This is a genomic window from Acidimicrobiales bacterium (genome assembly GCA_036491125.1).
Taxonomy (GTDB): Bacteria; Actinomycetota; Acidimicrobiia; order Acidimicrobiales; family AC-9; genus AC-9.
Map to the genome: position 1 here is coordinate 1 of DASXCO010000039.1, position 54,152 is coordinate 54,152.

Below are 54,152 nucleotides of genomic sequence, written 5' to 3' on the forward strand. Positions count from 1 at the left end.
GGCGAACTCGGAGGAGCCGAGCACCGTGCGCAACGGGCGCACCTCGATGCCGGGGAGATCCATCGGCAGCATCAGCCAGGTGATCCCGGCCTGCTTCTTCACGTCCGGGTCGGTGCGCACGAGCAGCTCGCCGAAATCGCCGATCTGACCGAACGAGCACCAGATCTTCTGCCCGGTGACGACGTAGCAATCGCCGTCGCGCACGGCCCGGGTGCGCAACGACGCGAGATCCGAGCCCGCGCCCGGCTCCGAGAAGCCCTGGCACCAGACCTCGTCGCCGCGCAGGATCGCCGGCAGATAGCGGGATCGCTGCTCGGGTGTGGCCTCGGCGATGAGCGTGGGACCGGCGTGCAGCAGCCCCACGAAGTTGACCCCCACGTAGGGCGCGTGGGCCCGCTCGGTCTCCTCCAGGAACACCAGGTGCTCGGCCGGGGAAGCACCACGCCCGCCCAGCTCCCTTTGCCAGTTGATGCCGGCGTAGCCGGCATCAAACAGCATCCGCTGCCATGCCGTGTCGTAGGCGCGCCGCCCCGGCCAGTCATCCTGAGCCGGCGGAGGGCCGATCGTGGGCAGCACCCGATCGAGCCATTCCTTGAGCTCGCCCCGGAACTGCTCCTCGCTCTCTGAGTAGCGCAGGTTCACTCGAAGCCCGGAAAGGCCAGCCCCGCGGTCATGCCGCCATCGATGAGGAACTCGGCTCCCGTCGAGTACGAGCTCTCGTCCGAGGCGAGGAAGGTCACCAGCCGGGCCACCTCCTCGGGCTTGCCGATGCGCCCGATCGGCTGGTGCCGGTACCCGGCGTCCTTGTTGGACTGGTCGACCTGGTCGAGGGCGAGCATCGGGGTGTCGATGCCTCCGGGGTGGACCGAGTTCACCCGGATGCTGTATCGACCGAGCTCCAGGGCGGCGGCCTTGGTCATGCCCCGGACGGCGAACTTGCTCGCTGTGTAGGCACACGCCCCGGCCATGCCCTCGAGGCCCTGGGTCGAGGAGATGTTCACGATGGCGCCACCGCCAGCGGCCTTGAGGGCCGGAATGGCGGCCTTCATGCCGAGGAAGCAGCCGAACTGGTTGACCTCGATGACCTGCCGGTACTCCTCGAACGAGGTCCGCTCGATCGAGCCGAACCGGAGGATTCCGGCGTTGTTGACGAGCACGTCGAGCTTCCCGAACCGGTTCGTCGCCGCCTCGACCGCCGTCGCCCAGTCGTCCGGTCTGCTGACGTCGAGATGCACGTAGGCGGAGGCGTCTCCGATCTCGACGGCCAGCTTCTCGCCCACCTCGTCCAGCACGTCGCCGAGCACGACCTTGGCTCCCTCGGCGGCGAAGATCCGGGCCTCGGCCTCGCCCTGGCCCCGGGCCCCCCCGGAGATGAGCGCAACCTTCCCGTCCAGTCTGCCCACGACAGCCCTTCCTCTCTCGGACCAGCCTCGCCGGCCGCGGCCTTCGGCCTTCACGGTCGCTCATTTCCTGACGCAGCGTCAATCCGGGCCCGTGCTCTCCTCAGGTCACGCTGATCGTCCTGTTCAACTCAGGTGCTGGAGCGCCACCGATAGTGTCGGCGGCATGAGCGACGGGCCTCTCGCCGACATCCGGGTCATCGACTGCTCGGGCCTCATCGCCGCGCCCGGCTGCGCCCGGTACCTGGCCGACTTCGGCGCCGATGTGATCAAGGTGGAACGACCCGACGGGGGTGACGCCGCACGCGACCTGGGCTGGCGCGACACCAGGGATGGCGTGTCGCTGTGGTGGAAGCTGGAGGGTCGCAACAAGCGGTGCGTGACCCTCGATCTCAAGTCGGCCGAGGGGCTCGAGGCGCTGCTCGGTCTGTGCGACGACGCCCACGTGCTGGTCGAGAACTTCCGACCCGGCACCCTCGAGCGGCTGGGCATGGGACCAGACGTGCTCCTGGCGCGCAACCCCCGGCTCGTCATCACCCGCATCACCGGCTTCGGACAGGACGGCCCGTACGCCGGCCGTCCGGGCTTCGCCACCCTCGCCGAGGCCATGTCCGGCTTCGCCGCCATCAACGGCGACCCCGACGGCGCGCCGCTGCTGCCTCCGGTCGCCCTCACCGACGAGGTCACGGCGCTGGTCGGCGCCTTCGCGACCATGGTCGCCCTGCACTCAGGCGTCGGTCAGGTGGTCGACGCCAGCCTGCTCGAATCCATGCTCCAGGTCATGGGTCCCCTGCCGGCCGCCTACGCGGTGCTGGGCTACGAGCAGCCCCGCCTGGGGTCGGGCATCCCCTACAGCGTCCCGCGCGGCACCTACCGGTGCGCGGACGGCTCGTGGGTGGCCATCAGCACCTCGTCGGAGCCGGTCGCCCGACGCCTCCTGCACCTGGTCGGACTGGGGGACGATGACGGGCTGCGCACCAACGCCGGCCGGTCGGCGCGCCGCGAGGAGGTCGACCGCGCCGTCGGGGCCTGGATCGGTGCCCGGACCATGGCGGAGGCGCTCGAGTCGCTGAACGACGCCGACGTCGCCGTGGCGCCGGTCATGGGCATGGCCGACATCCTCGGCGATCCCCACGTGGCGGCGCGCCACGCCGTGTGCGACGTCGAGGGCACACCGATGCAAGGCGTCGTCGCCCGCCTCTCGGCCACGCCCGGCCGTATCCGCTGGTCCGGCCGTCCATTGGGGGCCGACAACGAGGAGGTGCTCGGCGAGTCGCCCGGCGGCTAGGCGGTGAGGAACCGGCGCACGCCGAGAGCCGAGCCCCCGGCTCCCACGACCGCCCCCATGAACACCACGAAGATCTCGGTGAGGAAGAGGTCGCGGCCGGACACGACGATCGACTGGAACAGCGTCACGTCGTAGTGCTGCACCGAGTACCGCAGCAGGAAGCTGACGACGGCCACGACGCCCGCCGCCACCACTCCACCCGCCAGCCCTTGGATCACGCCCTCCAGCATGTAGGGCACCCGGATGAACCAGTTGGTGGCGCCCACCAGCTTCATGACCGCCACCTCTCTCCGTCGGGCGAAGATCGCCATCCGGATCGCGTTCAGGATGAGCACGGCGGCGGCGGCCAGCAGGACCACGGCGACGCTGTACAGGACCGCCTGAGCGATCCCCGTGACCCGTAGCAGGGTGTCGACCGACTGCTTGGCGTACACCACGTTCCTGACCCCGGGGTCGGACCTGATCGCGGTCCCGACCTGTTGGACGTGGTTGGCGTCGCGCGCCACCACGCGGAACGAAGGGGGCAGGTCAGCGGCCGTGGCGCTGTTGACGAGGTCGGGCTGGTTGGCGAACATCGTGCGGAACTCGTTCCAGGAACACGTCTGGTCGCAGTAGGTGACCCGCTTCACCTCTTGCAACGACCCCAGCTGCTGCGCCACCGTCTGGGTCTGGTCCACGGGTGTCTGGGGCTGCATGAACACGGCCAGCTGGACCCCGCCCTTCCACCTCGTCGTGGCGGTGGACACCCCCTGCTTGAGCAGCAGCGCGGAGCCGACCAGCGAGAGCGAGACGGCCACGGTGAGCACCGCGGCGATCGTCATCAGGCGGTTGCGCCACAGGTTGGTGCCCGTCTCGCGGGCGACGTAGTCGAGCGACAGGCCCATCAGCGCAACCCCTCGACCCCCGCCGACGTGGGCTCGGCGGACATGGCCACCGCATCGGGTCGCTCCTCGAGCTGCGCGTCGGGCGCCTCGTATGCGCCCTGGTCCTCGTCGCGGACGACGATGCCGCCGTCGAGCTCGATGACGCGGCGCCGCATCGTGTTGACGATGGCGTCGTTGTGGGTCGCCATGAGGACCGTCGTGCCAGTGCGGCTGATGCGGTCGAGCAGCTTCGTCACGACCGCGCCACCGCCCGGGTCGATGTTGCCTGTGGGCTCGTCGGCCAGGAGGATGAGCGGCCGGTTGACGAAGGCCCGGGCGATTGCCACCCGCTGCTGCTCGCCGCCCGACAGCTCGCCCGGCAAGCAGTCCCACTTGTCACCGAGGCCCACCAGGTCCAGGGCCTGGGGCACCTGGGACGCCACGACAGACTTCTGGCGGCCGATGACCTCGAGGGCGAAGGCCACGTTGGCGAACACCGACTTGCTGGGCAGCAGCCGGAAGTCCTGGAACACGCAGCCGATGTTGCGCCGGAGGTAGGGCACCTTCCAGTGACGCAGCCGGCCGATGTTCCACCCGGCCACCCAGATCTGACCGCGGTCCGGAGCCTCCTCGCGAAGGATCAGGCGGATGAACGTCGACTTCCCGGCGCCGGAGGGACCGACGAGGAAGACGAACTCACCCCTCCCGATGTCAACCGAGCAGTCGCGGAGCGCGCAGACGGAGCCCTTGTAAGTTTTGGTGACGTTGTCCAGTCGGATCATGAATGTCCACGGAGCAGCGCCCTCCCGCGCCGAACTGCGCCGGCGATCTGCGTTCCGGGGACGATAGCACCCCATACGGGGCGGTCCGCCAATCGGCAGACGGGCCTAGCCGTCTCCCTGGGCTCGCCGCCAGCGGAGGAAGGACTCCATGAACCCGTCGAGGTCGCCATCGAGCACGGCGTCGACGTTTCCGGTCTCCTCGTTGGTCCTTAGGTCCTTCACCAGCTGGTACGGCGCCAGCACGTATGACCGGATCTGGTTGCCCCAGGCCACGTCGGTCTGCGGTCCCGAGATGGCGTCGAGCTCCGCCTGGCGCTCCTCGCGCTGGCGATCGGCCAACTTGGCGCCGAGGATCTGGAGCGCCTTGGCCTTGTTCTGGTGCTGGCTGCGCTCGTTCTGGACAGAGACGACGATGCCGGTCGGGAGATGAGTGATGCGCACGGCCGAGTCGGTGACGTTGACATGCTGGCCGCCGGCGCCCGACGACCTGTAGGTGTCCACCCGCAGGTCCTTCTCGTCGATCTCGACCACGGCCGAGACGTCGTCGAGGAACGGTGTGGCGTCGAGGGACGCGAAACTGGTCTGACGCCGCTTCTGGGCGTCGAACGGTGACATGCGAACCAGACGGTGCACGCCCCGTTCGGCCGCCAGCAACCCGTAGGCGTACCGGCCCCGGACGATGAACGTGGCCGACAGAATGCCGGCCTCCTGGCCGGGTGACACCTCGTCGACCTCGACCGAGAAGCCGCGGCGCTCGGCCCAGCGCAGGTACATGCGCAGCATCATCTCGGCCCAGTCCTGGGCGTCGGTGCCGCCCGCCCCGGCGTGGATCTCCGCCACTGCGTCCCGGTCGTCGTGCTCGCCGGAGAACAGCGAGCGCAGCTCGAGGGAGTCCAGCTGCCGTCCCAGATCGGCCACCGCCTCGGCCAGCTCCACCTCGACCGACTCGTCGCCCTCCTCCACGGCCAGCTCGTAGAGGGTCTCGGTGTCAGCCAGCCGGGCGTCGAGCCCCGTCAGCAGCTCGACGTCCCCGCTCACCCGGCCGTAGGCCGTGGTGGCGACCCGCGCCGCGTCGGCATCGTCCCAAAGGTCGGGGCGACCCACTTCCGCCTCCAGCTCGGAGAGGCGAGTCCGGAGCCCAGGCAGGTCCAGGTAGGTCTTGGCCTCCTCGAGACGCTTGCGCAGGGCGGCCAGATCGTCAGCGAAGTCGCGCACCGGCTACTCCGAGCCGCCGGGCGCGTGACCCCGGCTTCAGCGGCCGTGGCACAGCTTGTATTTCTTGTTGCTCCCACACCAGCAGGGGTCGTTGCGCCCGATCTTGTCGCGATCGGACTTGACGGTGGGAGCCTGGGCGGCGAGAGCTTCGGACGCTGCCGCGCCAGCTGCGACCTGCTCGGGGGCTGCGGCCGCCGGGTCTGGCAGCTGGGCCAGCGCCGCCTGGGCCTGCTCCTGGGCCTGTTGGGCCTGCTGGGCAGCCATGGCGATGCTCGCCGGCCCCTGGACCGGGTCGTCGGCGGCGAGGTAGCTCGCCTGTCCCAGATCGGGCTCGGCCGCCTGCTCGGTGAGGACCTCCACGTGCAGCACGTAGCGCAGATAGTCGTCGTCGATGGCGTCCATGAGCTGACCGAACATGCTGAAGCCCTCGCGCTGCCAGGCCACCAGCGGGTCCTGCTGGCCCATGGCCCGCAGGTTGATGCCCTCGCGCAGGTAGTCCATCTCGGCCAGGTGCTCCCGCCAGCGCTGATCGATGATCTGGAGCATGATCTCTCGCTCGAGGGAACGGGCCACCTCCGGCCCTCCGGGGATGGTCGTCTCCCGCTCGGCGTAGTAATCGGCGGCCTCGGCCCGGATGCTCTCGTAGAGCTGGTCGGAGGTCTCGGCGTGTCGGAGGTCCTCCTCGGTGAACTTCGTGGGGTAGTACTGACCGACCTCGGCGATGAGAGCGGCGATGTCCCAGTCCTCGGCGTAGCCCTCGCAGGTCGCCATGACCACCGAGTCCAGCGCCTCGTCCAGCAGCTCCTCGGTCCGCTCCCGCAGGTCTTCGCCGTCGAGCACCTGCATCCGGCGCTGGTAGATGACCTTGCGCTGCTCGTTCATGACCTCGTCGTACTTGAGCACGTCCTTGCGGATCTCGGCGTTGCGGGCCTCGACCGTATTCTGCGCCCGCTCGATGGCGCGGGTGACCATCTTGGCCTCGATGGGAACGTCCTCAGGGAGGGCCTTGGCCATCACCCAGTTCATGGCCCCAGTGGCGAAGAGCCGCATGAGCTCGTCCTCGAGCGACAGGAAGAACCGGCTCTCCCCCGGATCCCCCTGACGGCCGGACCGCCCCCGGAGCTGATTGTCGATGCGGCGGCTCTCGTGGCGCTCGCTGCCAAGCACGTACAGCCCCCCGAGGGCACGGATCTGGTCGCCCTCGGCCTTGCACTGCAGTTCGAACTTGGCCCGCAGATCGGCCCGAGCGGCGCGACCCTCGTCGCTGTCCGGGTCGAGCCCCTGGGCCAGGACCTCCTGGGCCGCCAGGCCGTCGGGATTGCCCCCCAACAGGATGTCGACACCGCGGCCGGCCATGTTCGTGGCCACCGTGATGGCCTGGAGCCGCCCCGCCTGGACGACGATCTGCGCTTCCCGGGCGTGCTGCTTGGCGTTCAGCACGTTGTGCGGAATGCCCCGGATGTCGAGGAGCCGGGAGAGCACCTCGGACTTGGCGACCGACGCCGTGCCGACCAGCACGGGCTGGCCGCGGTCGTGGCGTTCGATCAGATCCTCCACGACCGCCTCGAACTTGGCCTGCTCGCTCTTGTAGACCAGGTCAGGGTGGTCGGCCCGGACCATAGGCAGGTTGGTCGGGATCGGCACCACGGGCAGGTCGTAGGTGTTGGCGAACTCCGACGCCTCGGTCTCCGCCGTGCCGGTCATACCGGCGAGCTTCTCGTAGAGTCGGAAGTAGTTCTGCAGCGTCACCGTCGCCCAGGTGTGGTTCTCCTCCTTGATGCGAACCCGCTCCTTGGCCTCGACGGCCTGGTGCAGCCCGTCGGACCACCGCCGCCCCTCCAGGATCCGGCCGGTGAACTCGTCGACGATCTTCGCTTCGCCACCGGCCACGATGTAGTCCTTGTCCCGGTGGTAGAGCTCCTTGGCCCGCAGCGCCTGCTGGAGCTGATGGACGTAGTTCACCGACACCAGGTCGTAGAGGTTGCCCACTCCAATCTGGGACTCGACCTTCTCGATGCCCTCCTCGGTGGGGAAGACCGTTCGCTTCTCCTCGTCGACCTCGTAGTCGACGTCGCGCTTGAGCGTCCGCACGACCCCCGCGAACTGGTAGTACAGCCGGGCCGACTCGGCCGCCGGACCGCTGATGATGAGGGGCGTCCGAGCCTCGTCGATGAGGATCGAGTCGACTTCGTCGACGATGGCGTAGGCATGGCCGCGCTGCGCCATCGCATCGCGCGACCTGGCCATGTTGTCGCGCAGGTAGTCGAAACCGAACTCGGTGTTGGTGCCATAGGTGACGTCGGCGGCATAGGCCTCACGCTTGGCCTCGGCGTCCTCCACTTCCGGGACGACGAGCCCGACCTTCAGCCCCAGGAAGCGGTGGATCTGGCCCATCCACTCGGCGTCGCGGGCAGCCAGGTAGTCGTTGACGGTGACTACGTGGACGCCCTTGCCAGTGAGGCCGTTGAGGTAGACGGGCAGGGTCGACACGAGCGTCTTGCCCTCGCCGGTCTTCATCTCGGCGATCCATCCGAAGTGGAGGGCCATCCCGCCCATCAGCTGGACGTCGAAGTGTCGCTGGCCGATGACCCGTCGCGCCGCTTCCCGTACGACGGCGAAGGCCTCCACCAACAGGTCGTCGAGACCCTCCCCCTGGTCCAGGCGCTCCCTGAACTCGACCGTCCGGTGGCGCAGGGCGGCGTCGTCCAGCGCCTCGACCTCGGGCTCGAGGTCGTTGATCATCGGCACGATCTCCTGGAGGCGGCGGAGCTTCTTCCCCTCGCCCGCGCGCAGCATCTTGGTGAGGACGCTCATCGTCACCCCAGTGTACTGAGGGTCCTGGCCCCTACCCCGCCGCCACGGGGCCCGATTTCGACCGGACGTGAACCGAAAGAAGTCCCTCGCCTGCGCCCGCCTGTGGGCAGGATGGACCGGCGCCCTCCGGCGCTCAGCGGTCCTCGGCCTCGATCAGGCGCTCGCGCACGGCGTAGATGACCGCCTGCATGCGGGAGTGGAGGTGGAGCTTGTCGAGGATGTTGTGGACGTGGTTCTTGACCGTGTTCTCGGAGATGTACAGCGAATCGGCGATGTCCCTGTTGCTCATCCCCCGGGCGACCAGCTTGAGCACCTCCAGCTCCCGCCCCGTCAGCTCCGGCGGGGGGACCTGGGGCCGCTCCTCGGCCCGCCTAACCAGGGAGTTGAACTCGGTCAGCAGCTTGGAGGCCATCGAGGGTGAGATGAGGCTCTGGCCCTGGACCACGGCCCGGATGGCATCGGCCACCTCCTCGACCGAGATCTCCTTGAGCAGGTACCCGTTCGCCCCCGCCTTGACCGCCTCGTAGAGATCCTCCTCCTCGTCGCTCACCGTGAGCATCAGGATCCTCGCCGACGGGGTCACGGTGCGGATGGTGCGCGCCGCCTCGATGCCGTTCACCTGAGGCATCCGTACGTCCATCAACACCACGTCGGGGGCCAGCTCCTCGGCCTTGGCGATCGCCTCGGCCCCGTCCTCGGCCTCACCCACGACCTCGATCCCACCCTCGGTGCCCAGCACCACGTACAAGCCTCGGCGGAACAGTGCCTGGTCATCCGCGATCAGCACGCGGATGACCTGCCCGTCTTGTCCCGAGATCTGGTTGTCGACCAAGAGTTCCCCCGTGTCAGGTGTCAGGTGTCAGGTGGTGTCGATTAGTCCGATTTGACTGTCCTTCCGCCGGTATACCACCGCGGCACGGCCCGTTTCAGCATTCGTGAACAGGAAGAACCCCCGGCCGAGGAGGTCGAGCTCGAGGACGGCCTCCTCAGGGGTCATGGGCTTGGCATCGGATTGGACCGTCCGGATGATGCGCGGTGTCTCGTCCTCGGCATCCTCGTCGTCGTCGGCGATCACGGCCGCCACGGCATCGGGACCGGGCGCTCCACCGGCGTGCCGGCGGGGGTGGGACCGTCCGATCAGGCGCCCCTTCAGCTTCTCCAGCCGGTGCTCGAGCTTGTCGACGACCCGGTCGACGGCCGCGAACGTGTCGCTCGCCGCAGCCCTCGCCCGCACGATGTGGCCGTGGCCCACCACGGTCACCTCGCACACCTCCTTGTCAGCGATGCGCGGATTGCGCTCCTCGAGGAAGCGAACCTCGGCCCGCTCCATCGAGTCGAGGTAGCGCCCCAGCCGGGTGACCTTCTCCTCCACGGTCGCACGCAGCAGCTCCGACACCTCGACGTTCCGGCCCTGGATCGAGATGTCCACAGTGCAATCCTCCTGTTTCAGCGAACGGGCCGCGAGCGGCTGACCTGGTCTTTGACCCCACACTCGCCTGCCGAGAGGGTGGCGGGCCCGGCGTTGGCGGCCGGTAGGCCCCACAACGCACCCTGGCGCCCGCGTCGCCTCTTCGCCGCCGGTGCCGACGGTCGGCACATCGGCGGGCAGGACTTACTCCTAAGCCGCACCATGCTCAGCAACCACGGGTTGCCTTACGTGGGTCGTTTCGCCTACGGCTGGCCTCGACTTGCAACCACAGACCCGCACGCAGCCCATACGAGAGTGTAGGACGTGCTGACGGAATTCGGCCTAGTCAGTAGGTGCCAGTCGTCCAGCAAGCTCCGTCCGGCCCCGGGGCGGGCCGGTGCTGGGCCTGCGTCCGGCCTCCCCGGCCGGTGCTGTGCCTGCCTCCGGCCTCCAGGGCCGGTGCTACTCCCGGCCCCGGCCTCCCGGGCTGCTCTCGAGACGGCTCTTTATCTCGGTAAGGACCGGGACCGGCCCCGGGTCGAGCCCCTCCTGGGCGGCCAGGTGCAGCGAGACGAAGTCACCGAAGATGACCAGGTCCAGAAGCTGGGCCAGGCGCCCCTCCCCCTCGGCCTCCACCTCCTCGATCCCCGCCACGACCTCCCGGACGATGTCGTCCACCAGCCCGAAGCGGGCGGCGATCCGGGGGTGCTCATCCCGGTGGCGGAGGTTCACGAGGGTCACAAGCTGGCGGGTGATGTCCCCGTGCTGTCCCCATCCGGCCACCTCGTTGTGGCACAGCTCCGGTTGGCTGGCGGCGAACGCCGGAGCCTTGGCGTTCTCGTTGACGTCCGCCTTCCAGCGCCAGGCGGCGACGGCGCCGATGCCGGCTGCGCCGTAGACGAGCGGGATCGTGCGCCCGATGCGACGGGCGAGTGCCGCCGCCGGGCTCGCCGCCCCAACCAGCTGGTCGCGGCGCCGCTGCAGCTGGCCCACCGCCTGGTCGACCCATCGCCGGCCGTCCGGAAGCAGGCCCAGGTCCTCGGCCACGGCGAGCAGCGGGACCGTCATGGCCCCCACGGCGGCACGCGGCTGGGGAATGGTGTCGGGCACCGGCAGCAGCGGTGCCCCCCAGTCGTCGGCCAGCTTGGCCAGCTCGCCGCCGCTGGTCACGACGATCACGCTCGCTCCCCGCGATCTCGCGGCCCGGGCGGCCTCGATCGTCTCCTCGGTGTCACCCGAGAACGAGACGGCGAAGACCAACGACGCCGGGCCGACGAAGCCCGGGGGGCAGTAGGACTTCACGACCGAGACGGGCACAGCCAGGTCGGGGCCGGCCGTCGCCTGGAAAACGTCGCCCGCGATGCCGCTGCCCCCCATGCCCAGCACGACCACGTTGGCGATCGACCCGCGGGGCGGGAGCCCGGCCAGGTGCTCGACGGCCTCGGCGGCAGCGGCGACCTGTTCGGGGAGCTGGGCGGCGGCATCCCACATCCCCAGCGTGTCGACCACCTGCCCGCTCACGCCGGTGCGCCGCCCGAAGGGCTCTTCCCCGGATCGAAGGTCGGCGTGATGCCCTCCGCCTCGGCCTTGGCCAGCAGGCGACCGTGCTCGGCATCGTCGACGGTCTCGGCCTCGTCGATCAACATGATGGGAATGTCGTCCCGGATCGCGTAGCGCCGATGGAGGCGCGGGTTGTAGAGGCTGTCCTCGTCGGCGAAGTACAGCAGTGGTCCCTTGTCCTCGGGACAGGCCAGGATCTCGAGCAGCAGGGGGTCGAGTGCCACCTCAGCTCTCCCTTCGTGGGGTAGGACCGGCACCGGCCGTGTCCCCGGCGGCGCGGTCGATGAGTGAGAGGACCTCCGCCAGATGGACATCGCGCTCGGCCGGCGAGGGGGCCTCGAGGTTCAGACGGAGGAGAGGCTCGGTGTTGGAGGGACGGACGTTGAACCACCAATCGCCCCAGTCGACGGTCAACCCGTCGGTGCGGTCGAGAGCCGCGCCGCTCACCGAGTCGAGCTCGGCGGCGATCGACTCGACGACCCGCGGCGGGTCGGGGACCTTGGTGTTGATCTCGCCCGAGTCGGCGTAGCGCTCGAACGGCCGGCGCAGCTCGGACAGCGGCTTGCCCGCCTTGGACAGCAGCTCGAGCACGATCACGGCGGCGATGAGCCCGGAGTCGGCGCGGTAGTTGTCGCGGAAGTAGTAGTGCCCGGAGTGCTCCCCCCCGAACACCGCTCCCGTCTCGGCCATCACGGCCTTGATGAAGGAGTGGCCCACCCGGGTGCGGACGGGCACTCCCCCGTTCTCCCTGATGATCTCCGGTACCGCCTTGGAGCAGATGAGGTTGTACAGGATCGTGGCGCCCGGATGCTTCTCGAGCATCGCCTTGGCCACCAGCGCCGTCGTGAGAGACCCCGACAGGGGCTGGGCCTTCTCGTCGACGAGGAATACCCGATCGGCGTCACCGTCGAAGGCCAGTCCCACGTCCGCGCCCGTCTCCAGCACGCGCCGGTTGAGGTCGGCGAGGTTCTCGAGCTGGATGGGATCAGCGGGGTGGTTCGGAAAGTTGCCGTCGAGCTCGGGGTAGAGGATCTCGAGCTGGACGGGCAGCGGGGCCATCACGTGGGGCACGACGAGCCCGCCCATGCCGTTGGCCGTGTCCGCCACCACCCGCAGCGGCGTCAGGGCGTCGACGTCCACGAACGAGCGGACGTGGATCGCGTACTCGTCGACCAGGTCCTCGTGGTCGACCTGACCCCGTGCGGTTTCCCCGTTCCCCGTCATGGCGCCGGCCAGCGCCTTGATCTCGCTCAACCCGGTGTCCTGGCCGATCGGGCTCGCTCCGGCCCGGCACATCTTGATGCCGTTGTATCGGGCCGGGTTGTGCGAGGCCGTGAACATGGCTCCCGGTACGTCGAGCCGGCCCGAGGCGAAGTACAGCAGGTCCGTGGATGCCAGACCGAGGTCGGTCACCGACGCTCCCTCGGACGCGGCCCCGGCGATGAAGGCCTCGCTGAGCGGCACGCCCGACTCCCGCATGTCGCGCGCCACCACGACTCGCGCCGCCCCCGTGAACCGGGCGAACCCCGACCCCACGGCGCGGCAGACCTCGGCATCGAGCTGGTCCGGCACGCTGCCGCGCACGTCGTAGGCCTTGAAGATGGGGTCGAGCGGGAGCATCAGCCCTGCGAGCCTACTTCGCTTCCTCTACGACCTCGGAGGCCGGCGGGGAGTCGTCGTGGCGGTCGTCGGGCTCGTCGTCGGGCCCCATGGCAGCGGCGAGAGGGCGCCGATCCGGTTGAGGGCCGTTTCCAGTTCCCGCGCCTCCCCGTCGTCTTGGTCTCCGTCACCCTGCGTGGCGCCCGGGCGCCCGATCCGACGACCGCGCCGCGGCCCCCGCGCGACGTACGGGCGCGCGCCCATCCACACGACGGCGATCAACCCGAGCGCGGTCACGGCCCACCCCAACCCGTCCACAGGCGTCCAGCCGTAATGCAGCGACACGTGGCGGCTGGTCGGGATGACCACCATGAGGTTGGGCGCGACGCGCCACGGACCCTTCGCCCCGGTCGCCTGCCAGTTCGGGAAGTACGACGTCTTCACCAGCACCGGCGATCCGGGCCGGTCGACGTCGAAGCTGATCCGGTCGTCACTGGTCTTGATCCCGCTGACCTGCGCCGGGGTCACCGTCTGCTGCGGCGGGTTGGGGTCGGCGCCGGGGACCCGCGTCCACTCGGCCGGCCCGCTGGCGGCCAGCATCACGTTCCATCGGCTGGGGTCGTCGTACCAAGAGACGGCCGCGTCCAGCCATGACTTGCCACCCTTGGCCACTCCGGTCATGACCACGGGTTGCTCCGTGAGAGGGCTCACCTCGGCCGCACCCTGCACCAGGTAGATGTTCCAGGTGCGCTGGATCACGGTGGCGCCCGAGGTGACCGGCCATGGCCCGCTGGTGGCGATGAGGCGGAGGTCGGGGTCGGCCGCTGCCTGGGCCTGAGCCTGGGGCGAGAAGGCCATGTAGTAGCGGACCCCGAGCAGCTGGAGGTGCCGCACGCCGGCGGCGACGTCGAGCGACTCGTAGGGAAGGTTGCGCATGGCCTCCGACGGCGTCAGCGACAGCTCCGCCTGGTTGATGAAGTGGTACGGCGTGCTGGCGGCCGACTCGAAGAACAGCCCCTCCATGGACTGGATGCAGTCGTTGGTCCAGTACGGCAGCAGCATCAGGGCCATGGGCGTGCCCAGCTGGTCGAGGTCGGGCCCGTACTCCCACATGGCGCGACCGCAGCCCTGTTGTCGACCGAGCCTCGCCATGGTGTCGATGAGCGCGTGGTACTGCGGGTAGGCGGGCTTTCCCTCGTAGCCGGTGTAGTTCCAGCGCACCCAGTCGGGCACGAAGCTGGCCGGCGGTTTGACGGGCGACCACGAGGGCAGGTTCACGAGGGGAGCAGCCACGAAGCCGGCTGCCGCGACCAGGGCAAGGACCGGCGTGAGGAACCCGACCAGGCCGTCGGTCGTGATGCCCGTCCCCGATGCAGGGGCCGCCACGTAGCCACCGTTCGCCGCCGTCGAGAGCCACCTCTGCTCACGCCTGGCGCGCCACAGCTCCCCCGCCAGAGTCCCCAGCTCGGCGACCGCCACCCCGGCCAGGAGATAGAGGCACAGGACCCAGAAGGGCAGGAGGCGGGCGTTGTAGAGCCGGCCCTGAGGAGCGAGCACGAATCCCGCCGCTGACAGCACCGCCATGACGGAGAGGAACATCCCGATCCGTCGGCGGCGCAAGAGGGAGAAGGCGACGCCGATGATCGCGAGCACGAGCACCCAGCGCTGGCCCGACGGGAACAGGTTGTGGGCGTAGTTGGTGACCTTCTCCCAACCCATGTCCGTCGTGTACGGGAGACGAAAGAGGAACGGGATGGACCAGAACCCGGTGATGGCCAGTCCCGCCGCCACGGCGCTGACGATCCATTTGATTCGTCGGCGGTCCGCGCCCATCAGCAACAGGACGGCCGCACCCACGAGCACGAAGAAGGTCGGGATCATGTGGCAGAGCGCAGTGAGGGCCAGCAAGCCGGCGGCGAGGGCCCGGTGCTTGCCGGTGCGCAGGCCGCGCGCGACCACGCCGAGGAACACCAGCCCCAGTGACAAGCTGATCGAGAAGGCGAACTCCCCGGCCAGTGTCGAGGCGATGTTGCCGCCGTAGATCGTGAAGCTGCGATCGAAGAGGAACGGCAGCGTGGCCACTCCCAGCAAAGCCGGCCCGGGACGGGCCATCCCGGACAATCGACCGAAGGCCCACGCCGCCACGGGCAGGGTCAGGAGGCCGAGGACCGTGACCAGCTTGAAGGCGATGTTGTACGGCAGGACGAGGTTGAAGGCGAGGACGATGATGCTCGGCAGCGGGAAGTAGAAGGTGAGGGCCGGATAGCCGCCATACCAGTCGGGGCTCCAGCCCGTGAGCCGACCGTGCGGCAGCAGGTGGTCGCGTAGGAACGCCGGCACCGCGACGTGGGAGCCGGTGTCGCCGCCCGAGGTCGTCGTGTTGAGCAGCAACAGGGACGGGTGCAGCTGCCAGAGGACAAAGGCGACGGCGCCGCCGACGGCGACGAACGCTCCCAGAGCGGCGGCGGAAGGGCGACGCATCTTCGCCCTATGTTGCCCGACGGGCCCCCGGGGCACTGAACGGGGGGGCTCCATTGCTGGCGGCTTCGCCGCCCCGGACGGGTCCCCATCCCCGTCCTCCTCCGAGCGGCGGGGACCCCAACCCCGCCGCCGGCCGTTCGCTGCCGGTCTGGGGAGTGGGACCCCTATCGGGAGAACGCCAGCACCAGCACGGTGACGGCGTTGAACGTGGCGTGGGCGACGATGCCCGGTCCCAGGCGCCGCCACCGCTCGGCCAGCACGCCGAGGACGACGCCGAAGGCGGTGAGGCCCAACAGCTGCAGCACCTCCAGATGGGCCAGGCCGAACGCCACGGCCGAGATGAGCACGGCGATCGTCGGGCATGCCCGACGCCCCAGCGACGCCAGCACCTTGGTCTTCTCCAGGGAGCGCAGCAGGAGACCTCGGAAGAACAGCTCCTCGACGAGGGGGGCGCCGAGGACCACGAAGATCCCCAGCACGACCAGACCGCCACCGCCCGCACCGCCGGTGAGGTGCTGCGCCGGCTGGCCGAGCTGCTGATCGAGATGGGGCACCAGCACCCGCACGGGGATGTACAGCACCGGCAGCAGGATCAGCTGGGAGCCCAACCCGACGGCCACCCCGAGGGGCACGTCAGGCCAGACCTTGAGCCGGAGCCCGAAGTCGACCGCCAGCTGCTTGGTGCCCTTCAGCCGGCTGGCGAGCACGGGCGCCCCGGCCAGACCGACCCAGAGGCCCACCAACGAGAAGACGGTGGCCCCGACCGTCGAGGTCGACGAGCTCGTCGTCCGCTCGCCCGTCGCGCTGACCCAGATCACCACGGCGAGGCTGGAGGTGATCACCCCGACGACGAAGCCGAGCAACGCGTCGCCGAGCCCCCACCGACCCTGGATCGGCGGCACCGGTCGCCCGGACGTGTTCGGCGGCGGCGAGGACTGCCCGACCCATCCGACCGGCGGGGGCGGACGTCCATCGCCAGCTCCACCCGGCCGTCCCGGCCGTCCACCGGGTGGTGGGATCTCCCAACCCGAGCCGGGCGATCCCGACGGCTCGGAGACGTCCATGTCACGAGACGTTACCGCCGCGAGCTCGACAGGTGTGCTCCTGGGCTTCGGTATCCCGTCCGGACCTCTAGCATGGGGGCATGAGTCGCCAACCTCCGGATCCCCGGCCGGAGCGTCCCTCGGGTGGTCCGGGCCGTCCCGGCGCCGGTGGGTCGCGCGGGCCCGACCAGAGCTGGCGGTGGGCGGTCATCGTCCTGCTCGGCCTGGTGGTGGCGGCCCTGGTCATCCCGCCATTCTTCTCCCACAGCCCCAGCCAGCAGCTGAGCTACACCCAGTACATCACCGACGTGAACGCCAGTCAGGTCTCCACGGCGACGATCGACAACAGCAACGGCCACATCAACGGCAAGCTGACCAACGGCTCCGACTACACGGTCAACGGCCCCTCGCCTCCCATCCAGAACGACGTCACGACCATGCGGACGAAGGGGGTGAAGCTGAGCTTCAACACCCCGACGCAGAGCATCTTCTCCTCTGTGCTCATCTACCTCTTGCCAATTGTTCTGATCATCGGGTTCTTCATATGGATGAACCGACGCGCTCAGGGGCAGATGTCAGGGATCATGTCGATCGGCCGTTCCAAGGCGAAGCTGTACACGACCGAGAGGCCGCGCACGACTTTCGGTGACGTGGCCGGCTATACCGGCGTCAAACAGGAGATCAGCGAGGTCGTCGACTTCCTGAAGAAGCCAGCCCGGTTCAAGGACATCGGGGCCCGCATCCCGAAGGGCGTGCTGCTCGTCGGCCCGCCCGGCACCGGCAAGACCCTGCTGGCACGGGCCGTCGCCGGCGAGGCCGGGGTGCCGTTCATGTCGGTGAGCGGCTCGGACTTCATGGAGATGTTCGTGGGCGTCGGCGCCAGCCGGGTCCGGGACCTCTTCCAGACGGCGCGCAAGCAGGCGCCGGCCATCGTGTTCGTCGACGAGATCGACTCGATCGGCCGCAAGCGGGGCGCCGGTCTGGGCGGCGGCCACGACGAGCGCGAGCAGACGCTCAACCAGATGCTCAACGAGATGGACGGCTTCGACACGACCGAGGGCATCGTCATGATGGCCGCCACCAACCGGCCCGACATCCTCGACCCCGCGCTGCTCCGTCCGGGCCGTTTCGACCGCCAGATCGTCGTCCCCCTGCCCGACCTCGAGGAGCGCCTCCCCATCCTCAAGGTCCACTGCAAGGACAAGCGACTTGCTCCGGACGTCGACCTCGAGCTCGTCGCCCGTGGCACCCCAGGCATGAGCGGGGCCGACCTGGCCAACCTCGTCAACGAGGCCGCCCTCCATGCCGTGCGCCGGGGTAGCGACTCAGTCGCCATGCAGGACTTCGAGTCGGCTCGAGACCGGGTCATGATGGGCCAGCGGCGCGATTCGCTGGTGCTCACCGACCACGAGAAGGAGCGGGTCGCCTACCACGAGGGTGGCCACGCCGTGCTCGCCTATGCGCTGACCCATGCCGACCCGGTGCACAAGGTGACGATCCTCCCGACGGGCATGGCTCTCGGCGTGACCCAGCAGCTGCCGATGGAGGAGCGCCACATCTACCCCCGCGAGTACATCGAGGACTCGCTGGCGGTGCGGATGGGTGGACGGGTCGCCGAGCTGCTCATCTACGGCGGTCTGTCCACGGGCGCCAACAACGACCTCGTCGGCAACACCGAGCTGGCCCGCAAGATGGTCCGGGAATGGGGCATGAGCGATCGTGTCGGCCCCATGGCCTGGGGGTCCCAAGGGATGGTCTTCCTCGGCGAGGACCTCATGCACTCCCGCGACTACTCGGAGGACACGAGCCGGGTCATCGACGAGGAGGTCAAGCGCATCCTCCGGGAGCAGGAGGAGCGGGCGACGCAATACCTGAGCCGCCACAAGGAGGGTCTCAAGCTGGTGGCCGCGTCGCTCCTCGAGAAGGAGACCATCGACGGCCAGGAGGTGGCGATGCTGGTTGACACCGCCTATGGCCGCCCCGTCCACGTCGACGGCTCGACGGCCAGCGTCCCCCACTTCGCCTCGAGCTCCGACGACGGCCCGCCGCCGAACGGGCGCCCGGAGCTGCGACCGAGGTCCACCCCTCCCGGCGATCCCGCCCCTACCGCGGCGCCGGGAGACGGCGCTGACCCTGAGGGGCTGGCCGACAACACGGGCAGGCCCCACCCGCCCGGCGACGGGGATGGCGACGGAGCGCCGCTGACCGCTGAGTGGCCGGGCGACCGGGGCCGGTAGCACCTCGATTGGGCGCGACTGGGGTGGCCGGAAGCGTGGACCCGTTGGCGAAGCTGGCAAAAGATGCCGCCTACGTCGCCGTTGGCTTCGGGGTGCTCGGCTTCCAGCGGGCTCAGGTCCGTCGGCGGGAGGTCCTCAAGCGACTGGACGATCAACGGGGCCGGATCGAGGAGTTCCTGAACGACAGCTATCGCCAGGCCGGAGAGGTGGGAGGGCAGCTGCTCGGTCGGTCCCGGGGGGGTTGAAGCGCTCGCCGCTCCATGACGGGCCCGGCAGCGCGGCCCCTATGATGTCGATCCCATGGACCGGGTGAGTCTGGGGAACGCCATCGCCGGCCGGTTGCAATCCGAGATCGCCACCGCGCAGGCCGAGTTCGACCAGCCTGGACAGGTGCCCACCTCCATTCTCGACAATGTCCTGGAGCCGAGCACTTGCAGCGCTGTTCATGCCGCCTTTCCCGACCCCGCCACCATGATGGAGCGGCGCACAATTCGCGAGCGTAAGTACGTTGCCGCCCAGATGGATCGGTACGACCCTCTGCTCGAGGAGGCGGTGTACGCCTTCCAGCAACCGCGCGTCGTCGAGGCGCTGAGCCAGATCACCGGCATCCGCGACCTCGTACCCGACGAGCGTCTTTACGCTGGCGGGGTCAGCCTGATGGGGCGGGACAACTTTCTCAACCCTCACATCGACAACTCCCACAACGACGATCGCACCGGGTACCGAGTGCTCAACCTCCTCTACTACGTCACCCCTGACTGGGAGGAGAGCTACGGCGGCAGCCTCCAGCTGTGGGACCGCGGCCTGCGCCAACCAAGCCGGACGATCGAGAGCCGCTTCAACCGTCTGGTCGTGATGGGGACCACCCCGAGGTCGTGGCACTCCGTAACGCCGATCGTTCACGACGGCAGCCGGTGCTGCGTCTCCAATTACTACTTCGCGCCCCGGCCGCTGGCGTCCGGCACCGGGTACGCCGGCCAGGAGTACTTCCACGTAACGAAGTTTCGCGGCTTCCCGGAAGAGCGACTCAAGGATGTGGTCCTGCGAGGGGACGCCACGCTGCGCACGGCTGTGCGCAAAGTCCGCAGGCAGGGACTGGTCGCCACCCGGCACATCTATCGGAACCAGTGACGGTCTGATCAGCCCCGTCTCAGGCGGCCCGCCAATGGTCGAGCACCGCCCGCAGCGTCGCGTCGAGGGGGATCTCGGGCCGCCAGCCGGTGGCCGACCGAAGGAGGGTTGAGTCTCCGCGCAGGACGGGCACGTCGGCGGGACGCTCGAGACTCGGATCGGCGATGAGGTCGAGGTGTGACCCGGCGATCGCCAGGAGGCGATGGGCGACGTCCTCGATGGGCACGTCGATGCCGGAGCACACGTTGTAGACCGCGCCCGCTTCGCCCCGCAGGATCAACAGCCGGTAGGCCCGAACCACGTCCCGTACGTCGGTGAAATCGCGTCGAGGCCGCAGGTTGCCGACACGCAGCTCCTTCCCCCCGGCCCGCTCGGCCTCCACGATCCGCTTGGCCAGGGCGGAGACGGCGAACGACGGCGCCTGTCCCGGACCAACGTGGTTGAACGAACGTGCCCGGATGACGGGCAGACCGTGGCCCAGGTGCGCCTGGACCCCCAGAAACTCGGCGGCCACCTTGCTGGCGGCGTAGGGCGAGACGGGCAGGAGTGACGAGCCCTCGGTCAGCGGGAGGTATTCGGGCTTCACCGCCCCGTAGACCTCGGCCGAGCTCGTCAGCAGCACCCGCGGGGGGGACGGACAGCGTCGGGCCGCCTCCAGCAGGTTGAGCGTCCCGCCGGCATTGACACGGAAGACCTCCTGCGGCTCGCCCCACGACTGGCCCACGTGGGTGAAGGCGGCCAAGTGGTACACGGCGTCCGGGGCGGCGTCCACGAGGGCACGGCGGAGGCCGTCGACGTCGCCGATGTCGAGCCCCGGGACGGCGACGTCGACCTCATCCCCCGACTCCCGGAGATGGGCCTGGAGCCAGGTCCCGACGAAACCTTGGCCACCCGTGACGAACGCTCGCACGACGGCTCACGCTAGTCGGGCTCGCCGGAACCCTTTCGGTTGGCGATCGCCGCTCGATAGGCACCGAGATGTCCGACGGCGCTGGCCGACCAGGTGTGCCGGGCGGCCACCGCCAGTCCGCGCGTCCGGCGGGCCGGCAGTCCGTCGTCCCGCCGGACGAGCAGATCGAGGGCGCCGGCCAGCCCGTCCACATCACCCGGCGCGACGAGCACAGCAGCCCCTTCCACGACCTCCTGCATGGCGGAGCCCGTGGTCGTGACCAGTGGGGTCCCGCACGCCAGCGCCTCGAGGGCCGGGAGCCCGAAGCCCTCCTCCAGAGAGGGATAGGCGGCGGCGGCGGCCTGCCGCAGCAGGGCCGCGACCACGGTGTCGGCGACGTAGCCGGCGCGCACGATTCGGTCGTCGTGGCGAGCCTCGGCGATCGCCCGCTCGACCTTCACCGCTCCCCAACCGGCTCCGCCCGCCAGCACCAGGCTGAGTCCGGGGTGGGAGGTGCAGATGCGGTCGAAGGCGCGCACGAGGGTGGGGACATCTTTGCGGGGCTCGAGGGTGCCCACGAAGGCCACGTACGGGCCCTTGATACCGAGGTCCGCAAGCGCGGCAGCGTCCGCGCCTGGCTCGGGCTCGTCGGGGCGGAAGCGCTCGTGGTCTATGCCGTGGGGCACGATATGGACCGGCCCCGACGGCGGACAGATCTCCCTCAGACGCTCGGCCGTGCTGGCGCTCACGCACACCAGCGCCTCGGCGTGACGAGCGGCCACGCGGATGGCTCGGCGGAAGATCGGCACCAAGGTGCGGCGATGCCACTCGGGATGGTCGAAGAAGGTCAGGTCGTGGATGGTCACGACTCGCGGCAGCGACGTCGCCTCGGGCATCGTGTAGTGAGGTCCGTGATGGACATCGACGGGAAGCCGGCGCAGGCGTCGAGGCAACCCGGTCTGCTCCCACGCCAGGCGCAGCGGTCGGGGAGTGGGGGCCACAGCCTCGAGGGAGGCGCCCGGAGCCAGCGCCCCCCAGCGTTCGGCATCCTCCGACCTGGACAGCAGTGTCAGCTCGACATCCGGTCGATCGACCAGGGCGGCGGCCAATCCCAGCGTGTACCGGCCCGCCCCGGCGGGCTCGGCCGGCACGGCGCTGACGTCGAGGCTGAGGCGCAAGCGATCGCTCACAGCAGCTGCTCCCACAGGGCCACGTGACGGCGGGCGGTGGACTCCCACGTGAGCTTCTCCACTCGCGCTCGGCCACCGGCGACGAGCCCGTCGCGGGCGGGGCCGTCGACAGAGGCGCGCACCAGCCCCTCGGCGATGGCCTCCACGCTCAGGGGATCCACCTCGAGGGCCGCACCCTGGGTGCTGGGCATCGGACTGGCGACGACCGGAGCACCGGCCGCCATGGCCTCGACAGCGGGGAGACCGTAGCCCTCGTGGAGGGGGACGTAGGCCAGGCACCGACACCCGGCATAGAGGCCGGCGAGGACGGCCGCCGACACCGCTCCTGCCTGCACCACGCCTGGGCCTGGGCGAAGGTCCTCCCCCCACCCTTTCGGGCCGGCGACGACGAGCGGCCATGGCTCGGGCAAGCGGGACCGGGCCTGGTCATAGGCCTGGACCAGGCGGTCGAGATTCTTTCTGGGCTCGTTGGTGCCCACACACAGAAGGTATGGGGAGTCGACGCCAACGCGGCGCAGGAGATCGCCAGCGGCGCTGAAATCGCCAGGAGGCAGGTGGTCGACGCCCTCCTCGAACACCGCGACCCGGTCGGACGGCGCTCCGGCGTCCTGGAGGGCCGTCGCGGTCTCTGGTGAGGGCGCAAGCAGGAGACGAGCTCGCCGCAGGGCGCGTCGCAGCGCAGCCTCGTGCCAACGCCGGCCCCGCGCAGGGAACGCGTCGGGCACCTGTCGCCAGGCCAGGTCGTGCACAGTCGCCACGGCCGGCACCCGGCTGCGCGGGACGGCGAGCGAAACGGCGTGGACCAGATCGAACCCGTCCGGCGCGCTGACGACCCCGAGGTCCCAGGCCCGGGTGAGCATCGGCCCCGGGAGCGACGAGGCCACGACCGGCAACCCGAGCGAGGCGAGTGGATCGACGCCCGCGCCGGGCCGGCTGGCCAGGAGGGCGACGTCGGGAGCGGGGTTCATGCGCTCCAGGCCCTGCAGCAGACCACGGGCGTAGGTGCCGATGCCGCCGGGGGCCCTCCGGCGCAGCTGCTCGACGACGATCAGCACCCTCACCGGATCTCAGCTCGCAGCAGCCGACGCGTCCCGGTACAGGGCGGCGAGACCGGCCCCGCAGTCTTGCCAGCTGAAAGCCGTGATCCGCCGGTGTCCCCTGGCGACCAGGTCGGCCCGCGCCCCGTCGTCGACGAGCAGCCGGTCGATGGCGGCCGCCAACGCGTCAGCGTCGCCTGGCTCCACCACCGCGGCCCCGTCGCCGACAACCTCGGGCAATGCCCCCGCGGTCGTGGTCACCACGGGGACGCCGGCCGCCATGGCCTCGAGCGGGGGGAACCCGAAGCCCTCGTACACCGAGGGGAACGCGAAGAGCGTCGCCCGTCGAAGCAGCCGGGAGCGGTGGGCCTGACTCACGTAGCCCAGTCTCACCACCCGGTCTCGCCAGGGCGAGGCGGCCATAGCCGCCTCGAGGCGCTCCACACCCCAGCCGGCACGCCCCGCAACCACGAGCGACAGGTCCCGGTGACGGTCGGCGAGCTGGTCGAAGGCCCGGATCAAGGTGCCAAGGTCTTTCCTCGGCTCGATCGTGCCCAGGGCGAGGACGTACGGCCCGTCGACACGCGGGCCGGAGCCGGCGCCGGCGACATCCACGGCGCCACCGCCGTCGTTCCCCTCGGACCCGTCTCCCGGGCCGGCCATGCAGCCCTCGACGGGCGGGATGCCGTGGTGGACGGCGCGGACGCGCTCGGGCGCCGCGCCGAGCAGCTCGACCACCTCCTCCCGCACGAATGCCGAGGGGGTGTGCACCCACGCCCCCTCTCGGATGGCTCGGCGCACCAGCGGCGGGAAGGTCTGCGTGTAGTCGTCGCACATCTCCGGGAACCGCACCGTGGTGAGGTCGTGCACGGTCACCACCCTGGCCGCTCGCCGTGCCGGGGGGACGATGAAGTTCGTGCCGTGGACCACGTCGACCCTACCGGTGAACCACTCGATCGGCGGCAGCGACGTCCGCCGCCAGGCCCGGTGGACCGGTCGGGCGGGCATGGGCCGCTCGACCACCGCCACCCCCCGGGGCAGGTGCTCGACGATCCGCCCCCGTCGCCGCCAGCTCACGGCGAAGGCCCTCACGCGCACGTCGTCGACCGCGGCCAGGGCCAGGAGGGCGCCCGTGCAGAAGGCGCCGACACCCGCTGTCGCACCGAGCAAAGGCGTGGCATCGAAGGCCACGTCCAGGCCTGGCGACCCCGTCGCGCCCGAGCTTCGCATCAGAGGAGCCTCCCACAAGCCGCCGGCCGGGGGTTTAGCCTGACGGGCATGATCGCTGCCCTAGCCGGAGGCGTCGGCGCGGCCCGCCTCCTGGGGGGCATGGCCCGCGTCCTCCCCGAGCGCGACATCACAGTCGTCGTCAACACCGGTGACGACACGGTGCTGCACGGGCTGCACGTGAGCCCCGATCTCGACACCGTCACCTACAGCCTGGCCGGTGCGGTCAACCCGGAGACGGGCTGGGGGCTGGCGGGCGAGACGTGGGCAGCCATGGACGCGCTCGAGCGCTACGGCGGCGCAACCTGGTTCCGCCTCGGAGACCGCGACCTGGCAACCCACCTGTACCGCACGCAGCGGCTGCGCGAGGGGGCATCGCTGTCGACCATCACCTCGGAGCTCGCCGCCAGCTGGGACGTCGGGTCCCGCCTCCTCCCCATGTCCGACGACCCGGTGCGGACTCACGTCACGCTCGCCGACGGCGTCGAGGTCGAGTTCCAGGACTACTTCGTCCGGCGACGGCACGCCGTGGAGGTGCAGGCCGTCCGCTTCGAGGGCGCCGAGTCGGCCCGCCCGGCGCCGGGCGTGATCGAAGCCATCCAGACGGCGACCACTGTCGTGGTGTGCCCGTCCAATCCCATCGTCTCGATCGGGCCCATCCTGGCCGTGCCGGGGATCGAGGAGACACTCGCCAGCCGGCGGGCCGACACGGTGGCGGTGTCGCCCATCGTGGCCGGTGCCGCCGTCAAAGGGCCCGCCGACCGGCTGCTCACCGAGCTCGGTCACGAGTCATCGGTGGTCGGCGTGGCCCGGCTCTACGCGCCCCTGGCGACGACCCTCGTCGTCGACGACGCGGACGCCGACCTCGCCGATCGGGTCGAGGCGGAGGGGGTGCGATGCGTCGTCGCCCCCGCCCTGATGAGCTCACCCGAGCTGGCCGCGGCCCTGGCCAAGGTGGTCCTGGCCGCCGGTGGCAGACGACGGCCGTGAGCCTGCAGGTACTACCGGTCGTCGGCCTTCCTGAGGTCGGCACCGGCGACGTCCTGGCCGAGCTCATCGCCGGGCGGATCGAGCTGGTCGACGGCGACGTCGTGGTCGTCACCCAGAAGATCGTGTCCAAGGCCGAAGGGCGACTCGTACCCGTCGACCCCGACGATCCCGGGTCGGTGCGGGAGCTGGTCGAGACGGAGGCCACCCGGGTCCTCCGCCGCCGGGACGACCTGATCATGACCGAGACCCGCCACGGCTTCGTGTGCGCCAACTCGGGCGTCGACCTCTCGAATGTCGAAATGGGCCAGGCCGCCCTCCTGCCCGTCGACCCGGACCGCTCGGCGCGCCGCATACGCGACGGCCTGCGAGCCCGGACGGGGGTGACCGTCGGGGTCGTCGTGTCGGACACCTTCGGGCGGACCTGGCGCCGCGGAAGTACCGACGTGGCCATCGGGGTCGCCGGCGTGGCCGCAGTGGTGGACCTCCGCGGCACCCGGGACTGGCGTGGCCGCGTCCTCGTGGGAACCGAGATCTGCGTGGGAGACGAGTTGGCGGGGGCGGCCGAGCTGGTGATGGGCAAGGCGACGGGGGTGCCGGTGGCCGTGGTGCGTGGGGTCGACTCCAGCTGGCTACGCGAGTCGTCGGTGGCCGACGAGGTGGTGCGGCCGTATCAGGAGGACCTGTTCCGCTGACGGGAGCCGCGCCCTCCCTTGGCGTGACGGCCACCCCCGCCGCCGGCAGCGTCGGCCGACGTCGCCGCCAGCACGGCGGCCGTTCCGTCCTCCAGGCTCGTCCACGGCTTCCAGCCCAGGTGGATGGCCGCCCGCCCGGGGTCGAGGGCGGAGCGATGGAGCTCTCCCGGCCTGGCGGGCGCGTGGACGGGCCGCTGCGAGCTGCCCGCCGCCCCGGCCATCGTCTCGTACAGCTGGAGCACCGACGTCTCGGTCCCCGTGCCCACGTTGATGAGAAGCCCCCCACCCCGCTGGCCTGCTCGGGCCATGGCGTCGACGACGTCGTCCACGAAGACGAAGTCCCGAGTCTGGGAGCCGTCGCCGAAGATCGTGCAGCGCTCACCGGCGACCAGGTGGCCGGCGAAGATGGCGACGACGCCGGCCTCCCCGTGTGGGTCCTGGCGAGGTCCGTAGACGTTGCCCAGGGCCAGCGCGCAGAACTCGATGTTGTGTAGCTCCCGGTAGGCCGTGAGGTAGTCGACCACGACCATCTTGCTGATCCCGTACGGGGACGTCGGGACGCGCGGAAGCGACTCTCGCGCCGGGAGGTCGGACGGACGGACGTCGCCGTAGAGCGTGCCTCCGCTGGCCGCGAAGACGATCTTCGACACACCAGCCCGCCTCGCTCCTTCGAGGACCCGCAGGCTGCCGAGGATGTTGATGTCGGCGTCGAGCACCGGGTCGTCGACCGACACCCGCACGTCGGCCTGGGCGGCGAGGTGGAACACCACTTCCGGCGGCCGCCGGGCCATGAGATCGACCAGCTGGGGCGAGCGGATGTCCAGGTGGTGGAAGGTCATGTCGTTCGTCGACCCGGAGCGGGCGTCGGCCAGGTTCGTGAGCGAGCCTGTCGACAGGTCGTCGACGACGTCCACGGCGTGACCCTCGGCGAGGAGGCGGTCGACCAGGGTCGAGCCGATGAACCCGGCACCGCCGGTGACCATGACCCTCATGCCGGCACCCGATCGCCCTCGACCCGGGCACCGGGCTCGATGACCGCGCCAGCCCCGACCACCGATAGCTCGCGCACCACGGCGTGCTCGCCCACCACGGCCTCGCCTCCGACCACCGACATGTCCACCGTCGCCCCCGCCGCCACCGACGCGCCCGGCAGCAGGACCGAGCCGACGACCGACGCGCCGCCGTCGACCCGGGCGCCGGCTCCGACGACCGAGTCGCGGACCACGGCCCCGTGGGCCACGCAGGCGCCGTCGCCGATCAGCGAGTCGGCCCGCACCTCACCATCGATCAGCGGCGCACCCAGCACCCACGCGCCGGGCGACACCTCCCGGGCGCCGGGCGATGGTGGTCCGGGGCGGGCTCCGGACAGCAGGTCCCGGTGGGCCTGGAGGTACTTGGCGGGGGTGCCGGCATCGACCCAGTAGGCGTCGGAGGCCAGGGCGAAGAGGCGCCCGGTCTCCACCATCGCCGGAAAGATCTCCCGCTCGATCGACACGCGCCGCTCCCGGTCGATGAGATCGAGCACCGACGGCTCGAGAACGTAGGTGCCGGCGTTGATCAGGTTGGTCGGAGCCCGCCCGGGCTGAGGCTTCTCGATGAAGGCCAGCACCTGACCGTCCGCATCCGTCGGCACCACGCCGAACGCAGACGGGTCATCCACAGGCGTCAGGCTGATCGAGGCCTCCGCCCCTCGCTGGCGGTGGAACCGGATCAGCGCGCTCACGTCGAGATCAGTGAGCACGTCGCCGTTCACGACCAGAAAGGTCTCGTCGATACCGCCGTGGGCCGCGGCAAAGGCAATCGCGCCGGCCGTGTCCAAAGGCGCCGGCTCGACGGCGTAGCCGAGCTGGACCCCGCTGGCCCGGTCCTCGGGAAAGGCGCTGAAGAATGCGTCGGGCCGATACCCGAGCGACAGCAGCGCCTCTTCCACACCATGGGCGGCCAGCTGGCAGAGGACGCGCTCGATCATGGTCTGCTCGACAACGGGGAGCAGCTGCTTGGGGGTCGTGTTCGTGAGCGGTCGCAGACGCGTCCCCTCGCCTCCGACCAGCACGACAGCTCTCACGAGGTGCGACCCTACCGCGGCGGTCGGGGCCTTTCCGTTGCGCGCTGGGCGGCGGCGGCGCAGGCCCGTACGGCCAGTCCGACGGCCACCACGGGCAGCACGAGCCGCCGCCACCCCGACGTGGTGCGCCACGCGAATCGCAGCAACGACCGGTGATGGGCGGCGATCATCCGGTACGGGTGCTGATCGGTCGAGACCCCCTGGACGTGCAGGACACACGCCGAGGGCTCGTAGGCGACACCCCACCCCGCGTGCCCAAGGCGCCAGCACAGATCGACATCCTCCAGGTACATGAAGTAGGAGACGTCGAACCCGCCCAGCTCCTCGAGCGCCCGTCGTCGGGCGAGGAAGCACGACCCCGACACCCAGTCGACGCCCCGTCTGCCGCCATGGTCCCAGTCCAGCATCTTGTAGCTGCGTGTGAACCGGTTCCGGGGGGCCACCAGGCCGAGGAAGCCGTGGCCGATGGCGTCCACCAGTGACGGGAACGTGCGCGCCGACGGGTACAACGTCTCGTCGGGGTTGAGCAGCCGAGGTCCGACGAGGGCCAGATCCGGGTCGGCGTCGAGGGCAGCCACCAGGGCCGCCGTCGTGCCCGGGCGCACGACGACGTCGGCGTTGCACACCAGCACGAGCTCGTGATTGCCCTGGGCCAGGCCACGGTTGGCGCCACCGCCGTAGCCGAGGTTGGCACCGGTCTCGATGAGCCTGGCCTCGGGATCGGCCGCCGCCAGGGCGTCGTCCGACCCGTCCACAGAGCCGTTGTCGACCACGATGATGTCGGCCACCCCGTCGGCCCGCAGGCTCCGCACGCATGCCACCAGCTCATCGCGGGCGTTGTAGTTCACGACGACCGCTTCGACGCGCGGTGCGACCTCCGACGATGGCCGGGCATCCGGTGCTCCAGGCGGGTCCTGGGGAGATCGCTCCGCCCGGCGCTGGCTCACCGATCCGGCCGCAGGCGGTAACGGGCGAGCGTTCGCATGGCCCCCAACCCGTCCCGCCACGTGAACTTGGTGCCTTCGCTGGAGTCCCGACCGGCATAGGAGATGGGGACCTCGTAGATGCGGTGTCCCCTGCGCAGGACCTTGGCGGTGATCTCGGGCTCGAAGCCGAATCGGTCCGACTCGATGGTGATGCCGTCGAGGACCCGGCGGTCGAACAGCTTGTAGCCCGTCTCCATGTCCGAGAGCGTGGTGGCATAGGCCAGGCTCGTCATGAGCGAGAGCAGCCGGTTGCCCAGCCAGCTGCCGAGGGGCATGCCCTTGCGCTCGCCGGTGAAGCGGCTGCCGTAGACGACGAGGGCCTTGCCCTTGAAGATGGGGTCCAGCAGCCGGGGCCAGTCGTCGGGGTCGTACTCGGCGTCCGCGTCCTGGATAACCACCAGGTCGCCCCTCGTGTAGGCGAGCGCGGTGCGGATGGAGGCTCCCTTGCCCCGGTTCGACTCATGGGTGAGCACCCGCAGCGTCGAGTCCTCGAGTGCGGCGAGGATCTTGTCGCTGCCATCGGTCGACCCGTCATCGACCACGATGACCTCGAGGTCCAGCGGCAGATCGACGGCGCGTACCCGACGAACGACTTCGGCCACCGTGTTGCGCTCGTTGAACATCGGGATCACGACCGACAGCCGGTGGTAGCGCGTCTCGTGGTCATGGACCATGGTGAGTCCCCTCGGCTTCGAAGTGCGACACCGTCCGGGCCAGCCCCTCTCGGATCGGGATGCGGGGCTCCCATCCGAGCACCGACCGGGCCAGGCTGATGTCGGGCCGCCGCTGAGTGGGATCGTCCACTGGAAGTGGCTCGTGGATGACCTCTGATGACGAGCCCGTGATCTCGATGATCATCTCGGCCAGCTCGGACACGGTGAGCTCGGTCGGGTTGCCGATGTTCATCGGGCCCACGTGGTCCGACTCGAGCAGGGCGAGTATGCCGGCCACCTCGTCGTCGACGTGGCAGAAGCTCCGGGTCTGCATGCCGTCGCCGTAGATCGTCAGCGGCTTGCCCTGCACGGCCTGGACGAGGAAGTTCGACACCACCCGACCATCGGACGGTCTCATCCTGGGGCCGTAGGTGTTGAAAATGCGGACGATGCGCACGTCGACACCATGGGCGCGGTGGTAGGCCATGGTGATGGCCTCGGCGAACCGCTTGGCCTCGTCGTAGACGCCCCGGGGTCCGATCGGGTTGACGTGGCCCCAGTAGTCCTCGGTCTGGGGATGGACCTCGGGGTCACCGTAGACCTCGCTCGTCGAGGCGAGGAGGAATCGGGCGTCCTTGGCCTTGGCCAGCCCCAGGCAGTTGTGGGTGCCCAGGCTGCCGACCTTGAGGGTCTGGATGGGCAGCTCGAGGTAGTCACGGGGCGAGGCGGGGCTGGCGAAGTGGAGCACGGCGTCCACCGGGCCCTTGACCGACACCGGCCTGCTCACGTCGTGGTGGACGAAGCTGAAGTCGTCCCGGCCGGTCAGGTGCTCGACATTGACGATCGACCCGGTGACGCAGTTGTCGATGCAGATCACCTCGTGGCCGCGCTCCAGCAGCCGATCGCACAGGTGGGAGCCGAGGAAACCGGCCCCGCCGGTGACGACGACCCGGGCCGGCCGCCCGCGGGCCCGATCCGTCATGGGCGCCCGATCCCCTGGTAGGTGAAGCCGGCCCGACGCAGCGCCGCCGAGTCCAGCAGGTTGCGGGCGTCGACGACCGATGGCCGCGCCATGAGGTCACGCACCTTGCGGAAATCCACCCAGCGGAACTCGTCCCACTCGGTCAGGACCGCCAGCACCTCGGCGCCCTCGCACGCCGCATACGGGTCGTCGCAGACGTCGATGCGACCGGGCGGACCGAGGGGATCGTGCACGGTCGGGTCGTAGGCCCGGACGCGCGCCCCCTGGTCGGCCAGACGGTCGATGACGTGGAGGGCCGGCGAGTCCCGCCGGTCGTCGGTACGGGCCTTGAACGTGAGCCCCCAGGCCGCGACGGTCACGCCGGCGACCGATCCACCCGCCTGAGCCACCACCTTGGCCACGACCCGGGCGTGCTGTTCCTCGTTGACGTCGATGACACCGCGGAGCAGCCCGAAGTCGTAGCCGGCGTCCTCTCCGATGCGCACCAGTGCCCGGGTGTCCTTGGGAAAGCAGCTACCGCCGAAGCCCGGTCCGGGACGCAGGAACTCGAAGCCGATGCGCCGGTCGTAGCCCATGCCCAGGACCACCTCGCGTACGTCGGCTCCCACGGCCTCGCAGAGGTTGGCCACCGCGTTGATGAAGCTGACCTTGGTGGCGAGAAAGGCGTTCGACGCGTACTTGATCGTCTCCGCCGATGAGGGATCGGTCACGATCAGAGGCGCCTGCATCGACTTGTACAGCGACGCCACCCGGATGGCGGCGGCCTGGTCGTCGCTCCCGATGACGATCCGGTCGGGGTGGAAGCAGTCGTGGACGGCCGAGCCCTCGCGCAGGAACTCCGGGTTCGACACCACCGAGACATCGCTTCGCCCGAGGGCCTGCTCGACGACTCGTGTCGAGCCGACCGGCACGGTCGACTTGTTGACGACCACGGCGTCGGGGACCAGCCCAGGACCGATCTCGGCGGCCGCGGCCTCGATGTAGGCCATGTCGGCGGAGCCGTCGTCCCGTTGGGGCGTCGGCACACAGAGGAACACGAACTCCCGGTCGGCGGCAGCCCCCGACCCCACTACGAACGACAGCCGCCCGCCGTCGAGACCCTCCCGCACCAGCTCATCGAGGCCGTCCTCGACGATCGGGATCTCACCCCGGCAGAGGCGCTCGATCTTGTCCGGGACGACGTCGGCGCACGTCACCTCGTGGCCGAGATGGGCGAGGAAGGCGCCCGTCGTGAGACCCACATAGCCCGTGCCGACGATGGTGATCGAGCTCATGCGGTGAGCTCCTTGACGAGCCGATGGAGCGGCTCCTGCCACTCCGGCAGCAGAGGGAGGCCGGACAGGCGGAGGGCCGCGTTGTCCAGCACCGAGTTGGCCGGCCGGGGCGCCGGCCGCGGAGGCCGGAGGGCGTCGGTCGTCACCGCCTCGACGCGGTCGGGATCGAAGCCGGCCGCGGCCATGATCGCCCGGGCGAAGCCGAACCACGTGGTGGGTCCCTGGTTGGTCACGTGGAACACGCCCGGTCGGCGGCTCAGGGCGAGCGAGCGCACGACCTGAGCGAGGTCCGAGGTGAAGGTCGGGCAGCCGAGCTGGTCGTCAACGAAGCGCAACGGGACTCCCTCGCTGGCCAACCGAAGGACGGTGTGCACGACGTTGGTCCCGTGGCGGCCGCAGACCCACGAGGTGCGAACCACGGCGTGTCCCGGGTCGAGCTCGGCCTCGCCCGCGAGCTTGGATCGACCGTAGACCGAAAGGGGGTTGGCTTCGTCCCATTCGGTGTACGGCCTCGGGGCCCGACCATCGAACACGTAGTCGGTGGAGAGGTAGCAGAGGTGGGCGCCCACGAGCCTGGCGCCCTCGGCCATGTGCCGGGTACCCAGGGCGTTCACGGCCATGGCCCGGTCGGGGTCGCCTTCACAGGCGTCCACGGCGGTCCAGGCGGCGGCGTGGACCACGACCTCGGGGCGGAACGATCCCAGCGCCTGGAGCACGGCATCTCGGTCGGTCACGTCGAGCCGGGCGCGGTCGGCGGCCACCACCTCGTGTGCCTTCCCGCCGCCGTTGGCGGCGAACGCGGCCACGAGATCCCGGCCCAGCTGGCCCCCGGCCCCGGTGAGCAGCACCCGGGTCACCGCGCCCACGCCGTCTCCTCCACCGGAGCCCGGTCGCGCAGCGGCTCCCACCAGGCCCTGTTGGCCTCGTACCAGGCAACGGTGTCCGCCATGCCCCGATCGAACGAGGTCAGCGGCTCCCAGCCCAGCTGGGTCCGGATCTTCGAGGAGTCGAGCAGGTAGCGGCGGTCGTGGCCGGGACGATCGGGCACGATCGTCTTCAGCGAGGAGGGCCGGCCGAGGGCGGCCAGGATGTGGTCGGCCACCTCCTCGATGCTGGCCTCCCGGCCCGACCCGACGTGGTAGGTCTCGCCCACCTCGCCCCGCTCCAATACGGCGTCGATGGCACGGCAGTGGTCGTCGACGTGGAGCCACTCCCGCCGGTTGAGGGTCGAGGCGTACAGCGGGAGAGGGCTGCCATCGATGGCGTTGGTCACGAACAGAGGGATGAGCTTCTCCGGAAACTGGTACGGACCGTAGTTGTTGCAGCAGTTCGTGATGGTGACCGCCAGCCCGAATGTCTCCGCGTAGGCGCGCACGGCGTGATCCGCGGCTGCCTTCGACGCGTTGTACGGGGTTCGGGGCCGGTAGGGCGACTCCTCGGTGAAGCGCTCAGAGCTGTCGAGGGCCAGGTCACCATAGACCTCACACGTCGACACGTGGTGGAAGCGTGCCAGGCCGGCCCGCCGGGACGCTTCGAGCAGGGCCTGGGTGCCGAGCACGTTGGTGCGGAAGAACCTGCCGGGGTCGACCACGGCCAGGCTGTTGTGCGACTCGGCGGCGAAATTGACGACGAGCTCGATGCCATGCTCGGCGAGCACCTGCTCGACCCGCTCCTGATCGCAGATGTCTCCGTGGACGAAAGAGATGCGCTCCTCCAGGTCGGCCAAGCTGGCCCGATTCCCGGCGTAGGTCAGGGCGTCGTACACCACCACGCGCTCGTCGGGATGGCTCGCCACGCGGTGACGAACGAAGTTGGATCCGATGAACCCGGCGCCGCCGGTGATCAGCATGGCCATCGGACGGAACACTACGGCGCTCGCCCCCGGTTGGCCTGTTGCGCCGGGGGCCGGGACTGATCGACCCGAGTCGGGTCAGCAGGCCCGGGGATCCCAGGGCGGCAGCACCGGCGGGGCGGGGGCCGGTGCCGCGGCCGGGGCGGGGGCGGCCGCCGCCGCTGTCGGGGTGATGCCCGCGAACGAGGCCCCGGTGATCAGGGAAACGTCGGCGCCCTTGAGAGCCGGGTCCTGCTGGATGCTGGCCCCACCACCGACCCGTCCCTGGAGGAGCTGGGCTGCCTGCTGCTTGCCCGGGGCGTAGAGCACCTCCGACGTCGCCATGCGTGTGCCGGCGTCGTTCCCGGTACCTGCGATCACGAAGCCGGCCGAGCGGAGCTGACTCGACGCTTGGGCCGCCTGCCCGGCGGTGCCCGAGCCGTTCAGGACCTGCACCTTCACGTCGGCGGGGGCCACCGGAGGCGCCGCGGGAGCGCTCGGGGCGGGGGGCTGGCCCTTGCCGAGGAACTGATTGACCGTCTGCATGCCCCCCGGCTGTTGCAGGCGCAGCACGTCGGCGCCGCCGACAACTGCGGGAGTGGTGGGGAGCGTGTAGGTGACCAGGTTGTTGGCGTTGAGCGAACGGAATCGCGTGACGAGTCCCAGGATGTCGCTCGTCGACAGCTTGTTGTCGATGGTCACGTCGTGGACGGCCGAGCTGATCAGCGAGTTGGCGGTGATCGGGTTGCGGATCCCGGCCGAGATCGCCTTGGCCGTGAGGATGCGGATGAAGGTGTGTTGGCGGCGGATGCGGCTGAGGTCGCCGTTACCGTCGGCGTGCCACGACCCGTCGGCGAAGTACTGGTAGTCGCGGCTGCGGGCCAGCGACAGGGCGGCCGCCCCGTCGAGGTGCTGGCATCCCGTCTTGGTGATGTTGAGACCGGAGAAGGCGTCCTTGGCCGGGTCGGGGAAGTTCACGTCGATCCCGCCCACCGCGTTGACCAGGCCCTGGAAGCCGTCGAAGTTCATCGACACGAAATGCTGGATCGGGATCCCGAGGTCGCTCTGGATGGTCTGGATGAGCTCTTGGGGACCGTTGCCGAAGCTCGAGTTGATCCGGTCCGAGCGATTGGTGCCGGCGATGGGCACGTACAGGTCCCGGGGGATGGACAGCACCGATGCCTGCTTGGCATTGGGGTCGATGTGGAGGATCATGGTGACGTCGCTGCGCTGGCCTCCAGCGGCGGCTGAGCTGCCGAAAGCGCTTATGGCGTTGGGGTCGGTGAGGTTCGCCCTGGAGTCGGAGCCCACGATCAGGATGTTGTCGATCCCGTTGCCTGCGGACGTCAGCCCGGGGATGTTGACCGAGCTGATCTCCCCCAGGCGGAGCTTGACGTAGAGATACCCGAGCCCGGTCGCGAGCACGATGAAGGCCACCGCGAGGTTGCCGCCGATAAGCAAGCGTCGAGGCCACCGGCGGGGACGAACGTAGCGAGGCCGGGTGGCCGGGCGCTCGGGAGCGATCGTGTCGCCTCGAGTGGCCACAGCGAAAATTAGGCTACCAGCGGCCAGACCGGACACCGGAGCGCCCCCCTCGAGAGCAAGCCGGCGCTGGCGATGTCGCTGGTTCGAGCTGGTCAGGCGACGGGTAGCCCCAGGCTCCGTCCGATCACCAGGCGCTGCACCTCGCTCGTGCCCTCGCCGATCTCGAGGATCTTGGCGTCGCGGTAGTAGCGGGCCACGGGCGACTCGTCGAGAAAGCCGGCCCCTCCGAATATCTGGGTGGCCTCCCTCGTGGCCGCGACCGCTGCCTCGGTGGCGTACAGCTTGGCCATGGCGGCCGCCTCCTTGACCGGGCGTCCGTGGTCCTTGAGCCAGGCTGCCTTGTAGGTGAGTGTGCGGGCGCACTCCACCGCCACGGCCATGTCGGCGATCTTGAAGGCGATGGCCTGATGGCGTCCGATGGGACCGCCGAACGACTGGCGGCTGCGGGCGTGGGCGAGCGACTGCTCGAGGCAGGCCTGGGCCAGGCCCACGGCCAGGGCGGCGATGGCGATGCGCCCGCCATCGAGAATGGCGAGGAACTGGGCCAGGCCCTTGCCCTGCCCCCCGAGTAGGTGGTCCGTCGGCACCCGGCAGCCGTCCAGGACCAGGCCGTGGGTATCGGAGGCGTGCCAGCCCATTTTCCGGTAGGGCGGCTCGACGACGAGCCCCGGCGTCCCCGCGGGCACGACGATGGCGCTGATCGACCGGGGCGCTGCCCCCTCGGGCGGGCCTCCCGGGCCGGCGCTGTCTTCGGGCCGGCCTCCCGGGCCGGCGCTGTCTTCGGGCCGGCCTCCCGGGCCGGCTACAGCCTCGGTGAGGGCCGTGACGGTGATCAGCGACGTGATCGGCGTGCCGGAGTTGGTGATGAAGGCCTTGGCCCCGTCGATGACCCACTCCCCGCTCGATGTGTCGAAACGGCCCCTGGTGCGGGTGGCGCCGGCGTCGCTGCCGGCGTCGGGCTCGGTCAGCCCGAAGGCGGCCAGTGCCTCGCCGGCGCACAGCGGCGGCAGCCACCTACCGCGCTGGTCATCCGTCCCGAAGGCGAAGATCGGGTTGGCCCCCAGGCCGACCCCGGCGGAGAGCGTGATCGCCATCGACGAGTCGACCCGGCCGAGCTCCTCCACGGCTAAGCAGAAGGTGGTGAAGTCGGCCCCCGATCCCCCGTACTCCGGTGGGAAGGGCAGACCGAACAGGCCGAGCTCCCCCATGGCCAGCACCGTGTCGACCGGAAAGTGGTGGGTGCGATCCCACTCCTCGGCGTGGGGGGCGATCTCGTCCTCGGCGAAGTCCCGCACGACCTTGCGGAACGCCTCCTGCTCCTCCGAGAGCTCGAAGTTCATCGCTCTATCTTGCCGGCGGCTGCGCCGTCCCGGGTGGGGCCCCATCCCCGCCCTCCCCTGTTCTCGATTGCCCAGGGCGGCGGGGACCCCCGGCCCCGCCGCCGAGCGTGGCGCGTAGGTGAACCACGTCGCCGGCTGTGATCGTGCGCAGGCAGACACCGACGTCCACCAGCAGATGCCCCTCTTCGGTGACGTCTGCCACCGTGCCGGTGAGGGTCTCGTGGGCCAGCTCGACGCGCACGCTCCGGCCGACGCTGGTGCACCGGCGCCGGTACTCGGCGGCCTGGCCCAGCTGCCCGGCACGATCGCCCAGGGACCGGTACCGGTCCTCGAGCCTCGTCAGGAAGGCCACGAGCAGCCGGGTCCGGTCCACTTCGTGGCCGACCAGGTGATCGAGGGCGACCGCCTCCCTGGCCAGCTCGGTGTCCTGCATCAGAGGCCCCCAGTTGACGTTCAGCCCCATCCCGACGACCACGGCCCGGGCCCGGGAACCCTCGAGGTGGGTCTCCGCCAGGATGCCCCCCAGCTTGCGGAGCCCGACGACGAGGTCGTTGGGCCACTTGAGACCGACCTCGACGCCGGCCTCCGCCTGGCAGGCGTCGGCGGCCGCGAGCGCCACGATCGAGGTGAGCAGGTGCAGGCGCTCGAGCGGCAGCTCCGGTCGCAGCAGCACCGAGACGAGCAGCGAGGAGCCCGGCGGGGCGACCCAGGCCCGACCGAGCCGACCCCGTCCCGAGTCCTGGTGGTCCGCCACCACGACCGTCCCCTCGGGAGCATCGGCGCGGGCCTCCTCGAGGAGATGGCGGTTGGTCGAGTCGGTCGAGGGTAACCATCGGACATCGCCGAAGCGGGTGGGGGCCAGCTGCGCTCTGGCGCCACCGTCGAGCATCGAACTAACCATAGGTTGATGGTGTCGAAAGGTGTCCCGTGCTCACCAAGGTCCTGATCGCCAACCGGGGAGAGATCGCCGTCCGAGTCATCCGCACCTGTCGTGAGGTGGGGATCGCCACGGTCGCGGTGTACTCGGAGCTCGACAGGGACGCGCTGCACGTGCGGCTGGCCGACGAGGCCCACGCCCTGGGCGGGAAGACCGCCGCCGAGAGCTACCTGAACACCGAGGTCATTCTCGAGGCCGTGGCCACCAGCGGGGCCGACGGGGTTCATCCGGGCTACGGCTTCTTCTCGGAGAACGCCGACTTCGCCCGGGCCATCCAGGGCCAGGGCGTGACCTTCATCGGACCCCCGCCCGAGGCCATCGCGATCATGGGCGACAAGATCAGCGCCCGGCGGGCCGCCGAGCAGGCCGGGGTGGCGGGGGTTCCCGGTCGGTCCAATCCCGTCACCGACCTCGACGAGATCGTGGCCTTCGGCGACGAGGTGGGCTGGCCGGTGGCGATCAAGGCGGCCTTCGGTGGCGGCGGGCGGGGCATGAAGGTCGTCGAGGGCGCCGAGGACGCCCGGGATGCCATGGAGTCCGCGCAGCGGGAGGCCCAGGCCTACTTCGGACGACCGGAGATCTACCTGGAGCGGTACCTGAGCTGGCCCCGTCACGTGGAGATGCAGATCATCGCCGACGCCGGGGGTGAGACGGTGTGGCTCGGCGAGCGGGACTGCTCCTGCCAACGCCGCCATCAGAAGCTGATCGAGGAGAGCCCGGCGCCCGACTTCCCCGACTTCATCCGCCAGGAGATGGGCGAGGCTGCGGTCAAGGTGGCACTCGCCTGCGGCTACGTGAACGCCGGCACGGTCGAGTTCCTGTACCAGGACCGGGAGTTCTACTTCCTCGAGATGAACACCCGCCTCCAGGTCGAGCATCCCGTCACCGAGATGGTGACCGGCGTCGACCTCGTCGCCCTCCAGCTCCAGGTGGCCGCCGGCGAGCCGCTCGGGTTCACTCAGCAGCAGGTGCAGCGTCGCGGCCACGCCATCGAGTGCCGCATCAACGCCGAGGACCCCGCCCAGGGGCGCTTCCTCCCCTCGCCGGGCACGATCACCCGGCTGCACACGGCCGACGGACCGGGCGTCCGGACCGACGCCGGCTATGCCGACGGCGACACCGTGAGCCAGTACTACGACAACCTCGTCGCCAAGGTCATCACGTGGGGTCCCGATCGCGGCGCGGCGCGGCGGCGGATGATCCGGGCCCTCGAGGAGACCGAGATCGACGGCGTGGCGACGAACATCTCCGCCCATCTGGCGATCCTCACCCACCCCGACTTCGCCGCGTCCCGCCACTCGACCCGCTGGGTCGAGGAGAGCCTCGACCTCTCCCATGTGCAGGCGGCGCCCCGGCCCGCCCCTCCCGAGGCGGCCCCCGTCGGCCCGGCTGCCGGCGACACTTCGCCCGACGCGGCCGTGGCTGCGACCGCGGCGACGGGCCCGGTCCCCGCCCAAGACGGGGAAGACCGGGTGCTGCGGGAGGTGGAGGCCGAGGTGAACGGCCGTCGGTACCAGGTGAAGCTGTGGGTGCCGGAGCTCGCCGGGGCCCCGTCGAGCGCGTCCCCGGCCGTCGGGGCCGCGACCCGGGCCACGCGGGCCGCACCGGCGCGCAAGCCGCCAGCCGGGGCGACCGGTGGAGCGGGGACCGGGACGATCACCGTGCCGATGCAGGGGACGATCGTCAAGGTCCTTGTGAAGGAGGGCGACGAGGTCGACGTCGGGCAGGCGGTGACGGTGCTCGAGGCCATGAAGATGGAGAACAACATCAACGCTGACCGGGCGGGAACGGTGACCGAGATAAGGGTGGCCGCCGGCGACGCCGTCGGCCCCGGCGACGTGATCGCCGTGATCGAATAGGCGATCGAGCGAAAGGGGGCCGCCATGCCGGCCAGGGGGGAGCACGCAATCTCGGATCGAAAGGGCGTCGTGGAGCACGAGCTGGACGCCCACCTCACGGGCCTCGTCGAGCTCAGCCACACCATCCACGGGCATCCCGAGCTGGCCTTCGAGGAGGAGCGGGCGGCGGGCTGGGTCGGCGACTCGCTGGCCGCCGGCGGCTTCGACGTCGAGCGGGGCTCGTGTGACCTGCCGACGGCGCTGATCGCCACCGCCGGGAGCGGGCCCATGGTCCTGGCCCTGTGCGCCGAGTACGACGCCCTTCCCGGCATCGGCCACGCCTGCGGGCACAACGTGATCGCCGCCTCGGCCGTCGGGGCCGGCGTGGCGCTGGCGCCCATCGCTGACGACCTCGGTATCACGGTCAAGGTGATCGGCACGCCGGCCGAGGAGGGGGGCGGGGGCAAGATCTACATGCTCGAGCGGGGCGCCTTCGCCGGCGTCGACGCGGCGATGATGGTCCACCCCGGCCCGGCCGAGCTGATCCAGATGCCGTGCCTGGCCGTGTCGCACTTCGACGTCCACTACACGGGGCGGGAAGCCCACGCCTCGGCCTTCCCCGAGGCGGGCATCAACGCCGCTGACGCCCTGACCGTGGCCCAGGTGTCCATCGGGCTGCTGCGCCAGCAGTTCCACCTCCACGACCAGGTGCACGGCATCGTGACCAAGGGTGGAGACGCTCCCAACGTCATCCCTGCCCACACGTCGGCCAAGTACTACGTGCGCGCCGCGACCCTCGAGGCCCTGGCGTCGCTCGAGCCCAAGGTGCGACGCTGCTTCGAGGCCGGCGCCCTGGCCACTGGGACCGAGGTCGAGTTCGACCAGCAGAGCCCCCGATACTCCGAGTTCGTGCCCCACACCGGCATGCAGGCCCGGTACCGCTCCAACGCCGAGGCCCTCGGGCGCACGTTCCCCGAGGTGCCCAAGCAGGTGATGATGGCCTCGACCGACATGGCCAACGTGTCGCTGGCGGTGCCGTCCATCCACCCGATGCTCGACATCGACTCGCTGCCGGCGGTGAACCACCAGCCCGAGTTCGCCGCCGCCGCCATCACGCCCACCGCCGATCGGGCGCTGCGCGACGGGGCGTTGGCGATGGCCTGGACCATCGTGGACCTGGCCACGGACGACTCGCTACGAGCCGAGCTCGCCAGCTCGGCGGGCTGACCGGCTAGGGGCTACTCGGCCGCCTCGGCCAGGGCCTCGGCCAGGGCGGGATGCACCAGGAGGCTCTCGGTGATGTCGCCGACCCGCAGGTGGGCCGTCACGGCCACGGCGATCACCGAGATCAGCTCGGCGGCCCGTTCGCCGACGATCGAGCCTCCCAGCACCACGCCAGTGGCCGGATCGGACACGATCTTCACGAACCCCCGGGCGTCGCCGTCGATCAGGGCTCGGGCGTTGGCCGCGAACGGCACCTTGGTCACCCGGATCTTCCGGCCCAGGGCGAACGCCTCGGCCTCGGCCAGACCGACGTCGGCGATCTCGGGCTCGGTGAAGATGGCGCTGGCCGCCTTGTCATAGTCCAGGTGGCGGTGCTCGCGGGTGTGGAGCCCCATGACGTGCTCGGCGACCTTGCGGCCCTGGGTCGACGCCACCGACGCCAGTGGGAGCTTCCCCGACAGGTCGCCGGCGGCGTAGATGTGGCCGACGTTCGACTGGAGGTGGTGGTTCACGGGCACATAGCCGCCCTCGTCGACCTCCACGCCAGCCGCCTCGAGCCCCAGCCCCTCGGAGTTGGGAACCGGGCCGATGGCGAGCAGGGCGTGCGAGCCTGGGACCATGCGGCCGTCGTTGCACTCGACGACGACGCCGTCGTCCTTCACGTTCACGCCTATGGCGCGCGCCCCCTTGTAGAGCACGACCCCGGTGCTGAGGAAGTCCGCCTCCAGGGCCGCCGCGACCTCGGGGTCCTTGCCGGGGAGCACCTGCTGGCGGCTCACGATGAGGCTGACCTTGCTCCCGAAGGAGCGGAACATGTGGACGAACTCGACTCCGGTCACCCCCGAGCCGATCACGACGAGGTGCTCGGGCACCTCGGGCGGCGGATAGGCCTGGCGCGTGATCATGACCCGTCTGCCGTCCACGTCGGCCCAGTCCGGCACGCGCGGGCGGCTGCCGGTCGACAGCAGCACGGCATCAGCGTCGAACTCCAGGACCTGGCCCCCGGACGTCTCGACAACCACGTCGCGGGGACCTTTGAGGGTGGCGCGGCCGCGCACCACGCGCACCTCCTGACTCGTGAGGAGATCCGTCACCGACCGTTCCAGATGGCCACTGATGAGCGCGATCCGCTCGCCCACGGCGGGAAGGTCGAGCGTGGCGCTGGCGCAGGTGAGCCCCAGGGCGTGGCCCCGCCGGGTCACGCCGATCACCCCGCCCGTCGCGATCATGGCCTTCGACGGGATGCAGTCCCACAGGTTGGCCGAGCCGCCCATGATGTCGCGCTCCACCAGGGTCACCTCCGCCCCGAGGCGGGCGGCGTGGGTGGCAGCCTGGATGCCCGCTGGGCCGCCCCCGATGATCACGAATCGCACCGGCACGACCCCACCGTACCGGTCGCAGCGCCTTTTACCGTGTGGGCTGGTAGACGCCGAACGCTTCTCGGAGCACGTCGCTGACCTCGCCCAGGGTGGCCCGGGCGCGCAGGGCCTCCTTCATGGGCACGAGCAGGTTTTGCGTGCCGTGCGCCGCGGCGGCCACGTCCGCCAGGGCCTGCTCCGCCCTGTCCTGGTCCCGCTCCTTCCGAACCCGGCGCACCCGCTCGGCCTGCTGGCGCTGGAGGGCGGGGTCGATCGGGAAGACCTCGACCAGGTCCGGCGACTCCTCGACGTGGCGGTTGACTCCGACGATGACCTTCTCGCCGTCGTCGACGGACTTGGCATAGGCGTAGGCCGCCTGCTCGATCTCGTCCTGCATGAAGCCGGCCTCGATGGCGTCCACGGCCCCGCCCATGGCGTCGATCCGATCGAGGTAGTCCCACGCCGCCGCTTCCACCGAATCGGTCAGGGACTCCACGAAATAGGACCCGCCCAGTGGGTCCACGGTGTCGGCCAGGCCCGACTCGTTGCCGATGATCTGCTGGGTCCGCAGGGCGATCCGCACGGCGCGCTCGGTCGGGAGCCCGAGGGCCTCGTCGAAGCTGTTGGTGTGCAGGCTCTGGGTGCCCCCGAGGGCCGCCGCCAGCGCCTGCACCGTGGTGCGCACGATGTTGTTCTCGGGTTGCTGGGCGGTCAGGGTCGAGCCGCCCGTCTGGGTGTGACAGCGGAGGAGAGTTGACCGCTTGTCCTTGGCGTGGAAGCGCTCGGTCATGAGCCTCGCCCACATCCGCCGGGCGGCCCGGAACTTGGCCACCTCCTCGAACAGGTTGTTGTGGGCGTTCCAGAAGAAGCTCAGACGGGGCCCGAAGTCGTCCACGTCAAGCCCCGCGGCGAGCGCCGCCTCCACGTAGGCGACCCCGTTGGCCAGGGTGAAGGCGACCTCCTGGACGGCGGTCGAACCGGCCTCACGGATGTGGTAGCCGGAGATCGAGATCGTGTTCCACGCGGGAAGGTGCTCGGCGCAGTAGGCGAAGGTGTCGGTGATGATCCGCATCGACTGGCGCGGCGGGTAGATATAGGTCCCGCGGGCCACGTACTCCTTGAGGATGTCGTTCTGGACCGTCCCGCCCAGGCGCTCGGGCGCCACGCCGGCCTCCTCGGCCACCAACTGATACAGCAGCAGGAGGATGGCCGCCGTGGCGTTGATGGTCATGGACGTGGTGACCCGATCGAGCGGCAGATCGGCGAGCAGCGCCCGCATGTCCTCGACCGAGTCGATGGCCACGCCGACCTTGCCCACCTCGCCCTCGGCCCGAGGATGGTCGGAGTCGTAGCCCATCTGGGTGGGCAGGTCGAAGGCGCACGACAAACCCGTCTGGCCGGCGCCCAGCAGGAACTTGAACCGCTCGTTGGTGGACTCGGCCGTGCCGAAGCCGGCGTACTGGCGCATGGTCCACAACCGACCGCGGTACATGTCGGCGTAGACGCCGCGGGTGTAGGGATACTGGCCCGGCTGCCCCAGCTGCCGGCCCGCATCCCACCCGTCGAGGTCCTCGGCGGTGTAGACGGGCCTGATCTCTATGCCCGAGTCGGTTCGATGCTCTGACGGCTGGGCCATAGCCCAGAGGTTAGACGGCGTTCCTGGCGGCTTCGCCGTCCCGGGCGGGGCCCCTACCCCGTCGCCGGCGCCTGGGTGGGGTGCGGCATGCAGAGCTCGTCGTACTCGGCGATGACGATCTCGCCGGCATCGGGCCCGCAGGCCGGGCAGGCAGGGTCCCGGTGCACGTTGAAGGTGCGGAAGCTCTCCTCCAGCGAGTCGTAGGCAAGCAACCGCCCGACCAGGGTGTCGCCCAGGCCGAGGATGAGCTTGATGGCCTCGAGGGCCTGGATGGAGCCGATGATCCCCGGAAGCACACCGAGCACACCCGCCTCCGCGCACGACGGGGCCAGCTCGGCCGGCGGCGGCTCGGGGATCATGCACCGGTAGCAGGGCCCGTTGTAGGGGTCGAAGACCGTCACCTGGCCCTCGAAGCGGAAGATCGACCCGTGGACGACCGGGATCCGCTTGAGCAGCGAGGCGTCGTTCACCAGGTACCTGGTGGGGAAGTTGTCCGTGCCGTCGACGATGACGTCGTAGCCGTCGATGATGTCGAGGACGTTGTCGGCGCCGAGGCGCACGTCGTAGGTCACGACGTCGACGTCGGGGTTCATGGCCGTCAGGGTCTTCTTGGCCGAGTCCACCTTGCGCTCGCCGATGCGGTCGACGTTGTGCAGGATCTGACGCTGGAGGTTGGACGAGTCGACCTCGTCCATATCGATGATCCCGATGGTCCCCACCCCGGCGGCAGCCAGGTACAGGGCCGCTGGGGAGCCGAGGCCGCCGGCGCCGAGGAGGAGGACCTTGGCATCCAGCAGCCGCTGCTGGCCGGCCTCGCCCACCTCGGGTAGCAGCAGGTGGCGCTGGTAGCGGTTGCGCTGATCAGGCGTCAGCGTCTGCGGTGTGCGCCAGTCCCGGCCCTCGTCCTTCCACCGGTTGAAGCCCCCGGTCAGGGACGCCACGTCGGTATAGCCCAGCTCGCCCAGCGTCTTCGCCGCGAACGCCGATCGGACGCCGCTCGCGCAGTACACGACCATCGGACGGTCGTGGTCGCTGACCCGGCCCTCGACCTGGGTCTCCAGGTTGCCGCGGGGGATGTGCAGAGAGCCGGGGATGGTTCCCTGCTCGTACTCCTCGGGCTCCCGGACGTCGAGGAACAGCGCGTCGTCCCGACGGCGGTCGGCCTCGGCGCCATCCACCTCGTGGATCGCCGCCTTGGCCTGGGAGAGAAGTTCTCTGAAAGTGGGCACGTCTACCACGCTCCTGCGAGCGGTTGATTCCGTACCCGTAAACCCTACCCGCGAAGTCGACATTCCCGCCCGGTAGCGTCGCCGCCGTGGAGCTGGACGAGGTCATCCGACGTCGGCATATGGTCCGCAGCTTCGAGGACCGTGCCGTCCCGCCCGAGGTCGTGGACGCCGTCCTCGCCCACGCCGTGCGGGCGCCCTCGGCCGGCTTCACCCAGGGTTGGGCCTTCGTGGTGCTGCAGGGTCCCCCCCAGACGGACGTCTTCTGGCGCACGACGACCACCCCCGACTGGCGGGCGGGCACGCGCCGGGCGGGGCTGCTGCGAGCCCCCGTCATCGTCCTGCCTCTCGCCGAGCAGCAGGCGTACCTCGACCGCTATGGCGAGCCCGACAAGCAGGGTGCCGGGCTCGACCGCGCCGAAGCGTGGCCGGTGCCCTACTGGCTGATCGACACGGCGTTCGCCACCATGCTCATGCTCCTGAGCGCCTACGACGCCGGCCTGGGGGCGGCGTTCCTCGGCATCTTCAGGGGCGAGGCCGAGCTGCTCGCCGCCTTGGGCGTACCGCCCGGCTATCGGCCCATCGGGGCGGTCGCCATGGGCTATCCGGCGCTGGACATCCCGTCCCCTTCCCTGGCCCGAGGGCGGCGGCAGGTCCCGGAGGTGGTGCACCGGGGACGATGGTGACCCCTCAACCGATGATCGCGGGGAGCACCTCTCCGATCGGGTCCGTCAGCACGGCGTCGGCCACCTCGTCGTAGGGAGTCGGCTCGGCGTTGACGATGACCAGTCGGGCACCGGCCTGACGGGCGAGGGGCGCCAGGCCGGCGGCGGGGAACACGGTGAGGCTCGAGCCCACGGCCAGCAGCAGGTCGCAGGACGCCGCCGCCCGCTCCGCCCGGGCCAGGTCCTCCGGCACCAGGCTCTGGCCGAAGCTGATCGTCGCCGACTTGAGGATGCCGCCGCAAGTGCCGACGCCGTGGGCAACCAGGCAGGCGGGATCGGACTCGCCCGCCTTCACCCGCTCGAGCACCTCGGCCATGGGGCTGCGGTCGCCGCACGACATGCAGACGGCCCAATGGATCGTCCCGTGGATCTCGACCACCCGATCGGGATCGTTGCCGGCCCGCTGATGGAGCCCGTCGATGTTCTGGGTGACGAGGGTGTCGAGCTTCCCCCGCCGCTCGAGGGCCACGATCGCCCGATGGCCCGAATTGGGCTCGGCCTCCCAGGCAGGAGAGGACAGGCGGTCCTGCCACGACCGCAGCCGAACCTCCGGGTCCTGGAGGTAGTTGTGGATGGAGGCGCGGCGCTCGGCGCCGGGGTTCTTGGTCCACACACCCTGGGGGCCGCGGAAGTCGGGAATCCCCGAGTCGGTCGAGATCCCGGCGCCAGCGAGGACGACGACGCGCCGAGCGCCGTCGATCCATCCCTTGACCGCTGTGATCTGGTCTCTGTCGTGCACGGACCCAGCATCCCACTGCGGGAAGGTTCCGCTTTCGCCTACCAGAGGACCGTGGCCACGGTCAGCGGGGCGGACAGCCCCCGCAGCGTCACGGAGCGCTCGTCCTCGACAGCGAACTGGTCACCGGCGGCTGCCAACGCCTCCCGGCTGGCGACGATCTCACCAGCGCCCGCGGTGGCGGCGATGCGCGCCGTCTCGTGCACGCCCTTGCCGCCGTAGTCAGCGCCGCGCTCGGTGGCTTCCGTCGTGTGGAGGCCGATCCGCACCTCAACGGCGAAGCCGTGCTCTCTTCGGTGCTCGGCGAGCCGCCGTTGGATGTCGCACGCCGCCTGCAGACCTCCGGCGGTGTCGTCGAAGGCGACGAAGAAGCCGTCTCCCTCGTGCTTGATCTCGGCGCCGCCGGACTGCTCGAAGACGGATCGCAGGGTGCGGTCGTGCCAGGTCAAGAGTGCGTCCCAGGCCTCGTCTCCGAGCGCCTCCACCAACCTCGTCGATCCGACGATGTCGGTGAACATGAACGTGCGGGTCGGACGGGCCCCTGGAGCATCCGCTGAGAGGCGGACCGCCACGTCGCCGGCCGCCTTCGTGGCGCCGATCCGCTCGAAGCCGGCCCGCGCCGAGTCCAGCTCCATGATCCCGTCGTCATGGCGACCGGCGGCCTCATAGGCCCGAGCCAGCTCCACCTTCGCCTGGGCCGCCTCGTAGGGAGCGTCGAGCTCGGCCCACCGCCCGACACACCGCCGGAGCTCGTGGATCGCGTCGTCGACGCGGCCCTCACCGAGAGCCACCTGCCCCAGGGCGCCGGCGGCACTGGCGGCCAGAGCAGCCGTAGCAGAGGCCTCGGCGAGGCTCGTCAGCGCCGACGCCGCGGCGCGGGCGGTGTCGAGAGCGCCGGCCGCCACAGCGATGGTCACCTGCGCCGGCAGGAGGAAGGCACGCTGCTCCCGGATGAAGCCCGACTCGTCGGCGAGTGCATTGGAGACGGCCTGCAGCGCCGCCGCCGGCTGGCCCTGATCCAGGCGAAGAAGGGCGAGCCCGGGCTGGGGATCGAAGCCCAGCTCTGACGCTCGGCGGAAGGCCGTCGTCGCCCCCGCCGCATCGCCGCGCCGGCGGCGGATCTCGCCTATCTCGTGGAAAGCCCACGCGGCGAAGCGCGGTCCGGACGCCATGAGCTCGTCGGCAGCCTCGACGGCGTCTCGTTCCGCCTCGTCCAGCGCGCCGCGCAGCCGCCGCACCTCGGCCCGGTGGAAACGGCACAGCCCCGGAAAGCCGCTCACGGACTCGCGGTCGCACCAGCGCGACGCGGTGTCCGTCCACTCGCCTGCACGTCCCCAATCACCCAGGTTGCGGCAGGCGAAGATGGTCGAGCAGTAGATGGTGCCGGCCGTCATGAGCGTCAGCGACCCGCTCGCCGCCAGGGCGTTGGCCTCGTCGATGAGTGCCATGCCCTCGTCCAGCCGGCCCTCGACGATGAGCGCGTGGCCCTGGTCCAGAAGCCCCAGGCCCTCCAGATCGGGAACACCCAGGCGACGTCCGTGCTCCGCCACCCGCACGGCGAGATCACGGCTCGCCTCGAGGTTGCCGCTGTCGGACATCGTCCGGCCCATCATCCACTCCAGGAGGCCGTACTCGGCGCAGTCGGTATCGTCCCCGAGCAACGTCGAGGCGCGGCCGAGCCAGCCGCTGGCTACGGCGCTCCCGGCCCGCTGGTAGTGCTCGCGACAGAGGGCGAGCGCCAGACGCGCCGCTCCCCGGTTGTCGCCTACAGCGGCGTACGCCGACTCGGCCCGTTCCAACAGATCCAGCAGAGCGTCGAAGTGACGGGACCACCGCGCCGAATCGGCGAGCCGTTCGAGATCCTCCGCCTCGAGCGGCGAGGACCGATTGGCGACCGACAGCTGCGCGTACGCATCGGCCCACCGGTGGTCGGCGTACGCCTTCCGCCCCGCGGCCAGATCGTCGGTCACATCTCCCTCCCGGCGATCAGTATTGCATTCGGGCGACCGATGCCACGAGCTCAGCTGGTCATGGCGTCCCACTCACCACGGCGCTTGCCCAGCGGTAGTCCGCCTTGCCCGCCGCCGAGCGGCGGACCTCGTCCACCAGGTAGAGGGCCCGGGGAGCCTTGTACCCCGCCAGGTGAGCCCGGCAGTGCGTTCGCAGGTCCTCCAGGGCGGGCGCACCCTCGGCGGTCGCCTGGACGATGCACACGACACGCTGGCCCCACTCGGCGTCATCGGCCCCGACGACGATCGCGTCGGTCACAAGAGGGTGCGCCTTGATGACGGCCTCGACCTCCTCCGGGTAGACCTTCTCGCCGCCGGTGTTGATGCACATCGACCCCCGCCCGAGCAGGCGGATGGTGCCGTCCGCCTCCACCGTGGCCATGTCGCCGGGGAGCGACCAACGGACACCGTCGATCTCGACGAAGGTCCGGGCCGTCCTGGACGGGTCCTTGTGGTAGCCGATCGGCCCCCGGCCCCGTGTCGCCAGCCGTCCGATCTCCCCCGACCCGGGCGGCACGGGACGCAGATCGTCGTCGACGACCATGGTGACGTCGCGCGCCGCGAAGCTGAGCGACGACGTGGGCGTTCCCTTGATGGCGACGGCGGTCGCTTGCACCGGCGCCTCCGAGGAGCCCACGGCCTCGCTGATGGCCAGGACGCTCGGCAGGGCGGCAAGGAGCCGGTCCTTGATGGCGGCGGTGAGGATGCTGCCACCCGAACCGAGCAGTCGCAGCGAAGACGTGTCGAACGCGCCGGGGCAGGCCTCGAGCGCGTCCACCAGGGGGCGTCCGCTCGTGTCCCCGACGATCGTGAGCATGACGACGCGCTCGGTCTCGACCAGCTCGAGCACACGGCCCATGTCCATGCTCCGTAGGGTGTAGAGCACGAGCTTGCCCCCGCCCAGCAGGGTGCTGAGGGCCGTCCACTGGCCACTGGCGTGGATCAGCGGACCGAGGGACAGGGCGACGAACTCGTCCGGACCGGCATCCCCGGGGGGGAGAAAGGGCGCGATCCGATGCGACCGGTTGACCAGCGCCGCCTGGCCGATCTCCTCTGGGCGCTCGATGGCCGGGCCGCCCGGGTTCCCGCTACCGAGGGTGGCGAAGAGAATGTCCTCCTGGCGCCAGACCACGCCCTTGGGGAGCCCGGTGGTCCCGCCCGTGTACAGGACGTAGTGATCGTCCGCCGACCGCGGGCCGAAGCTCCTGACCATCGACCCGGAGGCCAGCACCTCCTCGTACGACAAGACGTCGAGGTCGCCGGGGCCGCCGCCGTCGTCGACATCGATGAGCCATCGCAGAGCACGGGGACGGCTCGCGATGGTCGCCACCCGGGGAGCGAGCTCGTGGTGGTGGACGAGAGCGACGAGATCGGCATCGGAGATTAAGTGGGCGAGCTCGTCACCGACGTACCGGTAGTTGACGTTCACCGGAACGGCCCGCAGCTTGAAGCAGGCCAGCATGGTCTCGATGAACTCGGCGCCGTTGTAGAGATACAGCCCGACATGGTCGCCCGCCCGCACCCCGAGGCCCGCCAGCCCGTTCGCGAGCTTGGTGCTGCGCTTGTCGAGCAGGGCGTAGGTGAGCCGGCGACCTCCGGCCACGAGCGCCTCACGGTGGCCGACCGTGTCGGCCACGCGCTCGAACAGATCGGCCAGGTTGAACTCCATCGGCGTCGACCTTCCCTGGCCAGCGGGAGCCGCTCCCTGCCGGCGAGCAGCCCGACCGGCCGGGTGCGAAGCTAGTGGCCGCATTGTGGCAGGGAGGAGCGAGCGGGGCCATGTCGACCAGTGAGACCACGGCGATGCTGGTGCGGGCTGACGGCCTCGTGCCCAAAGAGCGGTACGTCTCGCGGGAGTTCCTCGATCTGGAGATGGATCGGCTGTGGCCCCGGGTGTGGCAGGTGGCCTGCCGGGAGGAAGAGCTACCCGAGGCGGGCGACTATCTCGAGTACACGATCGGTGATCAGTCGATCCTCGTCGTCCGCTCGGAGCCGGACACGATCAAGGCCTACTTCAACACCTGCCTGCACCGGGGCACCAGGCTGGCCGAGGGCCGGGGCAATTTCGCCGACGGCCAGATTCGCTGCCGGTACCACGCCTGGCGCTATGCCCTCGATGGTGAGCTGACCGAGATCGTCGACCGCCACGAGTTCACCGACGTCCCGTCGGACCTCCGCCTGCACGAGGTGCGCGCCGAGCGCTGGGGCGGTTTCGTGTTCGTGAACATGGACCGTGAGGCGGAGCCGCTCATGGACTTCCTCGATCCGATCCCCAAGCTGCTCGGACCCTTTCACCTCGACCAGATGCGCTTCGCCACCTATCGCACCACGATCCTGCCCGCCAACTGGAAGGTGGTCGTCGACGCATTCAACGAGGGCTACCACGTGCAGGGCACGCACCCCCAGATCCTGGCGTGGACCGACGACGTGAACATGGAGTACGTCCAGTTCGACACCCATGCCCACTACGGCCGGCTGGCGCACGCCCGTCGTGAGCTTCGCCCCAGCCCCCGTCTGGGCCTCAGCGACGACGAGATCGACGAGGGTGAGATCCTCTCCTCGCTCGTCTCCGGGCTCGGCGGGCTGTTCTACCGTGAGGAGCGGGACATCGTCGACGAGCTGCGGGCGGCTCCGCTCCCCTCGGGCACGTCGCTGCTCGAGGCCTACCAGCAGCGGCGGATGGACCTGCTGCGATCGCGCGGCCTCGACGTCTCGGGCCTCGAGCTGGACCAGATGACGAGCGCCGATGACGTGTACTGGTTCCCCAACATGGTTGGTCCGACATACCCGGGGACGGCCATCCTGTTCCGCATCCGTCCCAACGGGCTCGATCCCGACTCTGCCATCAAGGACCTATGGACCCTGCAGTGGCCGAGTCCAGACCAGCCCTGGCAGATGCCCGAGCGGAAGTTCTACCCGGAGTGGACGGCGAAGGACTGGGGCCAGATCACCAACCAGGATTTCGCCAACATGGCCCACATCCAGACCGGTATGAAGTCCCGGGCCTGCCAGGGGCTTCGGCTCAACCCTCGCCAGGAGAGCAACCTCCTCCACATGCATCGCGTGATCGACCGCTACCTGACCGCGTGACATCCCGGTCGAGGTCGGGGGTGCGTGGCGACCAAGCTCGGCACGCGATTCGTGGCCGTCAGGTCCTCGCTGGTGCTGCCCACGCCGGGCGCGTCCACTGGAAGCGCGTTCTCGTCGCCGCGCTCATCGTCTTCGGGATCTCGGCGGTGGCCGAGACGGCGAGCGACGCCTTGGTCGCCGACAGCGCGGCGGCCGTGGCCGTCCCGATCGGGGTCTGCGCGTTCGCCATCGATCTCTTCGGCGAGGTCTTCTTCACCGGTCTGCTCGAGCGCATGGTGGGCCAGGCCAGGTACGGCGCACCCGAGCAAGGGGTCCTGACGGTGCTGCGCACGCTTCCCTACCGCCGGTTGATCGTGGCCGACGTCCTGGTGACCGGCCTCGTCGCGCTCGGCTACCTCGCCCTGGTCGTGCCTGGAGTGCTGCTCTTCACACTGCTCTGCCTGGCGGCGCCGATCGTCAACATCGAGGGGCAGTCGGCACTCGGGGCCATGCGGCGGTCGGCGCAGCTCGCGCGCGGCCGCTTCGGGTTGACGTTGATCCTGGTCGTCGTGCCGTTCTCGATCGCCGACTGGATCGGTACAACGGTGCAGGACGTCGTCCACGGGGAGCCCCTGTGGCTCGACCTCGTGGTGCGACTGGTCGTGACGATCGTCATCGCGATCGGCACCGGCCTGGTGCAGGTCGAGCTCGCCTACCGGCTCATCGAGGCCGACGCCGAGGACAAGCGGCCGGCGACAAGCTGAACGAGGCTCGCGAGACCTCGGCACGCTGCGCCGAGCCCCCGTACAATTCAGGTCGGGCAGCGCGGATCGCCTTCAGTGATCGGCCCACAAGAACGGGGGGATGACATGGACGAGGCACGGGTCCAGGAGCTCATGGGCCAGATGGTCGGCTACATGACCGGAGGAGCCGTGTGCTTCGCGGTGTGGGTCGGCGACGAGCTCGGTCTCTACCGGGCGATGGCAGGAGCCGGCTCGATGCGCGCTGACGAGGTGGCGGCCGAGACGGGGTGCAATCCCCGTCTGGTGCGCGAGTGGCTCGATTCCCAGGCGGCAGCCGGGCTGGTCGGCTACGACGCCGCCGGCGACTCCTACGAGCTGAGCGAGGAGGCGGCCCTGGCCCTGGCCGACGAGAACGCCCCGTTCTTCGTGGCCCGGGGCATGAACGCTCTCGGGTCGTTCTTCATGGACATCGAGAAGGTCAAGGGGGCGTTTCGCGGCGACGGCGGGCTGAGCTGGGGGGACCACCACCCGTGTCTGTTCTCCGGTACCGAGTGGTTCTTCCGGACCGGCTACCGCGCCTACCTGCCTTCGGTCTGGATCCCCGCCCTCGATGGCGTCGAGTCCAAGCTGCACTCCGGAGCCAAGGTGGCCGACGTGGGGTGCGGGCACGGCGCACCCGTCGTGGTGATGGCGGATGCCTATCCCGAGTCCCGGTTCTGGGGCTTCGATCTCCACCCGCCGTCGATCGAGACTGCCCGCGCGCGGGCCTCCGAAGCGGGCGTGAGCGATCGGACCATCTTCGAGGTTGCCTCGGCGAAGGGCTACGACGGTACCTTCGACCTGATCTGCTTCTTCGACTGTCTCCACGACATGGGCGACCCGGTGGGCATCGCCCGGTACGCGCGCGAGCACCTCGAGCCGGACGGGACCGTGCTCTTGGTCGAGCCGTTCGCCCTCGACGGCCGAGCGACGAACTTGGCCGAGAACCCGATGGCGGCGCTGCTCTACACGGCGTCGGCGTCGATCTGCACGCCGAATTCTCTCTCTCAAGAGGTGGGGCTGGGACTGGGTGCCCAGGCGGGCGAGGCCAGGATGCGCGAGGTCTTCGAGGAGGCCGGCTTCAACAAGTTCGGTCGGGCGGCGGAGACGCCGCTCAACCTCATCCTCGAAGCCCGCGCCTGAGCGCAAGGAGCGGCGAATGCAGCCAGGATTCGATCACGTGACCATCGTGGTGACCGATCTTGACGAGGCGAAGCGGTTCTTCGAGCTGCTCGGCTTCGAGATGACCCACAACGTCGTCGTGAGCGGAGAGGCCATGTCGAAGTACATGGGCATCGCCGACTGGGAGGCCGACCACGTGACCCTCGCTCTCGCCGACGCCGAGACCCACCAGGAGGTGCAGCTCCTTCGATTCCACAACCCCCCGGTGGATGTCGACGGCGAGACCGGCAACCTGGCCCGGACAGGCTTCAACCACGTGTGCTTTCGCGTCGACGACATCGACGCCATGATCGAGCGGCTGCAGTCCGGCGGGATCGGCATCAAGAACCAGCTCATGACGTTCCACGACCGGAAGCTCGTCTTCCTGCGCGGTCCCGGTGGTGTGACGATCGAGCTGGCGCAGTGGCTCGCACAGCCTGCGGCGCCAGACTCCTCAAGCCAGTAGCCGCTCGCGCACCTCGGGCCGCAGGGGTGGCGGACGGGTGGTGAGGACCGTGCCACCCGGGTGCACGAAGGCCAGCTCGTCGCCGGGGTGGCCCTCGATGCGCCAGCCCCCCTCGTGGATGAGGCGGTGGTGGTGGCCGCACAGCATGACCAGGTTGGCCGGGTCGGTCGGACCACCGTCGGCCCAGTGAAGGAGGTGGTGGGCGTGCAGCCAGCGGGCTCGGGCACAGCCGGGGAAGCGACAGCCCCGGTCCCGGCGCCGGAGCTGGCGGGCCAGCCAGCGCGGCACCTGACGGCGCTGGCGCCCGAGACCGAGGGCCTCGCCCGATTCACCCTCGGCCACCAGCTGCCAGCGGGCGTCACAGGCCAGACGCCGTGCCGTCTCGGTGGCGACCTGGGGGCCGCCTTCGATCTCGGCCAGGCCCTCGCCGCCGGCCAGGACTGCGGGATCGGCGTGGATCACC

General features: G+C 70.3%; 48 protein-coding genes. 13 read left to right on the forward strand and 35 right to left on the reverse strand.

Annotated features, from left to right (window positions below; all coding sequences use genetic code 11):
- The coding region (locus VGF64_03060) for an acyl-CoA dehydrogenase family protein (protein ID HEY1633712.1) at window positions 1–642 on the reverse strand (642 nt) is incomplete at its 3' end.
- Entirely contained in the window at window positions 639–1,403 is a 765-nt protein-coding gene (locus VGF64_03065) for a glucose 1-dehydrogenase (protein ID HEY1633713.1), read from the reverse strand. The genes VGF64_03065 and VGF64_03060, both read right to left, overlap by 4 nt.
- Before the next feature lie 163 nt (window positions 1,404–1,566).
- Between VGF64_03065 and VGF64_03070 the strand changes: the two genes are divergently transcribed.
- Window positions 1,567–2,688 carry a CoA transferase gene (locus VGF64_03070; GenBank protein ID HEY1633714.1) on the forward strand — a complete coding sequence of 374 codons (1,122 nt, stop codon included), beginning with the start codon at window positions 1,567–1,569 and terminating at the stop codon, window positions 2,686–2,688.
- Here VGF64_03070 and VGF64_03075 read toward each other — a convergent pair.
- From VGF64_03075 to VGF64_03125, 11 genes are all read right to left on the reverse strand, one after another.
- On the reverse strand, window positions 2,685–3,572 hold the full coding sequence (locus tag VGF64_03075) for a permease-like cell division protein FtsX (GenBank protein ID HEY1633715.1): 888 nt from the start codon (window positions 3,570–3,572) through the stop codon (window positions 2,685–2,687). The genes VGF64_03070 and VGF64_03075 overlap by 4 nt on opposite strands.
- Window positions 3,572–4,333: a cell division ATP-binding protein FtsE gene (gene ftsE, locus VGF64_03080; protein ID HEY1633716.1), complete on the reverse strand. Its 762-nt coding sequence runs from the start codon at window positions 4,331–4,333 to the stop codon at window positions 3,572–3,574. Before ftsE ends, VGF64_03075 begins: the two co-directional genes overlap by 1 nt.
- Before the next feature lie 105 nt (window positions 4,334–4,438).
- The gene (prfB, locus tag VGF64_03085) at window positions 4,439–5,548 is read right to left on the reverse strand and encodes a peptide chain release factor 2 (protein ID HEY1633717.1); all 1,110 of its coding nucleotides are present in this window, start codon (window positions 5,546–5,548) and stop codon (window positions 4,439–4,441) included.
- A 36-nt stretch (window positions 5,549–5,584) separates the two neighbouring features.
- Entirely contained in the window at window positions 5,585–8,362 is a 2,778-nt protein-coding gene (gene secA / locus VGF64_03090) for a preprotein translocase subunit SecA (GenBank protein HEY1633718.1), read from the reverse strand.
- A 133-nt stretch (window positions 8,363–8,495) separates the two neighbouring features.
- On the reverse strand, window positions 8,496–9,194 hold the full coding sequence (locus VGF64_03095) for a response regulator transcription factor (GenBank protein HEY1633719.1): 699 nt from the start codon (window positions 9,192–9,194) through the stop codon (window positions 8,496–8,498).
- 27 nt (window positions 9,195–9,221) lie between these two features.
- Complete coding sequence (raiA, locus tag VGF64_03100) at window positions 9,222–9,791, reverse strand: ribosome-associated translation inhibitor RaiA (protein ID HEY1633720.1); 570 nt, start codon at window positions 9,789–9,791, stop codon at window positions 9,222–9,224.
- A 441-nt stretch (window positions 9,792–10,232) separates the two neighbouring features.
- Window positions 10,233–11,291, reverse strand: coding sequence for an SIS domain-containing protein (locus VGF64_03105; protein ID HEY1633721.1), 1,059 nt, complete (start codon window positions 11,289–11,291; stop codon window positions 10,233–10,235).
- Complete coding sequence (locus tag VGF64_03110) at window positions 11,288–11,554, reverse strand: Trm112 family protein (GenBank protein ID HEY1633722.1); 267 nt, start codon at window positions 11,552–11,554, stop codon at window positions 11,288–11,290. Before VGF64_03110 ends, VGF64_03105 begins: the two co-directional genes overlap by 4 nt.
- Before the next feature lies 1 nt (window position 11,555).
- Window positions 11,556–12,950 carry a phosphomannomutase/phosphoglucomutase gene (gene manB, locus VGF64_03115; GenBank protein HEY1633723.1) on the reverse strand — a complete coding sequence of 465 codons (1,395 nt, stop codon included), beginning with the start codon at window positions 12,948–12,950 and terminating at the stop codon, window positions 11,556–11,558.
- 27 nt (window positions 12,951–12,977) lie between these two features.
- Window positions 12,978–15,410 carry a 6-pyruvoyl-tetrahydropterin synthase-related protein gene (locus VGF64_03120; protein HEY1633724.1) on the reverse strand — a complete coding sequence of 811 codons (2,433 nt, stop codon included), beginning with the start codon at window positions 15,408–15,410 and terminating at the stop codon, window positions 12,978–12,980.
- Between the two features lie 164 nt (window positions 15,411–15,574).
- Window positions 15,575–16,474 (reverse strand): CPBP family intramembrane glutamic endopeptidase, encoded by a 900-nt coding sequence (locus tag VGF64_03125; GenBank protein ID HEY1633725.1) that lies wholly within the window; start codon window positions 16,472–16,474, stop codon window positions 15,575–15,577.
- Between the two features lie 80 nt (window positions 16,475–16,554).
- On the opposite strand from VGF64_03125, the gene ftsH reads away from it, so the two are divergent.
- Genes ftsH through VGF64_03140 form a run of 3 tightly spaced genes read left to right on the forward strand, consistent with a single transcriptional unit; the run spans window position 16,555 to window position 19,821 of the window.
- Window positions 16,555–18,690, forward strand: coding sequence for an ATP-dependent zinc metalloprotease FtsH (gene ftsH, locus VGF64_03130; protein HEY1633726.1), 2,136 nt, complete (start codon window positions 16,555–16,557; stop codon window positions 18,688–18,690).
- Window positions 18,691–18,725: 35 nt separating this feature from the next.
- Window positions 18,726–18,935 (forward strand): hypothetical protein, encoded by a 210-nt coding sequence (locus tag VGF64_03135; protein HEY1633727.1) that lies wholly within the window; start codon window positions 18,726–18,728, stop codon window positions 18,933–18,935.
- 55 nt (window positions 18,936–18,990) lie between these two features.
- A complete protein-coding gene (locus tag VGF64_03140; protein HEY1633728.1) occupies window positions 18,991–19,821 on the forward strand; it encodes a 2OG-Fe(II) oxygenase in 831 nt (276 codons plus the stop codon).
- Between the two features lie 19 nt (window positions 19,822–19,840).
- Here VGF64_03140 and VGF64_03145 read toward each other — a convergent pair whose 3' ends face one another.
- From VGF64_03145 to VGF64_03160, 4 genes are read right to left on the reverse strand one after another with little or no spacing between them, the layout of a single operon-like run.
- Window positions 19,841–20,731: a GDP-mannose 4,6-dehydratase gene (locus tag VGF64_03145; GenBank protein ID HEY1633729.1), complete on the reverse strand. Its 891-nt coding sequence runs from the start codon at window positions 20,729–20,731 to the stop codon at window positions 19,841–19,843.
- Between the two features lie 11 nt (window positions 20,732–20,742).
- Window positions 20,743–21,900 carry a glycosyltransferase family 1 protein gene (locus VGF64_03150; GenBank protein HEY1633730.1) on the reverse strand — a complete coding sequence of 386 codons (1,158 nt, stop codon included), beginning with the start codon at window positions 21,898–21,900 and terminating at the stop codon, window positions 20,743–20,745.
- Entirely contained in the window at window positions 21,897–22,961 is a 1,065-nt protein-coding gene (locus VGF64_03155; protein ID HEY1633731.1) for a glycosyltransferase family 1 protein, read from the reverse strand. Before VGF64_03155 ends, VGF64_03150 begins: the two co-directional genes overlap by 4 nt.
- Window positions 22,962–22,967: 6 nt before the next feature.
- Window positions 22,968–24,167, reverse strand: a complete 1,200-nt coding sequence (locus VGF64_03160; GenBank protein ID HEY1633732.1) for a glycosyltransferase family 1 protein — start codon at window positions 24,165–24,167, stop codon at window positions 22,968–22,970.
- A 48-nt stretch (window positions 24,168–24,215) separates the two neighbouring features.
- Between VGF64_03160 and cofD the strand changes: the two genes are divergently transcribed.
- Window positions 24,216–25,154, forward strand: coding sequence for a 2-phospho-L-lactate transferase (gene cofD / locus VGF64_03165; protein ID HEY1633733.1), 939 nt, complete (start codon window positions 24,216–24,218; stop codon window positions 25,152–25,154).
- On the forward strand, window positions 25,151–25,846 hold the full coding sequence (gene cofE / locus VGF64_03170; GenBank protein ID HEY1633734.1) for a coenzyme F420-0:L-glutamate ligase: 696 nt from the start codon (window positions 25,151–25,153) through the stop codon (window positions 25,844–25,846). The genes cofD and cofE overlap by 4 nt, the downstream gene beginning before the upstream one ends.
- On the opposite strand, the gene VGF64_03175 is transcribed toward cofE, so the two are convergent.
- The 11 genes from VGF64_03175 to VGF64_03225 all read right to left on the reverse strand — a co-directional run bounded on the left by VGF64_03175 (window position 25,825) and on the right by VGF64_03225 (window position 37,411).
- Window positions 25,825–26,838 carry an NAD-dependent epimerase/dehydratase family protein gene (locus VGF64_03175; GenBank protein HEY1633735.1) on the reverse strand — a complete coding sequence of 338 codons (1,014 nt, stop codon included), beginning with the start codon at window positions 26,836–26,838 and terminating at the stop codon, window positions 25,825–25,827. The two genes, cofE and VGF64_03175, sit on opposite strands and share 22 nt — an antisense overlap.
- Window positions 26,835–27,911 carry an NDP-sugar synthase gene (locus tag VGF64_03180; GenBank protein HEY1633736.1) on the reverse strand — a complete coding sequence of 359 codons (1,077 nt, stop codon included), beginning with the start codon at window positions 27,909–27,911 and terminating at the stop codon, window positions 26,835–26,837. Before VGF64_03180 ends, VGF64_03175 begins: the two co-directional genes overlap by 4 nt.
- A gap of 11 nt (window positions 27,912–27,922) precedes the next feature.
- Window positions 27,923–28,858 carry a glycosyltransferase family 2 protein gene (locus VGF64_03185; GenBank protein HEY1633737.1) on the reverse strand — a complete coding sequence of 312 codons (936 nt, stop codon included), beginning with the start codon at window positions 28,856–28,858 and terminating at the stop codon, window positions 27,923–27,925.
- A complete protein-coding gene (locus VGF64_03190; protein ID HEY1633738.1) occupies window positions 28,855–29,571 on the reverse strand; it encodes a glycosyltransferase family 2 protein in 717 nt (238 codons plus the stop codon). Before VGF64_03190 ends, VGF64_03185 begins: the two co-directional genes overlap by 4 nt.
- Entirely contained in the window at window positions 29,561–30,532 is a 972-nt protein-coding gene (locus tag VGF64_03195) for a UDP-glucuronic acid decarboxylase family protein (GenBank protein ID HEY1633739.1), read from the reverse strand. Before VGF64_03195 ends, VGF64_03190 begins: the two co-directional genes overlap by 11 nt.
- Window positions 30,529–31,806 carry a UDP-glucose/GDP-mannose dehydrogenase family protein gene (locus VGF64_03200; protein HEY1633740.1) on the reverse strand — a complete coding sequence of 426 codons (1,278 nt, stop codon included), beginning with the start codon at window positions 31,804–31,806 and terminating at the stop codon, window positions 30,529–30,531. The genes VGF64_03195 and VGF64_03200 overlap by 4 nt, the downstream gene beginning before the upstream one ends.
- Window positions 31,803–32,672, reverse strand: coding sequence for a dTDP-4-dehydrorhamnose reductase (rfbD, locus tag VGF64_03205; GenBank protein ID HEY1633741.1), 870 nt, complete (start codon window positions 32,670–32,672; stop codon window positions 31,803–31,805). The genes VGF64_03200 and rfbD overlap by 4 nt, the downstream gene beginning before the upstream one ends.
- Complete coding sequence (gene rfbB / locus VGF64_03210) at window positions 32,660–33,661, reverse strand: dTDP-glucose 4,6-dehydratase (GenBank protein HEY1633742.1); 1,002 nt, start codon at window positions 33,659–33,661, stop codon at window positions 32,660–32,662. Before rfbB ends, rfbD begins: the two co-directional genes overlap by 13 nt.
- A 75-nt stretch (window positions 33,662–33,736) precedes the next feature.
- Window positions 33,737–35,182 (reverse strand): LCP family protein, encoded by a 1,446-nt coding sequence (locus VGF64_03215; GenBank protein HEY1633743.1) that lies wholly within the window; start codon window positions 35,180–35,182, stop codon window positions 33,737–33,739.
- Window positions 35,183–35,274: 92 nt separating this feature from the next.
- Window positions 35,275–36,522 (reverse strand): acyl-CoA dehydrogenase family protein, encoded by a 1,248-nt coding sequence (locus tag VGF64_03220; GenBank protein ID HEY1633744.1) that lies wholly within the window; start codon window positions 36,520–36,522, stop codon window positions 35,275–35,277.
- Between the two features lie 4 nt (window positions 36,523–36,526).
- Window positions 36,527–37,411 carry a biotin--[acetyl-CoA-carboxylase] ligase gene (locus VGF64_03225; protein ID HEY1633745.1) on the reverse strand — a complete coding sequence of 295 codons (885 nt, stop codon included), beginning with the start codon at window positions 37,409–37,411 and terminating at the stop codon, window positions 36,527–36,529.
- A 38-nt stretch (window positions 37,412–37,449) separates the two neighbouring features.
- Here VGF64_03225 and VGF64_03230 point away from each other — a divergent pair, with 38 nt between their 5' ends.
- On the forward strand, window positions 37,450–39,318 hold the full coding sequence (locus VGF64_03230) for an acetyl-CoA carboxylase biotin carboxylase subunit (protein HEY1633746.1): 1,869 nt from the start codon (window positions 37,450–37,452) through the stop codon (window positions 39,316–39,318).
- Window positions 39,319–39,342: 24 nt separating this feature from the next.
- Window positions 39,343–40,524, forward strand: a complete 1,182-nt coding sequence (locus tag VGF64_03235; protein ID HEY1633747.1) for a M20 family metallopeptidase — start codon at window positions 39,343–39,345, stop codon at window positions 40,522–40,524.
- A gap of 11 nt (window positions 40,525–40,535) precedes the next feature.
- On the opposite strand, the gene VGF64_03240 is transcribed toward VGF64_03235, so the two are convergent.
- From VGF64_03240 to moeB, 3 genes are read right to left on the reverse strand one after another with little or no spacing between them, the layout of a single operon-like run.
- On the reverse strand, window positions 40,536–41,900 hold the full coding sequence (locus VGF64_03240; GenBank protein HEY1633748.1) for an FAD-dependent oxidoreductase: 1,365 nt from the start codon (window positions 41,898–41,900) through the stop codon (window positions 40,536–40,538).
- 28 nt (window positions 41,901–41,928) lie between these two features.
- The gene (locus VGF64_03245) at window positions 41,929–43,515 is read right to left on the reverse strand and encodes a methylmalonyl-CoA mutase family protein (protein HEY1633749.1); all 1,587 of its coding nucleotides are present in this window, start codon (window positions 43,513–43,515) and stop codon (window positions 41,929–41,931) included.
- 53 nt (window positions 43,516–43,568) lie between these two features.
- On the reverse strand, window positions 43,569–44,744 hold the full coding sequence (gene moeB / locus VGF64_03250) for a molybdopterin-synthase adenylyltransferase MoeB (GenBank protein HEY1633750.1): 1,176 nt from the start codon (window positions 44,742–44,744) through the stop codon (window positions 43,569–43,571).
- An 86-nt stretch (window positions 44,745–44,830) separates the two neighbouring features.
- On the opposite strand from moeB, the gene VGF64_03255 reads away from it, so the two are divergent.
- On the forward strand, window positions 44,831–45,427 hold the full coding sequence (locus tag VGF64_03255; protein HEY1633751.1) for a nitroreductase family protein: 597 nt from the start codon (window positions 44,831–44,833) through the stop codon (window positions 45,425–45,427).
- A 4-nt stretch (window positions 45,428–45,431) separates the two neighbouring features.
- On the opposite strand, the gene VGF64_03260 is transcribed toward VGF64_03255, so the two are convergent.
- From VGF64_03260 to VGF64_03270, 3 genes are read right to left on the reverse strand one after another with little or no spacing between them, the layout of a single operon-like run.
- Window positions 45,432–46,205, reverse strand: a complete 774-nt coding sequence (locus VGF64_03260; protein ID HEY1633752.1) for a Sir2 family NAD-dependent protein deacetylase — start codon at window positions 46,203–46,205, stop codon at window positions 45,432–45,434.
- A gap of 38 nt (window positions 46,206–46,243) precedes the next feature.
- Window positions 46,244–48,172: an adenylate/guanylate cyclase domain-containing protein gene (locus tag VGF64_03265; GenBank protein ID HEY1633753.1), complete on the reverse strand. Its 1,929-nt coding sequence runs from the start codon at window positions 48,170–48,172 to the stop codon at window positions 46,244–46,246.
- 58 nt (window positions 48,173–48,230) lie between these two features.
- Window positions 48,231–49,880, reverse strand: a complete 1,650-nt coding sequence (locus tag VGF64_03270) for an acyl-CoA synthetase (GenBank protein HEY1633754.1) — start codon at window positions 49,878–49,880, stop codon at window positions 48,231–48,233.
- Between the two features lie 110 nt (window positions 49,881–49,990).
- On the opposite strand from VGF64_03270, the gene VGF64_03275 reads away from it, so the two are divergent.
- The 4 genes from VGF64_03275 to VGF64_03290 all read left to right on the forward strand — a co-directional run bounded on the left by VGF64_03275 (window position 49,991) and on the right by VGF64_03290 (window position 53,689).
- Complete coding sequence (locus tag VGF64_03275; protein ID HEY1633755.1) at window positions 49,991–51,301, forward strand: aromatic ring-hydroxylating dioxygenase subunit alpha; 1,311 nt, start codon at window positions 49,991–49,993, stop codon at window positions 51,299–51,301.
- A gap of 20 nt (window positions 51,302–51,321) precedes the next feature.
- On the forward strand, window positions 51,322–52,044 hold the full coding sequence (locus VGF64_03280) for a hypothetical protein (protein ID HEY1633756.1): 723 nt from the start codon (window positions 51,322–51,324) through the stop codon (window positions 52,042–52,044).
- Between the two features lie 105 nt (window positions 52,045–52,149).
- On the forward strand, window positions 52,150–53,205 hold the full coding sequence (locus tag VGF64_03285) for a class I SAM-dependent methyltransferase (protein ID HEY1633757.1): 1,056 nt from the start codon (window positions 52,150–52,152) through the stop codon (window positions 53,203–53,205).
- 16 nt (window positions 53,206–53,221) lie between these two features.
- The gene (locus VGF64_03290; GenBank protein ID HEY1633758.1) at window positions 53,222–53,689 is read left to right on the forward strand and encodes a VOC family protein; all 468 of its coding nucleotides are present in this window, start codon (window positions 53,222–53,224) and stop codon (window positions 53,687–53,689) included.
- Here VGF64_03290 and VGF64_03295 read toward each other — a convergent pair.
- A partial coding sequence (locus VGF64_03295) for an HNH endonuclease (GenBank protein ID HEY1633759.1) occupies window positions 53,678–54,152 on the reverse strand: 475 nt, incomplete at its 5' end. The genes VGF64_03290 and VGF64_03295 overlap by 12 nt on opposite strands.

Coding starts and splice junctions, on each gene's coding strand:
- VGF64_03070 (HEY1633714.1), top strand. CDS start 1,567: ATGAGCGACGGGCCTCTCGCCGACATCCGGGTCATCGACTGCTCGGGC.
- VGF64_03225 (HEY1633745.1), bottom strand. CDS start 37,411: ATGCTCGACGGTGGCGCCAGAGCGCAGCTGGCCCCCACCCGCTTCGGC.
- VGF64_03220 (HEY1633744.1), bottom strand. CDS start 36,522: ATGAACTTCGAGCTCTCGGAGGAGCAGGAGGCGTTCCGCAAGGTCGTG.
- VGF64_03160 (HEY1633732.1), bottom strand. CDS start 24,167: ATGCGAAGCTCGGGCGCGACGGGGTCGCCAGGCCTGGACGTGGCCTTC.
- ftsH (HEY1633726.1), top strand. CDS start 16,555: ATGAGTCGCCAACCTCCGGATCCCCGGCCGGAGCGTCCCTCGGGTGGT.
- VGF64_03270 (HEY1633754.1), bottom strand. CDS start 49,880: ATGGAGTTCAACCTGGCCGATCTGTTCGAGCGCGTGGCCGACACGGTC.
- manB (HEY1633723.1), bottom strand. CDS start 12,950: ATGCTCCCGCTCGACCCCATCTTCAAGGCCTACGACGTGCGCGGCAGC.
- VGF64_03200 (HEY1633740.1), bottom strand. CDS start 31,806: ATGAGCTCGATCACCATCGTCGGCACGGGCTATGTGGGTCTCACGACG.
- VGF64_03175 (HEY1633735.1), bottom strand. CDS start 26,838: ATGAGGGTCATGGTCACCGGCGGTGCCGGGTTCATCGGCTCGACCCTG.
- VGF64_03290 (HEY1633758.1), top strand. CDS start 53,222: ATGCAGCCAGGATTCGATCACGTGACCATCGTGGTGACCGATCTTGAC.
- secA (HEY1633718.1), bottom strand. CDS start 8,362: ATGAGCGTCCTCACCAAGATGCTGCGCGCGGGCGAGGGGAAGAAGCTC.
- VGF64_03235 (HEY1633747.1), top strand. CDS start 39,343: ATGCCGGCCAGGGGGGAGCACGCAATCTCGGATCGAAAGGGCGTCGTG.
- VGF64_03190 (HEY1633738.1), bottom strand. CDS start 29,571: ATGGTCCATGACCACGAGACGCGCTACCACCGGCTGTCGGTCGTGATC.
- ftsE (HEY1633716.1), bottom strand. CDS start 4,333: ATGATCCGACTGGACAACGTCACCAAAACTTACAAGGGCTCCGTCTGC.
- VGF64_03195 (HEY1633739.1), bottom strand. CDS start 30,532: ATGACGGATCGGGCCCGCGGGCGGCCGGCCCGGGTCGTCGTCACCGGC.
- VGF64_03275 (HEY1633755.1), top strand. CDS start 49,991: ATGTCGACCAGTGAGACCACGGCGATGCTGGTGCGGGCTGACGGCCTC.
- VGF64_03245 (HEY1633749.1), bottom strand. CDS start 43,515: ATGGCCCAGCCGTCAGAGCATCGAACCGACTCGGGCATAGAGATCAGG.
- VGF64_03120 (HEY1633724.1), bottom strand. CDS start 15,410: ATGCGTCGCCCTTCCGCCGCCGCTCTGGGAGCGTTCGTCGCCGTCGGC.
- rfbB (HEY1633742.1), bottom strand. CDS start 33,661: ATGGCCATGCTGATCACCGGCGGCGCCGGGTTCATCGGATCCAACTTC.
- VGF64_03285 (HEY1633757.1), top strand. CDS start 52,150: ATGGACGAGGCACGGGTCCAGGAGCTCATGGGCCAGATGGTCGGCTAC.
- VGF64_03140 (HEY1633728.1), top strand. CDS start 18,991: ATGGACCGGGTGAGTCTGGGGAACGCCATCGCCGGCCGGTTGCAATCC.
- VGF64_03125 (HEY1633725.1), bottom strand. CDS start 16,474: ATGGACGTCTCCGAGCCGTCGGGATCGCCCGGCTCGGGTTGGGAGATC.
- cofD (HEY1633733.1), top strand. CDS start 24,216: ATGATCGCTGCCCTAGCCGGAGGCGTCGGCGCGGCCCGCCTCCTGGGG.
- VGF64_03075 (HEY1633715.1), bottom strand. CDS start 3,572: ATGGGCCTGTCGCTCGACTACGTCGCCCGCGAGACGGGCACCAACCTG.